Raw genomic sequence first — 57,671 nt, 5'->3', positions numbered from 1 at the left:
CTGAAATATTATTATTAAGTTCTTCCGACTCATTTTCTTTTTTTAATTTTTTATTTTCAGCATCTTGATGTACATCTTTACTAGAAGTTTCTTTACTAGATGTTTTTTCTATTTTATTTAAAGAAGTGTCTTTTGTCTGTGAAGATTTTTCACTACCTACTTGTGAACTTTTTTCACACCCTTCTTGTGAACTTTTTTCACATCCCTTATGAACATTGTTCACATGTGAACTTTTTTCACTACTTCCTTCTTGTGAAGATTTTTCATAATCTATTTTGTAAATAGTAGTTTTGCATTTTTCTTTTTTGGTTTTAATCAGTCCCTTTTCTTCTAAACTGTTACCAGCATCTATAATACTTCTATTACTCATACCAGTTATTTTCTTTAGTTGTGAAATACTGATAGCATCTTCCCATTTCTGCCATCCAAAAGTTTTACGGCATATTGCCATTATCATTTTAAATTCAGTGTTCTTTAAATCTCTCATCCATTCATCTATAATGATGTTTGGTACTTGTGTATGGTTTGGTAATTCAATACTCATTTTTTGTATCCCTTTTTAATTGTTAAATAAAAAAAGGTTAGCAGTTCGAATGGAAGATTGGGATACATACCATTTTTACTACTAACCTTTATATAAATAATTTCTTTCAGTATGTATCCCTCCATCCTTCTATAGATAAATATAAGGTAGATGCATTTTTCTTTCGATTTTTTGGGTGATTGCTAAATTCCAACGTTATTTAAGTTTATCAGTGTTTGACTTAAATAATTTAACTAGCATATACTACCGTAGATAAAACCCGTAAAATTATATTTAGTAATTCCCGTTTTTGGCTAAATATATTAGGTGCATTTTATTTTAAATATTTGAGACTATTTTAATATTTGACTTGACAATATGCCATGTACATCATAGTATCATCATAGAACATAATTGATAAATAAATCACTTACTGATATGAAAGCAACAAAACATTTCAATAACATCAACGACTTAAATGAAGAACAGAAACCTTTTAGAATTGTAGATAATAAAGGAAACATCATTGCAAACTTCTTCACTAAAGCAGATGCAGTTCAGTATTTATTAGGAAAGGAAAACAGATTTCTAATGACAAGATATGAAAACGGAAAGTATGACCTGTGGAAAGTCACTAATATCTATGGTGGTTTAGAACATGTTCTCTAAATATAACACAAACCAACACACAGAAGGGACATTGAGAGATGTCCCTTTTTTTATTGCTATACAAAATTGGGTGTTGATGTTGACGTAAATCTTTTGACTATTGTCGCAAGTTGAAAAATGAATTAAAACAAAGTCGTAATGGATAAATATAAATATCGTTATTATACTCACCCATTAAATGATGTTGATAACAAACAATTGGAAAGAGAAACAGAAACTCCCGAACAACTTTTGAAAGATTTGAATATTAAAGAAAACACTACTGGAATGGTTCACGTAATAAATAAAGAAACTGATTCAGTAATGTGCAGATATTCAATAGTTGCTTTTGCTACACTCTATCATCATCCAGTTCACAAAGTAAATTATACTTCTTAATAATACCTAAAACCAAACCCTTATATATTATGGCGAAATCAAAAAATAACTCCGACGACGTGTTTAAATTGGAAACAGTAACTCTTGATGAATTCAAAGAAGTTGAGAAAAAGAACCGACATCAATCTGGTTCAATGAAGGCACAACTTGTTGCTAGGTTGGAAGAATTGGAACCAGGCGGAGAAGCAATCTCTGTTTCTTATTCTAAAAAATCCCGTGCCGGTTATATTCGGGGAATTACCTACGGTCAGAATAAGGATGTCCTTTCTGATAAAGATTACAGTTATAGTATTGTTCAGGATAAGGAAAACCAAAAAATGTATATCAGAGCAAAAATGGATAAGGAAGAATAAAATTCTAACTCTTAATAGATAACCCACTGTCATTCAGATGGTGGGTTTCTTTATTCATTCATTTTTTATATATACAGATAATTTAAAATCAAAAATAATATCACTATGGAAAAAATAGATGGAAGAACAAAATTCGGCAAGTTTCTTTATGGAGATAATCTACATGAACTTATTGGGTTTTTCAACTGGATGATAAAAAATGGTAAAATTAATGATTTAGATTTTAGAAATGGTAGTGTAGTGTTTCATAGCCCCGAAAGTGCTGATGAATATTCTGGAAAAATTGATTTTACAGAAAATTCAAATCTTAGTGATACTCAATTATCACTATTCAGGAATGCTATTCGTCAATTATCCCAATGGTGTGATGGAAAATCTTATGGTAAGTTATCTTATTCAATTGATGAAGAATTTAATGAAGTTTTCAATATCATAAGCCAGCCAGGAGAATTCAGTAAACGAATTATATTTAATACTGTAGATACTCTTGATACTCTTTATAAAGAACATCATGATGAACTTATGGTATAAATTAATAATATTTATTGAACCACTGGAGTTGATTGCTTCAGTGGTTTTTTTATGTCTGTATATTTCCCTTCTAAGGAGTTCGAATAAACAAGCACTATCATATAACCTATCTTTACTGGTCTCTTCTCTGTGCCCTGTCTATTGCGTTCTGGAAGTGATTATCTCTCGTAGTTTCCTGTCCCACTTTTGAAGTGCTTCTCTCTTTTCGTCAAAATAAGAATATCTATTATAGATTGCGGTGATTGAGTTATCTCCACCTGCTACTTTGTGATTTAGGATTTTACCCAATATATCAGATGGAACTTTCATCTTTGCCATATTGGTGGTTATTGTTCTTCTAATATCATGCGGTCTAAAATCTTTAATACCTGAATTATCCCTAATGCTTTTAATTGAATATTTAATAGATTTGATATGTTCACCCTTGTTTGGTTTTCTAGGTGATTCAAACACGTATTCACTACTACCTGAATATTCTTTCAAACCATATATTAAAGATGCAGACCATTCTAATAATGGTATTTCATTCTCTCTTTTCCCTTTGGTGTCTTCCGCAGGAATTAACCAAACACCATTTTCTAAATCTATATCTGCCCATTTCATTTTTAATGTCTCTCCCCTGCGTTGTCCAGTGAGAAAAAGTATTTTATAGTAAACTTGTGTAGGTTCATATTTTAATTCATTAATTGCAGACCAAATCTTTTTAATTTCATCATCTCTGTACCATCTATCTCTCCCACCTTTACCATTAGTCGGTGTGTATTGTGGGATATTCTTTGCAGGATTTTTATCTATAAGATTTCTTTTCACCCCAAAGTTAAGCATTGTATTTAATAAAGACTTCACATTATTGGCAGTGCTTGGGTGTCCTTGGGTGTATGCTATATCATCCAATAGGTCTATGTATGTAGTCTTATCAGTGACAGGTATGGGTTCATCTTTTAATTCAGGTAAAATATGTCTTTCCAATATACCTTTATAGTTTCTCTGTGTGATAGGTCTTAATTGCGGTAAGTAGATTTTCTTAAATTTATCTGCTAACTCTCCAACTGAAGTACCTAACGACTTGCTTACTAATTCTTCTTCTTTCCGACGTAATTTTATATTTTCATGCCTGTCAACCTTATCCCAGGTTTTTGGGTCTCTTCCTATTTTCACATCTTGTTTAACTCTTATTACCTTAAACCGTGCTTGCTCAACATCCATTGCGGGATATTTACCAAAAGTCATTCTTGTTGTTTTTCCTTCGAACTCATACCTGCAACAAAAACTTTTTGTACCATTAGGAGTTATACGCAGTATTAATCCCTTTAATTCTGTATCATAATATTCAACCGAATAATTTTTATCATTCGTGACTTGTTTAATGAACTCATCAGTAAGTTTTTTCTTTGGCATAACAGTTAAATTTAATCAGTGTTTTGGGTAGTTTTGGGTAGCTGTTGGGTAGAATAACCCTAAAAACACGTAAATTCAACAAAAATGGAAAATCTAATAATAACTGTAAGTCCTTGAATACCAACAAGTTAACAAGATTTGTTCATTTATTTATTGACACAACCTAACTTTATCATATACTTAGGTAGTCGATTTATGTTCTTTGTGAGGCCATTTAAATGGTTCAGATACCTGTCAGAGTATAAAATAATCGATTTCATCCATTGATTAATACAGGATGGAATGCTTCAATTCAGGTTATGTTTTATGATTGAGATCCAAGCTTGGGATGAAATAGTAATATTCACTTCAATTTTAAACTTAAATACCAAATCATGCTTAAAAAAATAGCCCCCACACTATTTATAACATGTTTAGCACTATTAGTAGCGTGTAGCAGTAATCAAAACCAGCAATCGCAACAACAACAGCTTGATACCAGTGCATTCTCTTTTGCCGAAAATAACGGAGGCATAACACTGCCTTCCGGCTTTCAAGCGGTAGTGGTGGCCGACTCCGTTGGCAGTGCGCGGCACATCACGGTTGATGATGACGGAGATATCTATGTGGCTCTCGATGAGACTCACAATGGCAACGGTATCGCTGCTCTCCGAGACGAGGACGGGGATGGCGTCGCTGATCGTACCGAATATTTCGGTAATCTAACCGGAACCGGAATCGCACTGCACAACGGCTACCTCTATTTTGCTTCAGATACCTCCGTGGTACGTTATTCGATGGAGGGGGTTGACCTGGTGCCAACTTCTGAACCTGAAATGATTGTAAGCGAGCTACCCACTCAAAACTCTCATGCAGCCAAACCGATCACATTTGACGGAAATGGCAACTTGTATCTCAATGTGGGGGCTCCAGCCAATGCCTGCCAGGAACAGACCCGTACCCCGGGATCGCCGGGACAGGAACCATGTCCCCTGCTTGAATGGCACGGTGGTGTTTGGCGCTTTGATGCCAACGCTATGAACCAGACACAACAGGGAGATGGCTATCGCTACAGTACCGGGCATCGCAATGCCGTTGCTCTTGAATGGAACTCCATGGCCGACAACCTTTACCTGGTTCAACACGGGCGTGACCAGCTGAGTCAGCTCTGGCCAGATTACTACAACAATGAACAAAGTGCCGAGCTTCCTGCCGAGGAGTTCTTCAAAGTTGATGACGGCGACGACTTTGGATGGCCTTACACCTATTATGATCAAATCAAAGACCAAAGAGTGGTCAGCCCTGAATATGGCGGAGACGGTGAAACTGCAGCCGAAGAGGGCCAATACGAAGATCCAATTATGGCTTTCCCAGGCCATTGGGCGCCCAACGACCTCATTTTTTATAGCGGAAACCAATTTCCGTCAGAATATAACGGTGGTGCTTTCATAGCTTTCCATGGGTCATGGAACCGCGCACCCCTTCCACAAGAAGGATACAGGGTCACATTTGTGCCATTTGACGGAGATATGCCCGCGGGAGACAGTTACGAAACATTTGCCAACGGTTTCAAAGGTGCTGACACTCTCCAATCTCCAAACAACGCTGATTCGCGGCCCATGGGTCTTGCCGAAGGCTCGGACGGAACACTTTATATTACCGACTCTCAAAAAGGCAAAATTTGGCGTGTTGTCCATACCGGGGAAATGTAATTCCAATCTTCGGGCATAGCTTTTCAATAGATCTAAAGCCGGTTCCATTTTGGAGCCGGCTTTTTCTGTGTGATGATGCATAAACATGATATGAAGTTACCTGGTATTTGAGAATCCGATTTTTTAATTCCAAATACTTTTCAGTTTCTTACTGGAGAATTTTCCAAAATAATCCATCGTAATACAATGGCCTCCTCATCCAAGAAAGTAATCTATGCTGCACTTATTGGGAATGCACTAATTGCCGTCACAAAGTTCATCGCTTCGGTGACTACTGGGAGTTCAGCGATGCTTTCAGAAGGGATTCATTCGCTTGTTGATACCGGCAATCAACTGTTGCTGCTACTCGGATTAAAGCGTGCCAAGATGCCGGCTGACGAAGAATTTCCTTTTGGGCACGGCAAAGAGGTCTATTTCTGGAGTTTCGTGGTAGCAATAATGATTTTTGCTGTCGGTGCAGGCATTTCGTTGTACGAGGGTATCCACAGCCTGATGGATCCACACCCTGTACAGGATCCCTATATCAATTACATCGTACTTGGGCTGGCAATGGTCTTTGAAGGCGGTGCATGGTATTTTGCCTGGAAAGAGTTTAATGCTATGCGCGATAGTCGGGGATATTTTGAAGCAGTTCGAAAAGAAAAAGATCCCACCACGTTTGTGGTTCTTTTCGAAGATACAGCTGCCATGCTGGGACTCATCGTTGCCTTTGTGGGTATCGGCCTTGGACAATATACAGGTAACCCTGCATGGGACGGTATTGCATCCATCGTTATCGGGCTCATACTGGGACTTACGGCTGCATGGCTGGCTTATGAAACCAAGGGATTGCTGATCGGCGAAAGCGCGGACAAAGAAATTGTAAGACAAATCCGGTCAATGGCTGATGATTTTAAAGAGATAAAGCGGGTTAACGAAACTTTGACGATGCATATGGGACCAAATTTTATCCTTGTGAATATAAGTGTTGACTACATGGACGGTCTTGACTCTCAGCGAGTAGAGGAGTCGATCTCCCGGTTAAATCGACAGATTAAAGAGCAATTTCCAAGGGTAAAACGAGTATTTGTTGAAGCACAAGCACTTAGTGACCGTCAAACGTGAATAAAGACGTAGTTTAAGATTCAAATGATCAAATTTAATTATTCCCATTTTATATCCTAACTTCTGAATAATCATCGCTTACGGTCGAGCCATAAACATTCACTGAATGAAAACAAGGATTCTAAAAAACTGTACTCTCACCATTCTAGAAGCGACCCTGTTTGCAATCTTATTTGCGGGAGTTGCATCGGCAGTAAAGGCTCAAAGCGTTACAAAAAATGACAGTTCTTCCATATCAGTTACTGAATTCTATAATGAGCACAAAATTTCGACTGCAAAATCGGGAATCCATGAATATTCCTTTTGGGGTGGTTATTCTTTTCACTCCTCCAACGGGGTTTGGGGTAAAACGTCAGGGGCTAAACTCAGTGTCCTGGGCTTGCGATATAATCGTAAGCTCCTGAAATTTCCTCACAACTATCTTTTAAAGTATGTGGTTGAAATGAATATGCATGTTCAATATCAGCTTTCAGGAGAACGACAAACGTCACCCCCTACCTCAATTTCCGGTTTTGGGTTAACGCCAGTGGGTCTGCAGCTAAATGCGCGACAAAACCAGATCGTACAGCCATTCTTTAAATCATCCACAGGTTTCATGTATCTCTCTGATCCTTTCCCAAATGAGCTGGGTACAAATTTTAATTTCACTCTTGAGGCGGGTGTGGGCCTGGAGGTAATGATTACCCCAAACTCCTTCTTCACAATTGGTTATAAATACCATCACATGTCAAACGGCCAGTTTGGGCAAATCAATCCCGGGGTCGATTCAAATGTATTTTACGGGGGCATTACATTCTATTAGGAGACTACCCCTAAAACAACTATTCAAGCTAAACGTTCTAGAGCATTCCCTCCTCCAAAGCCTAAACATTTTTAATTCCGGTCCGTATTGGGCACAGAACGTTATCCCAATAAACAGATACCAATCATGATTAAACGAAGTGTTCCTTTTCTATTCATTTTCAGCATGGCATTTACATCTGGGTTATTTGCTCAAATTCAGGATGGTGAAGAACAAAGCCGTCAGCCGGGGCTTGAGTACAGGATGTTCCGGGTCGCATTCGTACCTGGTCTCAGTAGTAACGGGATAGATGCAGATCAGTACATTTCAAAATATTCATTTAACATTCTGGGCGGTTACAATGGCGCGCTCGAGGAGGGATTTGAGCTGGGCGGCCTGGTAAATGTCAACAAATATTATGCAGAGGGAGTCCAGGTTGCAGGGCTGGGCAACTACTCAGATGAAGAGACCTCTGGCATACAGTTATCCGGTTTGTTCAATATAAGTGGAGAAGAACTACAGGGTGTCCAGGTAGCTGGCCTCACCAATTACGCTTCGGATGATGTGCAGGGTATTCAAATATCCGGACTCCTCAACAGGAGTGGTGGTGCATCACAAGGTATCCAGATTGCGGGTATAGCCAACCTGGCCACAAATGACATCCAGGGGCTTTTGTTTAGTGGCCTGGCAAACATCGCTGGAGACAATATGCAGGGCATTACCAGTAGTGGGATACTCAATTATTCGGGTGGCGATATGCAGGGGCTAATGTTCTCCGGCGTCGGGAATTATGCAAAAAATTTCCAAGGTATTGCCGTAAGCACCATAAATGTAGCTGATGATTTTCAAGGTATCCAAACCGGGGTGATCAATGCTGTCGGCTATGGCCAGGGCATTCAGCTGGGAGTTATCAACTATGGCAGAAAGTTTGATGGTTTGCCTGTGGGACTGATCAGTTATTACCGGGATGGGCGCAGCGAACTGGACCTTTGGACCAGTGATGGAGGATTTACCAAGAAATATGTAGGATTTTGACATGAATGTTTACCAAACCAATCCGAACCAATAGGCTTTTCGTATTGTTAAGGTAACAGCAATACAAAACCAAGGAATGTATGGATATTAAAACTTCTCTCTTTTTCATTATCAGCCTACTGCTGGCTGGCGCCTGTACATCCAAACATGACGCCCCCAAACATACACATAGAGCCACGGTGGATATAACTACTAGCCTTGCGACCCAACCCCAGGATACCATGGCACGCTCCGACATCACAAAAATTCATAAAACCGAAGAAGAGTGGAAAGAACAATTAACTGGCAAAGAGTACCGGATACTGCGTGAAAAAGGTACTGAAATTCCCTTTATCAACGAGTATTGGGATAACAAGAAGGAAGGAATTTATTACTGCGGGGCTTGTGGACTTCCGCTTTATAGTTCAGAGCATAAATATAAATCAGGAACAGGGTGGCCCAGCTTTTGGCAACCTATACAACCCAATGCAGTTGAAGAAAGAGAAGATAACAGCTTTTTTATGACTCGAACTGAAATTATTTGTGCGCGATGCGAATCTCACCTGGGACACGTTTTCAAAGATGGCCCCGAGCCTACCGGGCTGCGATACTGCATGAACTCAGCTGCACTTGACTTTAAAGAACAAGAGGTAGATTAACACGATATAGGTGATAATTTCAATCCCGAATAGTATAGATCGCTGATGAACTAATACCCGGGGTAATATAGAGAAGGCACAAAGTAGTTCTCACTTCTTGAGATCCCCCTCTATCTGCGAATTTACTTAATCTTTATTTTATAATCGTCATTTTGTGTATGGACTGCCAGTTAGCCCCCCTGACCTTCAAGATATAAAAGCCAGAGGCAAGTGCATCGGTGCTGAGCGTGATCCGATCAGCAAGTGTTTCCTCCCGTTTGGATCGAACACGTTGGCCTAATACATTAAACAACTCAAGGGAAACATTGAATGCCGGCCCATTGAATGCTATGGTAAGTGGCTTCCCGCTTTGTTGTGGGTTGGGATAGGCAAATGTTTGCGGCTCCCCCTCTCCTGTTGTTGCCTCACCCTGGAAATATTGTTCGGCCTTCTGAAAAGCGGCCACTCCAACCTTTATACCTATGCGACGCCCAGGGATATCATCGGCCGGTGGGTGGATGCCGCCCCAGATGCGCGACAAGCTGGTCTGATCCGAGGCGTCCCGGTAGGTTGCCCACTGTAGCGTGACATCGACACTTGGCCCCTCTTCAAACACCAGGAACTCATTTTTGGGTGCGTAAAATTCTCCCATTCCCCCGGGAAAATACTCATCACCGGTGATCAGAGTCAATACTTCAGCGGCAGCACGCGAAAATGTGGAATGCCCGGAGATGTAGCCCGCAAAAGGCGGGGTCACAAAGGTGGGGCGCTGGTAGGGCCACCAGTTTTCTGCCAGTATCCACCCCACTCCTGCAGCAATGGTCTCTGGCTGATCGATATATTGTGGTCCACGCCAGGCATAAAGCTTTATTTTCCCAACATTCTGATTAGAACTTCCCGCAAGTGGATCGCCCTCTTCCACTAATTCTATATAATTCTCAATCAGAGGGATACCTCCGGGATGATACCGTGGCTGGCCTGGGTCACTGCCCTGACCGAGTTCCGCCATATACCGGATAGCCGATACCGGGCGCACATAATCATACCACCCCTTGATTCCCCATGCTGCAATGGCCGCATCGTGAACTGCACCCCCAAGTGAAAAATAGGCTTTGACATCCCATTCCAGCTCTCCCAGCACTGGTCCGGTTCCCTTGAACCGTTTTTCTAGAAGCGGGTGATCATTCACATAGTTAAGAATAGAGAACCAATGACCCGGAGGTGTCTCCGATTCGGGTCCGTCAGCCCAAAACTCGGCAAGCACACGGGCGTAATCTCCTCGTGGGACCATTTGCGGTTCATAGGGTTCACCCGTATATGGATTACGTGCATGCCCCCTTCCCATATCTCCCCCTTCCAACAGTTTATAGAAATACGGGTATTCCTGAACCGTTTCGGGAAGTGACTGAATATTGCCGATAGAGCCTGGTGATATATCCCACAATTTATCATCGTTTGAAGCCAGGTGCCCTGACCAAACCGCAACGAGTGCAAAGCTCCATTTATATGCTTCTGAGATTTTCCTGGTCTTGGTAGTATCCAGTAGTGGAGGCGGTCCCGGATCATGATATACCCAGTAATTACTCCCCTCCCTTTCATAGATATCAAGGTCGATGTTACCGAGAGCAAAACCTACAACTTGTCCCCATTCAGCACTTAGAAATTCAGGTACCTGACCCGGCATCGTGTTCCGGATTGATCTACGAAGACCTCCAGAGATAATGGCTGCCAACGGTTGGGATCCACGATATCGGGATTACCAGGCACTTCTGGCAATAAAGGTGGATTAACCGGCTCATAAGACCGGTTGGCATAGTTGTTTTGCTCATTGGAACCATCCTGCAGGCCAAACTCGATGAGTCGATCAGCAATATAATTCCCCAGTGCAGCCGCCCCCCTGAAGAGTAACTGGTGGAGCTGAAGGAAGGATCAAATCCCAACGCTCGCATGAGTGAATCAAACCGTGCAAATGACTGGTCAGCACCTGGCGACTGCTTAAAGCGGTGTCTCAGCAGCCGGAATACGGCGTACGAGATGGTCTCTTCTCGCGCCTTTTCAATATCTGCCGGTGTAGTAATTCCATCGAAAGGACAGTAATAGCCTCCAACGGTTTTGCCGAGAAAATAGGGCTTGGCGACATAGTCATAGACAGCCCATCCATCATACATGGCGATAGAGGCATGATAAAGGTTACGGGCATGCACGGTAGGCCGCGCAAAATCGGAACGAATTGACTCCAGCAGTATTTCATTCCACTGACGGGCTACAGAATGCTGAGCATACGCTATTTTGGGAAGCATAATGGACACAAAACTGAGTATCGAGACAGCTATCAGTCTACAAGTCATACGAATACGCGCCTCTTTTTAGTTTCTAAAGAATAGAAAGAGTGTTTTATACCATACAAATCCACCTGACATAACCCATGGGGTCTACTTATAAAGGTTATTCATTTTTATTCACAGCCGCATCTCATTTTAAAAAATTCGCTTAACTCCTTCAGAATAGCAATAGTTAGGACTGCTTTTGATTTCAACAGTTTTTATGACCTAGTGGTGTGGCTGATATTTAATGCATAAGAATCTGAATACAAAAACCAGAGCTGAACATATTGAAAGAATTAGCTCACCCCAGTTGCTTCTTCAGAGTAGGTATCAAGGAACTCCTTCAATTTTAACACGTTTTGTTTTGAGCCGATATAGATGGGTGTTCGTTGATGAATAGAACGAGGTTCAATTTCCATAATCCGATTCTCCCCGTTGATAGCTATCCCTCCCGCCTGCTCAATAATAAAACTCAGGGGATTGCACTCATACATCAGGCGCAACTTCCCGTTCGGGTATTTACTGCTGTGAGGATAAATAAAAATACCGCCCTGCATTAACGTTCGGTGCAGGTCGGCAACCATAGAACCGATGTAACGGGCTTTGTAAGGACGCTTCGTAGCGTTGTCTTCTACCTGGCAATATTTGATATACTTTTTTAATCCCAGATCCCAGGAGTTGTAATACCCCTCGTTCAGACTATAAACCGTCCCATACTCGGGCATCTTTATGTCGTCATTGCACAAAATGAATTCCCCGATGCTTGGATCTAGTGTAAAAACCGAAACACCCAAACCCGTTGTATATGCCATAATAGTACTCGATCCATACAGGACGTATCCGGCTGCTACCTGTTTAACACCCGGCTGCAGGGCTTCCTCCTTGCCGAGTACATCCTTATCCATTTTTCTCATGTAGACCGAGAAAATACTACCGATAGACACATTCACATCGATATTTGAGGAGCCGTCCAGGGGATCCAGGTAGACGATATACTTTCCGGCATCTGCACTGAGACGTACAATACCATCATTTTCTTCAGAAATAACCATGCAGGTGATATTCGAACGATCAAGGGCTGAAATTAGCTGATCGTCAGCAAAAAGATCGAGCTTTTTAACGGATTCGCCGTGAATATTTTGCGAACCCTCTTCACCAAGAATATTAGTGATGCCCGCCTTATTTACCTCACGAGAAATAATCTTGGCCGCCAACCCGATGTCTCTCAACAGTTGTGAAAGTTCACCCGTTGCGCCGGGAAAACGATTTTGCCCTCTAATGATGAATTCTTCGAGTGTTATTACTCGTTTATTCCCTTTATTGTTCATAAAAATGAGTCAATGCCTGTTATGTTATTTAAAATATATTTTTGCGAATTCCTTGTAACACATCCCATAAGTAACCGATTACTTACAAACTAAAATATATTTCTATAATATTCCGCTCTATATTTTTCTAGAATTTTGTAAATATGCGGTCTGCTCCTACCCGTGAAATGCAGATAGAATTCATGAAATTTTATCTGTATATACTTGGGTAAGAAATGTGACGGTTTGTATGTGTAATCAAACCATGCTTTTTTATTACACATAGGGAAGCTGTTAGTATTAGAACAAAAAGTTTAATCCTACAAATAGTTGATAATATATGTTCAAGATGTCTGGTAAAACTGCGGTTGTTACCGGGGGCGGAAAAGGAATCGGGAAAAGCATAGCAGAGGTTTTTGCCCAGCAAGGAGCAAGCGTGCACATTTTAGATCTTGACCGGGATTCTGGTCAACAAGCAGTAGATGAAATAGAAGATTCCGGTGGGAAAGCCTCCTTCCACAGCTTGAACGTGACCGACCAGCAGGCAGTTGCTAATCTGTTTGATCAAATATTTGAACAGGAAAACAGCCTGGATATACTGGTAAACAATGCCGGTATAGCCCATATCGGTACGCTTGAGGATACCACTGAGGAAGACATGGACCGGCTGTTTGCAGTAAACGTCAAAGGCGTGTATAATTGCGCCCTGGCGGGAGTGAAGAAGATGAAGCAGAGTGGCGGAGGATCAATCGTGAATATGGCCTCTGTAGCTGCATCGCTGGGCATTTCGAAACGGTTTGCGTACTCCATGACCAAAGGTGCAGTGTTGACAATGACCTATTCCATAGCCAAGGATTATATTGATGACGATATCCGTTGCAATGCGATCTCCCCAGCGCGGGTGCACACTCCTTTTGTAGATGGATACCTAGAAGACAAGTATCCAGGCCAAGAGGAAGAAATGTTTGAACAACTCTCGCAAACACAACCTATCGGTCGCATGGGCAAACCGGAAGAAATCGCCGCCCTGGCGCTCTATTTATGCTCTGACGAAGCGGGCTTCATCACCGGCTCCAACTACTCTATCGACGGTGGGTTTACGACCTTAAACACGTAGTATATTTTAAGCTTGCATAGGATTCTTGATACTAATGTAATGCTCTAACAATTCATCAATCTGCAAAACCAGTGATGAGATGGAGCAATCTAATTCCAAAAATCTAAATCACTTTAGTTTAACAATTAAAAAAGAACGACAGATTACATGAAATTAATTCGCTTTGGTGAAGTTGGGCAGGAAAAGCCCGGTTTGATATTATCTGATGGAACAAAAATTGATGCCAGTGGATTTGGTGAAGACTTTAACCGGGACTTCTTCCAATCTGGTGGTCTCGGCAGGCTGGCAGAATGGGTTGCAGAAAACGCAGCCTCAGCGCCTAAAATTAACGATTCCGTGCGCCTGGCCCCCCCGGTGGACCGCCCCGGCAAGATTGTCTGTATCGGGCTTAATTATGAGGATCACGCTAATGAAGGCGGAATGGATATCCCCGAGGAGCCGATCCTCTTTTTTAAGGCGACCTCCTCTGTTGTAGGGCCCAATGACGACCTGGTAATTCCCAAAAACAGCAAAAAAACGGACTGGGAAGTTGAGCTTGCCGTAATCATCGGGAAAGATGCATCATATGTTTCCAAAGAGGACGCGATGGATTATGTGGCCGGTTACTGCGTGCATAACGATTACAGTGAGCGGGAATACCAGCTGGAAAAAGGTGGACAGTGGGTCAAAGGTAAAAGTTGCGACACATTTGCCCCACTTGGCCCTTATATTGCAACCAAAGATGAAATTGATGACATTAACGACCTGCGACTGTGGCTAAAGGTAAATGGTGAACTCAAACAGGATGGTAGTACCAGCAAGCTCATTTTCGATATCCCCTACCTGGTAAGCTATATTTCACAGTTTATGACGCTGCAGGCCGGAGACATTATTTCAACCGGAACGCCTGCAGGCGTGGGACTTGGATTTAATCCACCACAATATCTGAAGCCCGGAGATGAGGTTGAGCTGGGTATTGAAGGGTTGGGATCATCCCGACAAAAAGCAAAAGCATATAATTCGTAAACGGACAACATTATGTCGTTTAAAGGGAAAACAATCGTCATAACCGGCGGGGCAAAAGGGATTGGCGCCGGTTGTGCAGAAATATTTCATCGTGAAGATGGACAGGTTGTACTCCTGGATGTTGATGGGGAAGCAGGGGCAGAATTCAGCAAAGAACTTGGGGATAGAGGTATATTCATAAAATGCGATATTTCCAGTGAAAAGGAAGTTGAACAGGCCTTTGATCAGGCAGCCACTCATTTTGGAGGTATCGACGTGCTGGTGAATAACGCTGGTATCCTTCACTACGCCACGGTCACAGAAACCTCAGAAAAACAGTGGGATTCGCTCATGAATGTGAATCTAAAAGGGGCATTCTTTTGTGCAAAATACGCTATCCCCTATATGCAGCAACAAGAGACGGGCGTGGTTGTCAATATATCAAGCGTGCAGGCGTATGTCACCCAGGAAAATGTGGCGGCTTATGCCACCTCGAAAGCGGCTCTGATCGGATTAACACGCAGCATTGCGGTAGATTACGCCCCTGACATTCGCAGCGTGGCGATCTGTCCTGGAGGCGTTGACACCCCGCTGAACAAAGATGCTTTTAAAAAATCGGCTGATCCCGTCCGGGCACGCCAGGAAACGATTGACATTCACTTGGTGAAACGGATGGCCAGACAGGAAGAGATTGGTGAGCTCGTGGCCTTTGTGGCCAGCGAAAAAGGCTCTTTTATTACGGGACAGCCGATCCGGATCGACGGCGGAATCGGGTTGAAAGCGGCAGGTAGTAAAAACGACTGATCACAGCTATGGGAATTCCAACCACAGAAGCAAAGCTCCAGTTCAAGTATAATGCCACGCTCGGGGAATGCCCGGTCTGGGATGTTGAGAAGGAACTTCTGTATTGGGTGGATATCCTTTCCGGTGAGCTGTATTGCTATGACCCTAAAAAAGAAGAGAATTCCGTTTATCAAATTGATGAACATGTGGGGTCACTGGCCCTGCGTAAAAAAGGTGGTGCGGTATTGGCCCTCAAAAGTGGGTTCGCTCTTTATGATTTTGGGAAACAAAAGATAACCCACCTTACCGATCCCATAGCTCACCTGCCCAATCAAAGGTTCAATGATGGAAAGTGTGATCCACAGGGGTGTTTCTGGGCTGGAACGCTATCCTATGATGTACAACCGGGCGTCGGGAGTCTGTTCTGCCTGAACCAAAATTTTACAGTCAGTAAGAAACTGGGAAAACTTACCATTCCCAACGGAATGGCCTGGGACACAGATCCTTCCACCTTCTATTTTATCGATTCTCCCGATCGCACGATTTACTCTTTTGACTTTGATGAAAAAACGGGGGAAGTCTCGAAGCGTTCGGAAGTTTTTGAGCTTGATGAAGAAGATGCCGTTCCTGACGGCATGACCATGGACACGGAAGGGAAACTCTGGGTTGCGCTCTACAATGGGTACAAAGTGCTTCGCATTGATCCTGATAATGGAGACATCATGCACCAGGTTTTGTTGCCCGTTCCACAGGTAACATCTTGCACATTTGGAGGCCCCGAAATGAACGAGCTGTATATCACAACGGCCCGCGAACATATGACGGATAAGGATATTGAAGAGTTTCCCCTATCTGGCTCTCTTTTCAAGGTTACGCTCCCCTACAAGGGAACTCCACCGGCACGATTTATGGGATAAGGATTGTAAAGCGGTATCGCTCGATTCAAGGATTTTTAATGACAAAATATTCATATAATAAATACACAAGATTATGAGCTCTGACGACAATAAAAAACTACGCAGCAGGGATTGGTTCGGGAAAAAAGGTAAAGATGGTTTTATCTATCGAAGCTGGATGAAAAACCAGGGATTTCCCCCTGATGAATTTGAAGGGAAACCGGTCATCGGCATCTGTAACACATGGTCGGAGTTGACTCCCTGTAACGCCCATTTCCGCGAGCTGGCCGAATCGGTGAAACGAGGCGTTTGGGAAGCTGGTGGATTCCCGCTGGAATTCCCGGTGATGTCGCTCGGAGAAACCTTGATTCGTCCCACGGCCATGCTTTACCGCAACCTTGCCAGCATGGATGTTGAGGAATCGATCCGGGCCAATCCATTGGACGGCGTGATCCTGATGTGTGGTTGTGACAAAACCACTCCCTCGCTGGTGATGGGTGCTTGTAGCGTCGATATTCCGGCGTTGGTCATATCTGGCGGGCCGATGCTCACGGGTAAATTCCGCGGCAAGGATATCGCTACATCCGACGTATGGCGCTTTGCTGCCGACCAGAAAAAGGGCGAGATGGACGATGAAAAACTCAAGGCTGCCGAAGGTGCTATGTGTCGTAGTCGCGGGCATTGCGCGGTTATGGGTACCGCCTCCACGATGGCCTCAATGGTTGAGTCTTTGGGTTTGAGTCTACCTGGTAATGCCGCCATCCCGGCCGCCGACTCCCGCCGTAAGGTGATGGCCCACCGTTCCGGCCGACGGATTGTTGACATGGTGGAGGAGGACCTCTGCCCTTCTGATATCCTCACCAAAGAAGCTTTCATTAATGCGATCAAAGTAAATGCAGCCATCGGTGGATCAACCAATTTCATTGTGCACCTAACCGCTATCGCTCGACGCATCGGCGTGGATATCAAGCTTGATGATTTCGACAAATATGGCAGTGACATCCCCCTGCTTGTCAACTTGCAGCCTTCCGGCGATCACTTTATGGAAGATTTTTATTACGCCGGGGGACTTCCCGTAGTTATCAAAGAGCTGAAAGATCACCTGGACGGCGATGCGATCACGGCCAACGGCAAGAGCCTGTATGAAAACAACGCCGCCGCCGAATGCTTTGACCGCGACGTCATCGCCTCTGTTGATGAGCCGTTCCAGGAAGAAGCCGGAATCACGGTGGTGAGAGGTAATTTATGTCCTGAAGGAGCGGTTATTAAAACTTCTGCCGCCTCTCCAGAACTCCTCAAACACCGCGGAAAAGCAGTCGTATTTGAGAATATTGAAGATTACCACGAACGCGTTGATGATCCTAACTTGGAGATCGACAAAGATTCGGTAATGGTACTCAAATATGTCGGCCCCAAAGGTTATCCCGGCATGCCGGAAGTAGGAAACATGGCACTTCCCCAGAAATTACTTGAAGAAGGGGTCGAAGATATGGTGCGGATCTCTGACGGTCGCATGAGTGGAACCGCTTTTGGAACCGCCTTCCTTCACGTTTCGCCCGAATCCTACACCGGCAGTAACCTCGCGCTGGTTGAAAACGGGGATATTATCGAGGTGGATGTCAAGAACAAGCGGTTGCACCTGGATGTACCCGAAGAGGAGCTGGAAGAGCGACGTAAAAACTGGTCGGCTCCAGAACACGAAAACTATGATCGCGGCTATGGGAACCTCTATATCAACCACGTTGAACAGGCTCACCTGGGCGCCGATCTCGACTTCCTCGTTGGTAAATCAGGCAGCGAAGTCAAGCGGGAATCGCACTAGAGTCTGCATTTCTCACTGGCTGTCACTAAACAGGGCTTTGCTTTTCCTCTTTAGTCACTTATATGAGTTCTGAATGCAGGGATTTTCTGGACTTTTAGGTGTGAGCTAATACTTTTGTGTGTACAAATCCGCCGACAGGCGGCAGTGATGGGTAAACGGGGCTGAAGCCGTTAACAAAGAACCTTGGCAAATATGAGATGACGGATTAAGTGAGGGGAATAAGGTTGGTGGCAACTCATATGGCGTTCATTCTCCGTACGCGGTAATGTCCGTCACCCCGACACGTAATGTCCGCCTGGCTGACAAGTAATGTACGCCATCCGTACATAGTTAGGTACGTTACATCGACAAGTAATGTCCGTCGGACGTACGTAGTAGGGGTACATCGCCCGTACCCAGTAAGGTACGTCACCCGTACGTAGTAAGGGTACGACATCTGTACGTAATAAGGGAAAATCATTATTTATTTAAAGAGAACTGCCATTTCGAGAGATTCAGCGACCATCGGCCTCCAACAGGTGTCGGGAGGGAGCCTGAACAGCAAACGAGTGGGGAGATCGCCGCGTCGACCTCATCATTGAGGCAACAAGGATCAAAAAAAGCTCCTCGCGGTGACAGTTAGTATTTGAGTAATTCTTATGCTCAAATTCAGGTTTAAATAAGCAAGCTGTTGGGGCACGGTGCACCGTGCCCTTACAATAAACTCGAATATCCAATTAGCCCGCATTTCTCATCAATAAAAGCATTTTGGATCGAAATGAAGTACTGGAGCAGGCATCTTCATTCATAGTCTAAACCAAATTTATATGTGCGATCCCACCATCGGATAGGTGCTATCCTGCTAAAAGATAACATTAGAAAGTCCCTCTCATATACTGGCAGAGGGACTTTCTTGCGGAGTTTCGTGAATATTACCCATAGCCTGTCACTGTGAGCTTTTGGGTAGACGTCCGGTGCGTATTTCACTCAGCTATTTTTGCTTATGATTCAACTCCAAGATCAGATGGAAGGTACTTCTGCAAAAATGGTACAGTCCACTTTTCAAGTGAGCTGCACCTCCTTCTTATTCCATTTAAAAATATGAGCTGGATGGAAGTTGTCATTACGGGCTACAACGACAAAATCTCTGCTCCAAGAAACCGGGCTTTTTCACCCAATTTACGCTCTATTCGAATAACTTCATTCCATTTGACCATCCGTTCTGAACGTGTGAAAGAGCCGACTTTCAGCTGTCCGGCGTTGGTGGCCACAGCCAGGTGGGCAATGAACGGGTCTTCAGTCTCCCCAGACCGCGCTGAAACCACTGGGTTCCAACCCGAAGCTTGCGTCTGCTGAATACAGTTAAGAGTCTCAGTCACCGTGCCAATTTGATTCAGCTTGATCAATACGCTGTTGGCCAACTTCTGCTCCTGCCCCTTTTTGACCCGTGCAATGTCAGTCGTAAAAAGATCATCCCCGATGATTTGTATGGAATCCCCAAAAGATTCCGTAAAGCGCTTCCAGTTTTGGGTGTCAGTCTCAGAAAAAGGATCTTCGATCGAAATGATGGGATAGGTCGAACACCAGCGGATTATAACCTCATAAAACTGCCCTGGAGATAATGACCGATTTTCGAGTTGCAGGTGATAGTTGCCCTCCTGGTAGAATTCGGAGGCGGCGATGTCCAGTGAAAGGTGAACATCCTCCCCAGGCGTGTACCCTGCCCTTTGGATTGCATCCATCAAGGCATCGAAGACCTCTTCATTGGTGTCGAACTCCGGCCAGTATCCTCCTTCATCAGCCACACCTGCAAGCTTGTCTTGTTCCCCCAATAACTCGCCACACTGGTGAAATACATTGAATGTCATTTCCAGGCACTCCCGGTAACTCTGTGCCCCGGTGCAGATAATCATAAAATCCTGGATATCAATGCGCCCGTTGGTGTGAGCCCCACCGCCTATGATCTGAATTTCAGGGAGCGGCAGTAGATTTCCTTCACCATCAGCCAATGTTTTAAAGAGCGGCAGATCCTGGACAGCCGCCGACGCCCGTGCCAGGGCCATCGATACAGCCAGGATCGCATTGGCGCCTAATCCGCTTTTATTGGCCGTGCCATCCAGGTTGATCATTACGCCATCCAGTGTTGCCTGCTCCTCAACCTCCCTGTTGATCAGCGCAGGCTTGATCTCATTTTTGATATTATCAATCGCCTTAAAAACAGATTTGCCCGCAAACTTCTCCATATTCCCGTCACGCAGTTCCAAGGCTTCGTATTGCCCGGTAGAGGCACCTGAAGGAACGATGGCCGAGCCTTTTATCCCGTTTTCCAGTTCTACCTCGGCTTCAATTGTCGGGATTCCACGGGAATCGAATACCTGGAAAGCGTCAATATCTTTAATCTTCAAACTGAGTTTCTTTTAGTGCAGATTTCCATTTCATATTAATCTCTGATTGAGAAAATAATTGCTTTGGCAGCCATTCATGTACAAACGATCGGATAAACGCCTTCTCCCCTTCCTCCAGGTACTCCACCGGCGACTTACCGTCCACTCTTGCCAGCATGAGCATCTGCAGCAAACGGCCTGTTCTTATCTCTAAATTCTGATTTAGATTATTAACGTTGTTGAAATAAACCTTCCATACCGTTTCCGTTAAATCTTTGATCTCTTCATGTTTATAATAGTGATGCAGCATTTTCAGGTACAGGTGATTCAGGAAAAACGCCAGGTCGAACGCCGGATCACCAAACCAAGCCACTTCATGGTCCAGCAATACCACCCGGTCTCCTTCTACCATAATGTTTTTGGGACTAAAATCGCCGTGCACCAGGGCCTCCCGGTGGTGTTTGAGTCGCTCAGCTTCTTCAAGAAAAAGCTGTTTGAGTTTGGGATGGTGCTTCCCCGTGGTGATGAGATAGGGTTCTGTCCTCAGGCTGTGAAAATTGGACTCATTGTCAAACTGCTGTTTAAGATCATGATTTTGCCATGATTTTTTGTGAATGCCGGCAAGAACTCCAGCCGCATTTCGTGCGATATTGTGATCAAATTCACCTTTCAGCATCTGTTGTTTCCAGTTCTGGAAATCCTCATCCAAGTACTCCATCACAAACAAATGGTGCTCCTCGTCACTATAGAGCAATTCTGGAACGGCATTTGGCTGGTATTTCTTCATGAACCGGATAAAATCCTGTTCAATATTGTTGCGTGCAATGTCGGCGAACCAGTCGTCTTCCACCTGCAATTTTGGGAGCGCCTGTTTTACGACGTAGGAATGTTGACCATCCGTCACAAGCGAGATATCAGAGGAGACGCCACCGGCTAGGGGTCGAAATTTGACAGGAGATTCCAGAACAAGATTTTCCTCACGCAGCAGGGCTGTTACCAGTTTTTTATCCATCTTAACCCGCATTTCTCACAATATTTATAGTTTGTTACTGTAAAGTGCTGTTAATCGTGATTTTAACCAATAAAATTAGCCAGATGTAAAATTAACACTATGCAGATTGCTACGAAATTTACACCTCAACTACGTTGAAGGTAAAATCGCTCTCCTACGCACAATGCTTCGGAGAGTAAACTTGCCTTCGCCTGCCCTCCATAGCTTTATGTGACGGTGGGCCTTGCTGAGGAACAAATTTCTTGGTGAGAAATCCGGGTTAGTGCTTTGAATCAAAAAGTGTTGACACCTTTACCCAAAAGATGTCAACTCTCATATAGTTCTAAAACTAATTTTGTCTTCACTGCAAATCCTGGTCGGTCACGCCACCATATGTCTGTCGGATAATTTTCCCATCGCGAATTACGAACGTGTCGGTAGCAAAACGCAGCTCAAATTGATCAGTGGAAGCTTCCCACAGGATATACCCTATATCTTTTACTACCACACTCTTGTTGAGCGTAAGTGGATCCTGATCGGCAGGAAAAGCCTCAAAAGCATTTATAAAATTTTGACGAATTTCATCCAGCCCCCTGTATGTTGCATCCGGGGTGATTAATACAGATTCTTCGGTATAGTCGGCCATCACTCCTTCCAGGTCGTTTGCCTTGAATGTCTCCCAATGATGTTCAAGTACTTCTTTGGTCACTTCAGGATCGATTTCCCCTGAATTTGAACTATTCTCCGGCGCACAACTTATGATTGAAAAGAATAATAAAAGAAATGAATAAGAGGCGGTTTTTAACATGATATCCTTTTTAGAAATGTAATTTAAGTTAACGGTGGATTTATTTTTATCTATTCTTCCCTATTCCCAAAAGCTTTTGATATAGGTCTTCAGCCTTCTGCTTTAAGGTTTCGAGCGTATCATTATTATAAATCACAAAATCAGCTCGATCTTTAAGAGCCTCAAAATCCTTCTGGTTTTCTATTCTTTCCAATACCTGCCGGCTGGACACCTCATCACGTTGGGTAACCCTGTCAACGCGTATCTCCTTGTCAGACAACACCAATACAATATAATCCAGGAAACCGGGCCTCAGATTCTCAAATAATAGAGCAGCCTCATACGCAAAAAGTTCATATCCCTGTTCTTCTGCGGCTTGCTTAATGCTATCGCTTTTTTGGGGTATCCTGGGATGGACAATGGCATTCAGTTCCTGGACTCTGCCCTTTTGAAAAGCCTGGGCAGCCAGATACTCCCTATTTATCTGACCGCCCTTGTGGTAGGATTCCTCACCGAACGTTTGCTTTATCTGTTCGATGACCTTCTCATCCTCCACCATAATTTTTTTTGCCAGATCATCGGCATTTAATACATAGGCGCCGAGCCGTTCCCATATTTCACATACCGTAGTTTTACCGCTCCCAATTCCCCCGGTAATGCCAACGGTAATCATAATAAATTTTATTCTATGGTGGTAGTAATTTTTTCGTCAGCTGGCTCGGGATAATCAGTTGTGTAATGCAGTCCCCGGCTCTCCTTTCGCTGCATTGCCGATTGTACGATGATATGCGCCACGCTGATTAAATTGCGCAGTTCACAGAGTGGCACACTAACCCGCGTACGCTGATAAAAATCCTCGACCTCTTCATTCAGCATATTGATGCGGCGCATGGCCCGTTCCAGCCGTAGATCACTGCGCACAATCCCGACATAATCCCACATCACCTGCTGAACCTCTTGCTTATTGTGGGAGACCAGTATCCATTCCTCGGTATTAACCGTACCGCTGGCATCCCACTCCGGTATCTTATCGTTGATTTGAAAATCATCGACAAGTTGAACGGCCTTCTCAGCTGCCCTGTCCGCAAACACAAGTGATTCGAGTAAACTATTGGAAGCCAGGCGATTGGCCCCGTGCACGCCAGTGCAGGCATTTTCTCCACATACAAAGAGCCGGTTGATGCTGCTGGCACCATCCAAGTCGGTTGCTACGCCACCACAAGTGTAGTGGGCTGCCGGCACCACGGGTATTGGTTTCTTGGTGATATCCAGTCCATATGAAAGACACGTTTCATAGATGGTGGGGAATGCTTTCTTAGTTTTTTCAGCGTCTTTGTGGGTGATGTCAAGGAATACACTCTTTGCCCCACTCTTCTTCAGCTGGTCATCAATGGCCCGCGCTACGATATCGCGCGGTGCCAGCTCCTCCCGCGCATCATACTGCTTCATGAATGCTTCACCGTCGGCATTTTTGAGGATTCCACCATACCCCCGAACGGCTTCCGAAATCAGGAATGAATCGGCCTCGGGAATAGCCAGTGAGGTGGGATGAAACTGGACAAATTCCATGTTCTCAATCCGCGCTTTTGCCCGGTAGGCCATCGCAATGCCATCACCGGTCGCAACAGCGGGATTAGTGGAATGCAGGTACACTTGTCCTGCCCCGCCTGCAGCAAGCACCGTCACCTTGGAAAGCATCCGGTGGACCGCTTCTTCCTTTTCATCCAACACGTAAGCCCCATAACAGGTTATCGGGTCATCTAGCTTTACATCTTTGCCAAGATGGTGTTCAGTGAGCAAATCAAGGGCAAAATGATGCTCAAAAACCTCAATATTGGGATGGTTGCGAACTTTGCTGACCAGTGCCCGCTCGATCTCCCACCCGGTGGCATCGGCAGCGTGGACGATGCGGTTTTCGGAATGTCCGCCTTCTCTTCCCAAGTGCAGTTCCCCCTCTTTGCGGGTAAACTCAGCTCCCATTTTAATGAGTTCTTCAATAAGCCTGGGCGCATTCCGTACAATACACTCAACCGCTTTGCGATTACAGAGGCCGGCACCTGCTTCCAGGGTATCCTCAATATGCTTTTCGAAGGAATCCTGCTCGGTGTTGAACACACCGGCTATGCCTCCCTGCGCATAGGCCGTGTTGGCCTCCATAATTTCCTTTTTTGTGATTATGCCCACCGAGCCCTTTTCTGCTGCTTTGAGGGCAAAGGTAAGTCCGGCAATGCCGCTGCCGATGACGAGAAAATCAAAATTATGATATGGCATCTTGCATCAGGTATGCTTTAATAAATTCATCGAGTTCGCCATCCATCACCGCTTCCACATTTGAAGTTTCGTGTTCGGTGCGGTGGTCTTTGACCATATTATAGGGATGAAATACGTAGGAACGGATTTGTGAACCCCATTCGATATTTTTCTTGGAGGCTTCCAGCTTCGCCTTCTCCCGCTCCTTGATCTGCTTCTCAAGCTCATATATTTTTGATTTGAGCAGCACCATCGCCTTTTCGCGGTTCTGCATCTGCGAGCGCTCCTGCTGACATTCAGCGACCACTCGCTCGGTTGAGCCGTCGGAAAGTTCTCCCTCCCAAATCAGGCGCACACCGGTTTCCACCTTGTTCACGTTCTGTCCCCCTGCGCCACTGGCGTGAAAGCGCTGCAGCTCCACTTCACTTTCGTTGATATCCACTTCAATAGAGTCGTCAACAAGTGGAGAAACAAAGACAGAGCAAAATGAGGTGTGCCTTCTGGAGTTGCTGTCAAACGGAGAGATGCGCACCAGCCGGTGAACACCGCTTTCCGACTTCAGGAAGCCATAGGCGTAGTCGCCCTCTACCTGGATGGTAGCACTTTTGATTCCGGCAACGTCTCCCTGCTGGTATTCGATAACCGAGACTTCGTGGCCCTCTTTCTTGGCCCAGCGGGTATACATGCGGTAGAGAATCTCGGCCCAGTCCTGGCTTTCGGTCCCGCCGGCACCCGGGTTGAAGGTGACGATGGCATCGCGATGATCATCTTCCTCACTGAGCATATTCTTAAACTCGAGATCGGCAAGCTTTTCTTTGAGCCTGGCTATCTCCTGCTCCAGTTCGGTGGCCACATCTTCGCCCTCTTCCTGGAACTGCTGATAGACCTGGATGCTCTCACGCAGCTCATTGAGCTCATCCCAGCTGTTGACCAGGCTCTTTTCGTGATCCAGCTTTTTCATCACCTGGCGGGCCTGCTCCGGATCATCCCAAAAGTTTGGGGCCTGGCTCTGCTCCTGCAGTTCTATAATTCGTACTTTGCGCTGATCATAGTCAAAGATACCCCCTTAGCGCATCCACGCGCTCAAAAAGTTCATCAAGTTCATCGAGGTTGATAGTGGTAGGATTACTCATAAGTACTTAGTCTTAAGTCATGGGTATTGAGTCTTGAGTGATTCTAAAATGAAATATAGGCACTGTTTTATGATCACAACTCAAGACTCACTACTCATAACTACTTTGTTAATTTTCCTATTATAATTCCAAGCGCAACTCCACCCACAAATGACATTAAAATCCCCTCTTCAGGATGTGAGCGGACGTAACGGCGGGCATTACGGTAATCTTTGCTGAGTTCATCTTCCACATGCCGTCGCTCTTTTTTCAGTCGGTCCAGCAGCTTCTCGTACGAGGAGATCTTTTCCTCCAGTTCAGCCTGCTGTTCAGTCGTCTCGTTTTCGGGTGTCGATTGATTCTTTGCCATGGTATTTTTGATTAGTTGTTAATCCCTTAAAAGATAATAATTACTAACTGAATCTCACGCCTCAATTTAATACTTCTTAACATTGAGGTAATCCTGTATTCATACGATATAAATATCCATCCCTTATATTACCAAATGATCAAAAAAGGTAATATATGTCTGCTATAAAACAACTGGTTCAAAATATTCAAAATCGATTTTTCGATTCCATTGTCACTAACCACCTAGTGTATAACACCTGCTGGGAGGACCCACGTATTGATAGAAAGTTGCTGAACATTAACTCTGACAGCAAAATTGTCATGCTTACCAGCGCGGGTTGCAATGCCCTTGATTACCTGCTGGATGACCCTGAAACGGTTCACGCTGTAGATGCAAATCCCAACCAAAATGCACTGCTTGAGCTAAAACAAGCGCTCTTTGAGCACGGGAGTCACGGGCTGCTTTTTGACTTCCTGGGCCGTGGATCCCACTCTGCGGCACGGCTTACATACGAGCAGTATCTGAAGTCTCATATCTCACCAGAGGCGCGGAAATTTTGGGACAAACATATTAATTATTTTAGTGGTAGTTCAAGTCAGCCCTCGTTCTACTTTCGTGGCACATCCGGCAAAATTGCATTGATGATGCACCGGCATATAAAACGAAAAGGACTATATACCAAGGCACTCAACCTGTTGGATTCCTCCTCACTCAAAGAACAGGAATATTATTACCAGGAAATTGAACCTGAGCTCTGGAATGGGTTTTCCCGCTGGCTGCTGAAACGCAATTCCACAATGGCGTTGCTGGGCGTCCCTGAAACCCAGCGAAATCTTATTGAAGAACAGTGGGACGGGGGGCTTTTCCAGTTTATCCGTGACTCTATGAAACATGTATTTACAGAGCTTCCGATACGTGACAATTACTTTTGGCGGGTATATATCACAGGATCCTATACTCCTACCTGCTGCCCGAATTATCTCAAACCACCAAATTTTAACAAGTTGCGAACCCGGTCTGAGAGGATACATCCTCATACCACAACTCTCTCAAATTTCCTGCAAACCCATCCGGATTCCTACTCACACTTTGTTTTGCTTGATCACCAAGACTGGATGGCCCATGCCAATCCCTCGGATTTAGAAGAGGAATGGAGACTTATCCTCGAAAATGCGGCCCCGCGAGCACGCATCCTGTTTCGTTCGGCCTGCCGAAATGTTGACTTTCTGCCCCCCTTTATCCAGGAAAGGGTAAAATTTAATACTGACCTGACAAACCGGCTGCATCATGAAGACAGGGTGGGTACATATGGAAGTACACATCTTGGAATCGTTGAACCTTAAAGATTGTACCTGTGGAACTGAACACCAAAGAAGAACGAAACAAAAAGCTGGAGAATTACTACCGGGTTCATTCCATAATTTATGACTGGACCCGGTGGAGTTTCCTTTTTGGAAGAGAAGAACTGCTAAATCGAATCCCGGATCTCCCAGCAAATCCCAGGATTCTTGAAATTGGTTGTGGAACAGGGAAAAACCTTGCCCACCTGGAATTCCTGTTTCCCGATGCCCAAATATACGGAATCGACTTGTCGGAGGATATGATTGAGCAGGCCAGTAAAAAGGTGAGCAATGGTCAACAGGTACAACTGATTAACGGTGCATATGGTGACAGTGAATTTCAGTTTGAACCCTTCAATTTAATTTTGTTATCGTATTCACTTTCTATGTTAGGCAGACAGGCGGAACCGATTATGGAGCAAGTCTATTCTGACCTTGCCAACGACGGCTATATTGCGATAGTAGATTTTTATACGACCCCATTCAATTGGTTTCAACGCTGGATGGAGATTAACCACGTAGATATGGATGGCCACCTGCTGTCACTTCTCGACACCTACTTTATGCCGATGATCCAACACCGTAAAAAAGCCTACCTTGGCCTCTGGGATTACCTGCTGTATATTGGAAGAAGAAAACCCTCTGCCCTACTTTAAAATTTTCTAAACGTTTTTAAGAGAAATCCCCGGAACTCAATTTGCTTAACTCAATAAGATATTATTGACTTGGTATTATCGAACTCTTGTTTTGACATCAAATACATACTCCAAGATCATATTTAACAAACAGATAGAGGTTATTTGCAATAATAGAAATGAACCAATAAGTGGTGATCTCTGAAATAGATTTAATTGCTGAAGTTAAGCTTGATACTAAATATTTTCTTCCTCTAAACGCTTGCACAACATAAGATTAAGCGATTTTATAACTTGGAATTCTTAAAAAAATCTTTATCATGTTTAAAAATTAATTTCTACGTACGTGTAAAATCTTATGAAGATACTCATTGTTGAAGATGACCGTGTGCTATCACTGATGTTGAGCAGAATGGTGCAGCGATTAGGTCATGAGTTGGTCAACAGTGTTACTATGGGTGAAGAAGCCATAGTAACTGTAAAAAAAAATGAGGTTGACCTGATTCTGATGGATATTATGCTTGAGGGTAAAATAGACGGAATAGATGCGATGAAAAAGATTCGGGAAAATAATGACGTTCCCGTTATTTACGTAACAGGTAATTCTGACAAGACGACGATTGAGAGGGCAAAAGAAACCGCTTTTGTTGCCTATTTGGTGAAACCAATTGTTTTTGACCAGTTAAAAAAGTCAATTGATAAGATTACCTAATGATGAAATAATTAAAATAATTTGTTACTTAGTAGTAAACTGGATTAGTTAGCAAGTAGAGAGACGGCGAGAAACAGACGACATTTATAAATTAAGAACCTAAAACAATGGGATATATCTACGAGAGGGGCTTCGCTAACTTCGGAGCTCTCATTTGCATATTAGTCATAATTCCGGTATTGGCACCTGCCCAACAGGTCTATGACATCATCAGCAAACACCAGGAAGTAAGCCTGTTTGTAGAAGCCATTGATAAAGCGGAACTTGGGCAACAACTCAACTCTAACGGTCCATACACCATCTTTGCCCCCACTAATAAGGCCCTTGCGAATCTGGAGGACCGAATAAAACGAGCAGACAAATCCTGGGCAAGAAACTTTGTTATGAATCATGTTCTTACCGGTATGGCCACCAAGCGGCAAATTGTTGCCATGTCCAAAGCTCCCACAATGGGGGGATTGGTCTTAACAATTACCCAAGACCAACAAAGCAACATTATGCTTAACGAAGTGACAGGCGGTGTTCGGATTGTAAAACCCAACATTCGGGCCAGCAATGGGGTCATTCATTTTATTGACGGCAGGTTGGAACAGGATTAGGCATCTACACTCCTCTTAAAGAGATATGTCCACTGCCGGCTGAGACGATCTTACCTTTTAAAAGTATCCTAATAATAACCACCCATACCATTTTTGTGATGGGCAGGGATTAGTCATTGGTTTCAAACTGAATAAAAAAGGTACCGTCATCTTCCGGTAAAAGTTGAATCTTGTCAATAATAGCGTCAATGTTCAGTGGTCCCTTGATGTGTGGAAACTTTTCATCACTATCACTTGCGCTTTCCATTTTAACATCTGCCTCTACACTGGCTGCATCAATCACAACAAGCATCAGTTCTTTCTCTCCCTTGAAGTATCGATTGGCTACTTCCTGAACCTGGCTCCCATTTGAACAATGAATAAAGCCCTCATCTTCGAGCGATTCCGGTTTATATAGCCCGGCATCCTGGTGGGCTTTCCATTCAGGTTGGGTAACAAGGTGAAATATAATATCGTCAGTCATTCTGGTTTTACTAATCTTCTTTGTTTTTGTTGTAAGCTAAGTGAACAAGGGCATCCCCTTTGTGAACGACGGGGGTATTGTTAATGCCGATAACCCTTCCGTCATGGGGACATACGGCGTTAAAGGATTCATTGCCAAAGGGATCGGTGATCCGTCCCAGCACTTGTCGTTTGTTAATATGATCACCCAACGCAATACGGGGACGGAACAGACCGGCATATTTTGCTCGAATCCAGGTAGACTTTGGATAAAGTTCGGTATCGTAGTCCTTTTCCGGTGCTGATTTCCGCATGCCCAGGTGTTTCATCATGCGAAGCGTTCCATCAATAGCCTGTTGAATCCCAAATTCGTCGAACCGCTGTGCTTCTCCCGTTTCATACACCAAAATATGCTTCCCTTTTCGATAGGCCGATTTCCTGAAAGACTTATCAATAAGGTTTGAATTGAGGATCACTGGCGGAGCAAACGCTTTTGCAAGCTCACGGTTTTTCTCAATATTCAGGGTACAGCGAATTTGTGGATAGTTGGCTCGAGAGGCGCCACCGGTATGGAAATCAATACCGTAATCTATCTGGGGAATAATTTTGTTCATCAGTGTATAGGCCAAGAGTTTTGCCAAAGATCCGGTCTTAATACCGGGGAAACTCCTGTTGATATCTTTTCCGTCTGGCACACCTCGTGCATTCTGAATAAAACCGTAAATATTAACAAGCGGTATCGCAATTACTGAACCCTTTTCCGGTACAATTAACTCCCGAACAATCATCCGCCGGATCACTTCGATCCCGTTGATTTCATCGCCATGGAGCCCGCCTGTCAGCAGGAGCACCGGCCCATCCTCATTCCCACGGTACACATGCACCGGCAGGTCGATATTGGTGTAGGTGGGAAGCCGTGCAATGTTGAGCTGAATCTGCTGTTGTCCACCCTTCCCGATTTTATGCTTGTTGATCGAAATAAAATCAGGCATCACTCTTTACTCTACGGCGTTTATTGGTTCTTGCTCTGTTTTGGGTGACCTTGCGCTCTACATATGCTATTATTTTACCGGCAATATTCTTTTTTGTTGCCTTTTCAATGCCTTCAAGCCCGGGAGATGAATTTACTTCCAGCACCAACGGGCCACGGTCTGATTCCAGCATATCCACACCAGCGATGGAGAGCCCCATAGAGCGTGTAGCAATAAGGGCAGCCCGCCGCTGTTCATCGGTTAATTTGATCAACTCTGTGGAACCACCTCGGTGAATATTGGAGCGAAATTCCCCCTCTTTGCCTTTGCGTTTCATAGCTCCCACCACTCTGCCATCCACAACGAAAGCGCGGATATCTTCTCCTTTGGCTTCGTTCACAAACTCCTGCACAATAACACGCGCCTTCATACTGTGAAACGCCTGTATCATCGATTCTGCAGCTTTTTGAGTTGGTGCGAGCACCACACCTACCCCCTGTGTTCCCTCCAGCAATTTGATAATCAGCGGTGTGCCGCCCACGCTGTCAATAATCTTCTTTACTTCTGTGGAATAGTTGGTAAAAACGGTTTTCGGCATTCCCACCCCTGCCCTCGCTAGAATCTGAAGGCTGCGCAACTTATCGCGGGAACGAACCAACGCCTGCGAGTCTACAGCGGTAAACACTTTCATCATCTCAAACTGACGGACCACCGCAGAACCATAAAAGGTTACCGAGGCACCAATCCGGGGGATAACAGCATCAACGCCGGTTACTTTTGTGCCACGGTAATAAATACAGGGATTATCCTTTTCACTTACGATATCGCATTTTAAGTGATCAAGAACTGTGGCCTTGTGACCAGCTTCCTCAATGGCTTCCACCAAGCGACTGGTTGAATATAACTTTGCATTACGAGAGAGAACGACAATGTGCATTTATAGTTAGTAAATTTCTTCTTTTGAATTCTTATTGGATAGATATTTCCGGGAGACATCCACAAGGAACCGGCCTTTGAGTAGTTTTCTTCCCAATAATACCGGGTAACTCATTTCTGAGCGATCAGTAAGAGACAGTTCAATATCAAACAATTGATTCATGAGCAGGATTTTTGTCTTTACCACATATCGCTGTTCGGTAATTCCGTTTGAGCTTTTTACTGTTTTCTCCTTGTAAATTGGGAGCTTGAATAACTTCTCGTTGTAGGTATCATGCGAAGGGTCCAGCAAGTTAAATCGAATATGGTTCTCACCTATCTTTTCAATATGGTGACAATGCAGGCTGGAAGTATATGCCCCTGTGTCCACCTTGGCATCCAGGTCAATCAGATCCCATTCCGGGAAACTGACGTGCTCAAGCCGGCCAATTATTTGTTCTGGTTTCCGTTTTTTGGACATATCACTTGCTGCACCTCCTGTTAAAAAAGGGATTCGTAAGTATACCATATATTCTGCTATCAATCATCCTGTGGGCGAATAATAATTTTAAATAACTATACCTGTAACGGCTTCTTTTGCAATCTCCTTGCCTGCAGCTATCGCCTGTAGTACCTACCCCCTTTAAAATCGTTTTAAAACCCTTAAAAAGTAGTTCAAGTCATTATTTTTTATTTATTTACAAGTATTGAATGGTATCAAATTCCACTCTACAGTTATTCCCAATGCAAGCTAAATTGCATATCGAGCTGTTAGGCGGATTTAACATGAGCTACAATGGTGAGCCCGCAACGGATGTGCACACTTCCCGCCTTCAAGAATTAATAGTTTTTTTAGTTCTGCATCGAAATTCAACGGTCTCCCGCAAACATATCGCTTTTTTGTTCTGGCCAGACAGTAGCGAGCAACAGGCTCTTACGAATCTGCGCAACTTGTTGTACCGTCTGAGAAAGGCGTTACCCGGTTCCGATCGGTTTATCTTTATTGATAATCAAAATTTACGGTGGAATTCTGAGAAGTCCCTGATCCTGGATGTAGCTGAATTCGAGCACTTGGCCAAGCAATTATTAACTTCCGATGACAAAATTAGTGAGATTGAGACCTTCAAGAAGGCTGCTGATCTTTATAATGGCCCCTTACTTCCCGGCTGCTATTCTGAGTGGATCGAATCCTACAGGAATCAGCTTCATCAGCATTACCAGGATATTTTACAGGAATTGATCCATCTGTTGGAAATACACCGGGATTATGAAGCTGCTATCTCATACGCTCGGAAGTTACAGCAAAGCGATCCGTACAGTGAACCTGCCTGTCGCAAGCTTATGGAGTTGTATTCGAAGAATAATGATAGGGCGAACGCGATAAACACTTATAGGGAGTATTTCGATCTGGTTCGAGAAGATCTTAAGAGCGAGCCTGCCCCGGAAACCCGGCGATTGTATCAACAGATTGTTGAAGGCTATAATGAGATCCCGCCACCTAAAGAAAGCATGCTTGATCATGATTGGCCACTGGTGGGTCGCGACCATGAGTGGGAAATATTGCAGAAACCCTGGAGGCAAGCCCTGTCTGGTCAGATGCAGGCGGTAATTATCAAGGGCGAACCGGGGATTGGTAAAACCCGGCTGGGCCTGGAGTTTATGAATACCCTCCGAAACCAGGGCTACCCCACCGCCTACAGTCGTTGCTACGAGGCCGCCGGGGCATTTAGCTACGGCCCGGTGATCGACTGGCTTAAAGAAGAGGCGATTCATCAACACCTTGGAGGATTAGACTCGTTGTGGCTGACCGAGCTCGTACGGCTTGTGCCTGAACTCCTGGCCGAGCATCCCGATCTCTCCCTACCCGGCCCAATCAGCGAACCCTGGCAACAGCGCCAGCTCTATGAGGCGATCGCCCGGGGACTGGCGGCGGGCGACAAGCCCCGGCTGTTGTTTATCGACGACCTGCAGTGGTGCGACCGCCAGACCCTGGAGTGGATTAGTTACCTTTTCCACAACCACCCGGACCAAAAACTTCTGTTGGTCGGTGCCCTCCGGCCGGTCGAGGCCGCCCCCAACGAACACCTGCAAACCCTCCTCCAGGTGCTGCGCCGCCAGGAACAACTGCAGGAGCTCTCGCTGGGCATGTTGAATGAGGAGGAAACGGAAGTGCTGGCTTCCTCGGTTGCCAGGCAATCTATCGCGGAGACAGCGGCAAAGCGGCTGTACCGGGAGTCGGAAGGTCACCCGCTATTCGTGGTAGAAGCGGTGCGGGAAGGTCAGTGGATGGACGAGGTTGATTCTGAAGTATCCTCCTATCAGGATGAGGTCTCATCCGATCAGCCGTTACCCAAAAAAGTCAACCAGGTGATATCATCCCGCTTTCGCCGCCTTTCCGGTCAGGCCCGGCAGCTGATGGGAGTGGCCGCGGTAATTGGACGGGAGTTTACCCTCGATATTCTCCGGCAGGCAAGTGAGCTGGACGAGCCAGCCTTAATTGAAGCCCTGGAAGAGCTCATCGGGCAGCACATCATGCGCCGGCAGCGCTCCGGGGAGTACGATTTTACCCATGACAAGCTACGCGAAGTGGCATATGGGGAACTCAGCGACGCCCACAGGCGCTGGTTGCATGAGCGAGTGGCTGCTGCCACCGAAGATATTTACACCGGCTCAATCAATGGACTTCAAAGCCGGATGACCTGGCATTACGAGCACGCCGGCTTGCCTGAAAAGGCTAACTTGTGGAAAGAGAAGGTGGACATCAGAACAGACCAGCCAGGTGCCGGTCCGGATCCACTTGAGCTGGAGGGTACCTCGGTTGGGCGCTACGAAGTCAGGGAGTATCTGGGCGGCGGGGCGATGGGCGTGGTCTACCGGGCGTGTGACACCCGGTTGGACCGAAGTGTGGCACTTAAGTTCCTGCCTCCGCACTTGTCGACCAGCGATGAGGCAAAGCGGCGCTTTGTGCAAGAGGCAAAGGCGGCTTCGGCACTGGATCATCCCAACATTGCCACGGTTTACGAGATTGGACAATCTAGCGACGACCGGCATTTTATTGCGATGGCCTACTACCCGGGGGAGACCCTGAAAACGAAAATCGCCCGCGGGCCACTGCCTGTCGGAAAAGCGTTAAATTATGCGGTGCAAATTGCTGAGGGCTTGGCTCGGGCCCACCAGGCGGGCATAATCCACCGAGATATCAAGCCTGCCAATATGATGGTGACTAATGACGAACTGGTCAAAATTGTAGATTTCGGGCTGGCGAAAGTTCAGCAGGTGGACCTGACGCGTACCGGCCAGACACTGGGTACGGCCGCGTATATGAGTCCGGAGCAGACGCGGGGAGAAACTATGACGCCTGCGACAGATATTTGGTCACTGGGAGCGGTCCTTTATGAGATGTTGACCGGTCAGCGTCCCTTTGGAGACACCAACAGCCAGGCTATCATCTACGCCATTCGCAATGATGAACCAGAGCCAATGGATAAATTTAATAAAGAGATCCCTACCGCACTGCAGGCAATCGTTGCGTGCTGCCTGGAGAAGGATCCGACCCGGCGGTACACAGAAACGGAAGAGTTGGCCACCCACCTGAGGGCCATCAGAGACAACCCATCCGCGCAGATAGCAGACCAAATCAGCTGGAACAAGTATCTGCTCCAGGCTTCAGGGATCTGCATAGTAGCTGGATTGTTCATCTTCGGTGCCGCTTGGTTCCTGACCTTCCGGCTGGGTCTTCCCGAATGGACACTTTGGGCAGCAGTCGCTCTGCTGGCTATTGGCGTGCCGAGCGCGGCAGCAACAGCATTGGTGGAGAGGATTCCCAACCCACCGCAAAAGTGTAAAGATGGATCTCAATTAGAATCTGCTGCATATTGGTTAAATACGGTAGCAGGACGCTGGCTTCGCTGGTCTCTCTTTTTCCGCTGGAACGCGCTGGCCTTTGGATGCCTTGGTGTGGTAGTGACCGGTTACATGGCCTCCCGAACCCTGGGCGTGGGGCCTTTTGCCACCCTCATAGCAGCGGGAACCCTGGAAGAGCAGGACCGCATCGTGCTGGCCGATTTTGCCACGCAGACGGTCGACTCGACGCTGGTCTATACGGTCACGGAAGCCCTCCGGGCGGATCTCGCGCAGGCGCCGGCGGTCAACCTGGCCGACCAGGCAAGGGTAACGATGGTGCTTGAATCGATGAAGCGGGCCCAAGAGGACCCCCTCGACTACGATACGGCTCGTGAGGTGGCCATCCGAGAGGGATTCAAGGCAGTTGTGGCCGGTCAGATCAACACCGTCGGGTCCGCCTTTGTCCTTTCGGCCCGACTGGTGGCAGCCGAAAACGGCCGGGAGCTGGTAACGGTGCAGGAAACGGCTGAAAGCGACGACACGCTCATCGGGGCTATCGAACGCCTGTCCAGGGGGCTCCGAGAGCGAATCGGCGAATCGCTATCTAGTATACGGGAAAGTCCGGGTCTGGGACGGTACAGGACGGCGTCGCTTGAAGCGTTGAAACGTTTTTCGTTGGGATACCGGGCTATTGAATATCGAGCGGACTGGGAAGGTTGTATTAAGTATATGACCGAAGCCCTTGCAATTGACAGTTTATTTGCCGCCGCATACTCCTTTCGCAGTGTATGCAATCCGAAATTAGACATGAAATTAGCCGACTTACGCCGGGCGTACCGGCTCCGCGACAGGATGAACGACTTTGGTCGCGCGGCAGTGACGCATGGTTATTACAGGAGAATTACTGGTGAGTTCGAGAAGGGCATTCAGGTATTGGAATCGCACTGGAAACTGCACCCTGAGGACAGCATACGAACGATGTTCTTCCTTAGCGACAATTACTCAAGACTCGGGCAGTACAATCGGGCTGAGGAGTTAGTACTTCGTGGTAAGCATGCCATTGAAATACTAGACACTGAGCTTTCGTTACAATGGCCTTTGAATCGCTTGGCATTTGTTCAGCTCCGACAAGGTGAATTCGATGAAGTCGAAAAAACCATTAAACTTTTAGAAGAATTAGAAGAAAAGGAACCCAATACCAGTACGACGTTTCCTATCCCTCTGCGAGCGAAACTCGCGTTTGTCCGTGGAGAATACTCTGCCGCTGTTGATTACGTGCGCGAATGGCGGAACCTGAATAGTAAAAACCTCGCTTCACATGCCGTGACGAGCGCGCATTGGGCTATGATTGCACTGGCCCAGGGTAAACTTACCGAGGTCGAGTTCCATTACCGCGATGCTATGGAAGCCAATGAGGTGCGTGGCGATCTGAACTGGTTTTACCAAGATGCACTGCGAATCTCTATGTCCCACCTCTGGCTTGCCAGCGATACCAGCCGGGCTTTAAGTGTGACAGAAGAGATTCTGACCCGCCATCCGCTGGACTCACTTAATGTGTTAAGCCGGGAATACCACCGGCTCGCCATCGCTTTTGCCCAGCTGGGCCAGCCGGCACGGGCCAAGACCTTACTTAAGCAAGCCCGGGATTCGTTACCTCAGGATATGCAGGGTCGCTTTAAATACGATATCCACCGGGCACGTGGCTGGATCGCGGTGGCCGAAGGACGCCTGGACGAAGCGGCGGGCCATTTCGAGCGCCTGCAAAAGAGGCCCACCGGGGAAAACCAGATAGACCGGTTATTTGCCCTCGGACTTATCTACGACCGGGTGGGAGCTCCCGATTCAGCCATCACCTACTACGAGCAATTGGTGTCGCGGCTATTCAAGGGGCTGGGAACACGTAGGTTGGTATCAGCCTCTGGCCCTTGAGCGTCTCGGGCAACTCTATGAAAAACGCGGTAAAACTCAGAAGGCTATCCGGTACTACACCCGCTTTACGGAGCTATGGAAAGACTGCGATCCTGAGCTTCATCCCCGGGTCGAGGAGGCCCGGAAGGCGCTGGCCAGGCTTACGGCTGAACCTGAACCAATGGGCAGCCGGTTATCTACCCTGGATCCCCATTTCATTGCCGTACTACCCTTTCGGAATTTGAGCGCCGATGGACCCAATGCCTACTTTGCGGACGGACTGCATGATGAGCTTTTGAATCAGCTGGCCCGGGTATCGACCCTCCGGGTAATCAGCCGGACCTCGGTGATGGGCTATGCAGGGCAAAACACCCCTCCCATCCAGCAGATCGCCCGGGAGCTGGGAGAGGGAAGCGTGCAGGTAGCGGAGGAACAGCTGCGGTTGCATGTACAGCTTATTGAGGCATCAAAGTCGGAAGAATATTGATTGACGCTTGAGGTACTGTCTCTTATCCACTCAAGAATCAGCTTTTCTCCAAAAATGATCATGTTTCATATTTGGACGAACCTCCCACACAAAATTGTCAGCGTTTGATGAATTTTTAATGATTTTTTCAAAAGAACTTCCAATTAAACGCTTTAGCAAACGCTCACCAAACGACCTCCGAATAGCTTACGGGTAGAACGCCATTAAAGGCAACACTGCCAACAAGATATAGGAGGTTATCATGAAACGTTATTCAACATTTAAAAAAGCCATCCCCTCTTTCCCTGTTCTCTTGCTTTTGTTTGCGTGCTATTTCGTATTTCCGACTAAAGCCCAGGGGCAGGGTGAATTTGATTACATAAAGAAGAAAGGCACGATATACTATGCCGTCCTTGAATTACCTGAAAGGAAATATCTCGTAATCGGAACTCGGACTCTTATAAATAAAAGTATGAAGATCGAACGGACTTTGGGAAATATTGGACAAATAGAACTAAGTGTTCTTCTTGGCAACGGTAAACGACAATTGATCAGAGGGCAAATAATGGATAATGGACGCAATACAACGTTTTACTCGCAGAGTTCGGCTCGGCAATTCGTGAGAAGACTTACCGAGTAAACGTCTGGTCATTCGATTAAGTCAGTTCGAGATAAAAACTGTCATTGAGGGATTCAGCAGCCATAGGGATCCTGACAGCTGGGAGGCAATCTCCCGATGGATGAATAAAACGGATGGGGAGATCGCCACGTCGACCTCATCGTTGAGCCAACAGGGTTCAAAAAAGCCTCCTCGCGATGACAGTTGTTATTTTGAATAATTCTTATGTCGAACTGAGATTATTTTGCCTTAAATACAGGATCGTATCTTCCCTGTGGATTAAATACTTTTGGAAGATGTGAATTGCAATATTTACACATTAGGCATATCTACCGTTAAAATATGAATTCCGAAAGTAACCAGATCCACAGAATGGAAATAGAAAAAAACACCCCGGAGATTACACTGAGCAATGTATCATTTTTGAAAAATGGTCAGATTGAGGAGCATGTCGATAAAATGGCGGGTGACATGAAGTTTTTCTCAATTTTTTACATCATCCAGGGCGTGCTGTTGTGCCTGACCATTATCGGGGCAATTATTGGGATACCGATGATTATCTACCACATAAAGCTCCATCAGTCGGCACGCTCGTATCGAAATTTTGTCAAATCAAATGACTTCTTTCACCTGAACAAAGCTTTCGAAAACCAGCGCAAGTTTTTCTTTTTCTATAAAGTGCTGCTAATCGTGATGGTCGTTGTTATCCTATTATACATTATCGTTGCCATCTACCTGTTGTCCCTGGGAATAATGTCGATGCCGAAAAATTTCGCTTAAAAAAAAGGGCCGAATGTGATATTCGGCCCTTAACAATGCATTGTATCGCCTGGCGAAATAAATTATGCTTTCTTACCAGACTTCTCTCTGAAAAGCATGAACCCGAGTACTGCAATCGTAAACAGGCTGACACCCAACAGGTAAGCCATCAAATTTGATTCAGGCTGTGCAATTGATGCCCAGCGGTTGGTTTTTTGGTCAATAGTGGCAATTTGAGAACTGCTAAGGACCTCGGTTCGTATCATGTTCTCGGTCCAGTACTCTTTCACCCGGGTATTCCAGAAATCAGCAAATTTTGTGTAATCCTGATACGTTTTATTTCCTGAATCCTGTCTGCTTTTGGTCAGCCCCTGCTCTACGTAAGTATTCAGCGCCTCAAACAGGGTTGAAGAGTTATTAAAATCCTGCACTTCAATATCTGCTTGTTGGAATGACTGCTGGAGTGAAGTCCACATGCGGTCATTCAATCCTTTTTCCCACTGATTGATACTCTGCTCAATCTCTGATTTGGTTTGCTGCGGATTCACACTGTAGGCCTGAGTAAACTTGGTGCCCACTTTACTCCACATCCGTGAAAACTCCTGTTGTACCGCTTTCATTCTGAGATAATCTTCAGGACGCAGATCCTGGTTCGCTTCCAGCAGTTGCAAACTTTCTGACGGGATGGCCCGCATCATCTTCAGGGGACTCTCCTCGGTATTCAGTTCATTCTCCGAACGAACATTTTCCATATCCGTCATGGCGTTCAGGCCAAGATCTTCATACGTAACAACCACAGAATCGATGAATGACAGGATCAGCTGATCACGCCGCTCCAGGTTCTCACGATAGTTTCTGAGTTGATCCGATAGCTCTTTTTCGCTGGCTATCGATTTCTGAATAGCCGTTTCCAGCGAATCAGTGTGGCTGTTAAGATTATTGAGCTTTTTCCCATAACTGGTTAGCTCGCTGTTCATCCGCTGCAGCTTATCCTGCTGCTGTTCAATTGTAGCAAGCTGATCCTGTGCTGAAAGCGCCCATTCCTCCAGTTCTGAAATTTGCTCTTCAAAGGTTTCAGGGTACACGGCTTTGTTGATAAGCGTTCTGTGATCGACATATTCCATTTGCAGAGAATCAATCCTGTCGCTTACCTGCTGTGCTTCCGAAAGCGTGGTTACACTTTCGAGTGACTGCTTTATCTCCTTAACTTGCTGGTTATACTCTTGCTGTATCTGGTAGTCTGACTGCACTTGCTGGGCGTGTGCAGATACTGAAATTGATACAAATGTCACCAGTGCCAACAATGAACCGGTATAATTAAGTTTAAATAAATTCATATCAGTTCTCCTCCCTGCTTGCTAATTCCTGATCAGTTTGCTTCACCCCTTCTTCAGTGAGCATATAGGTATCTTCAGTTTCCCTGTTCAGTAGCTGCACATACGTATCTCGTTGATTGAAAGCGGGTTGTTCAATGCCCTCTTCACTGATCTTGATTTTCTTCTTCAGTTTTAACTGATTCTTTTCCGGAGCCATCACATATACGTTTGAATAACCCGCGGCAGTGATATAATAAAATCCTTCTTTACCCCTAATCATCCGGACTTCACGGGTGGTAACCGAGCTGGTATCCTCGGTCTCGGCATACTGCAGTGGCAAGATGTTGAAACTTAGTCCATGTTGAACATCTTCCACGACCCCGTTTTCATTGGGCGTTAGTACTGTTTCAATTGGTTGGGAATAGTTTACGTCACTAATCACCATTGACTGCTTACAACCGGCAAACAGTAACAGCATGCAACCCAAACACAATGCTGGAAGTGTACGTAGCGAGTATATCATCATTAAACCGTCTTTAAGTATTAATTGGTTGTTCTGGTATGAACTTCAATTACTTATAGACGGCCAACTGACAATTTGTTCCGGGATGAAATTGTCAAACGCTGATCAGCACTTCATAGTGGGCATCAGGTGACAAAAGATCCCGACCCTGCAGGGCTTCCAGCTCCAGGATAAACGAATATCCCACAACCTGTGCCCCAAGCTTTTCAACCAGTTGTGTGGCCGCGCGGGCTGATCCGCCGGTGGCAATAAGGTCATCATGGATAATAACCTTAGCTCCATCGGGGAGCGCGTCGGAGTGCATCTCCACCTTGTCTTCACCATATTCCAGGGCATACGTCTGCGAAACTGTTTGGGAGGGCAGTTTCCCCGGTTTTCGTACCGGGATGAAACCTGCATGGAGATCTTGCGCCAGGTTTGTACCAAAGAGGAACCCGCGGGATTCTATCCCAACCACGTAATCAATACTGTTGTGCCGAAAAGGGCGCGCCAGCATTTGGGAGGTAAGTTCCAGCGTGTCAGGATTTTTAAGGAGGGGTGTAATATCTTTGAAATCGATCCCCGGCTTGGGGAAATCAGGAATATTGCGAATTTCAGACTCAAGCAGCTCAAGGACAGCTTCATTTACAGATTCCATGCGATTATTTTTTTACTTTTATTATTGCATTCGATTATAGCTAATAACCCGAATGGGAAGCAAATTTTTTAGTTTTGCAATATCATGCTTACTCCCTGTGACCAGGTTTGCGAACAGGTGGAGAAAAAGAATGCTATAAACTCTCTCAAAATCACAAATATACATGTCAACAAACGGTAAGTCCCCCATCATCCGCAAGTATCAACAATACATGATCAAGGCATTTAAACTGGCAGAACAGGCCTATGATGAAGATGAGGTCCCCGTTGGGGCTATCGTAGTAAAAGATGATAGTATTATCGGGAAGGGATACAATCAAACGGAACGACTTAAAGATCCCACGGCGCATGCCGAAATGCTCGCTATCTCAGCAGCTTGCTCAACAATAGAAAATAAGTATTTGACCGGCTGCACTCTCTATGTCACCCTTGAACCCTGCCCGATGTGTGCCGGGGCACTGGTCTCCTCTAAAATCGATCGCATCGTTTTTGGGGCTCCCGATGTCGAAGGCGGTGCGTGCGGAAGCCTGTTCAATATTGCCAGTTCAAATAAATTGAACCACCAGGTTGAGGTGATTCAAGGTGTGATGGAAGAAGACTGTAAATGGATACTTAAACAATTCTTCCAAGAGCAGCGCTCAAAGTCCAACGGAGAGAACTAGATATCCACTATTTGCAGCCATTCTTATTCTGACCAGATAATTTTACCTTTTTTTACTTAACCGTTAACCCTGAATTGAGTGTGAAATTGACCTTTAAAATACTTTGAATTTTATTGCAGATGCATATTTTAGGTAATGAATTTTTCCAACAGATTTTTCATTAATTATTACACTTAATTTTAAAAGAAAACGGGATTTATTATGTCAAGACCAGTAACGTTATTTACCGGCCAATGGGCCGATATGACATTGGAAACCATCGCTGAGAAGGCTTCTTCATGGGGATACGATGGATTAGAACTGGCTTGCTGGGGAGATCACTTTGATGTCCGCCGTGCGCTTGAAGAAGATAATTATTGCGAGCAGCGTAAAGAGCTACTGGCAAAGTATGATCTGAAAGTTTGGTCGATCAGTAATCACTTGGTGGGCCAGGCGGTTTGCGATCTTATTGATGACCGCCACAAAGAAATTCTGCCCAAACATGTTTGGGGCGACGGCGATCCTGAAGGAGTGCGCCAGCGGGCTGCTGATGAGATTAAAGATACAGCAAGGGCTGCAGCCAAGCTTGGGGTGCCGGTAGTCAATGGTTTTACAGGCAGCTCCATCTGGTCAAAACTTTATTCCTTCCCTCCCAACAAACCGGATACGGTAGACAAAGGCTTCCAGGATTTTGCCGATCGATGGAATCCCATCCTCGATGTATTCGATGAGGTGGATGTTAAGTTTGGACTCGAAGTGCATCCTACTGAAATTGCATTTGATATTGCATCTGCTGAGCGTGCCATTGAAGCGCTTGACGGGCGTAAGGCATTCGGTTTCAATTATGATCCCAGCCACCTCGGCTACCAGGGTGTTGACTATCTGGGTTTTATCGACAACTTCTCTGATCGCATCTACCATGTACATATGAAAGATGTGTGGTGGTCAGACAAGCCGACCAAAGCTGGTGTCTTTGGTGGACATACTGATTTCGGAAACAAAGACCGCTACTGGGATTTTGTTTCTGTTGGTCGTGGCAAAATCGATTTTGACCGCATTATCCGTGCATTGAATCGCGTAGAATATGCCGGTCCCCTTTCTGTTGAGTGGGAAGACAGCGGAATGGAACGAGAGATTGGCGCAAGCGAATCGGCCGATTACTGCAAAAAAATTGACTTCTCTGCTCCAGGCGCTGCTTTCGATTCGGCTTTCTCCGAGAAGGATGACTAAATTTAACATATGGTAAACAGTTAATCGTTAGAATAGCCATTTAGCCATTTTAATTTGTATTTTTACCCTTCTGATCCTCTTTGATCAAGGCATTTTGCTACTGATGGATCCAGGAGTCGGAGGTCAGAGAGGACTGAAAGGGGTTCATGCAGGGTAAAATACCGGGAATCATTTCAGGTCGATTTAAAAGATTACCGACCACCAACAAACAATTACAGAAAGAAATTTAGATGTATTTATTAGGATACGATGTAGGGAGTTCGAGCATTAAAGCCAGCCTCATTGAGGCTGACGGGGGTAAACTGATTAGCTCTGCTACCTCTCCAAGCAAGGAGCTAGAGATTTCAGCACCGGAACCGGGCTGGGCTGAACAAGACCCCGAGACATGGTGGACCCACGTCGTTAAAGCAACCAAACAGATTGTTTCTGAATCCGGTATTAATACCAGTAATATCGAAGCCATCGGCATCTCCTACCAAATGCATGGACTGGTGCTCGTCGACGAGAATAACAAATCCCTGCGCCCCTCCATCATCTGGTGCGACGGGCGGGCAGTTGACATCGGTCAGCAAGCGTTTGAAGAACTGGGAGAAGACTACTGCCTGGAACATTTCCTTAATTCACCGGGCAATTTTACGGCCTCCAAATTGAAGTGGGTAAAAGAAAATGAACCCGACGTCTACAAAAAGACATCAAAATTTATGCTGCCCGGCGACTATATCGCTATGAAGATGTCCGGCGATATTGCCACCACCACATCAGGCCTCTCCGAAGGCATCTTCTGGGATTTCAAATCGAATGGACTTGCGGACCAGGTCCTGGAGCACTATGGGCTTTCAAAAGATTTAGTCCCCGAGGTTCATCCCAATATGGCCGAGCATGGGGAGCTCTCTGCCGCTGCGGCTGAAGAGCTCGGGCTTTCCAAAGGAATTAAAATTTCGTACCGGGCCGGCGACCAGCCAAATAATGCGCTCTCCCTTAATGTTCTGAATCCGGGTGAGGTTGCATCAACTGCCGGGACATCCGGCGTGATCTATGGCGTCACAGACAAGCCGCTGCACGACGACCAATCCCGTGTGAACACATTTGTTCACGTAAATCATACCAAAGACAATCCCAGCTATGGAGTCCTGCTTTGTGTGAATGGCACTGGGATTCAATACAGCTGGCTACGGAATACGCTGCTAAACGGTACCTCCTACAGCTATGACGATATGAATGAAATGGCGGCCAAGGTACCTATCGGAGCGGAAGGCATCTCAGTGCTGCCCTTTGGCAACGGGCCGGAACGACCGCTCGCAAACAAAGACCTGGGTGGAAGGATTAATGGCATTCAGTTTAACAGGCACAATACGGGTCACGTGATCCGTGCGGCACAAGAAGGAATTGCTTTTGCCCTGAACTACGGCCTGCAGATTATGAAAGAGATGGGTATGGAGATTGAGACCGTGCGCGTGGGCCATACCAATATGTTTTTGAGCCCCGTCTTTGCAGAGGCGTTTACCAACGTGACCGGAAAAGTTGTGGAGATGTACAATACTGACGGCTCCATAGGAGCAGCCATAGGGGCCGGCATTGGAGCGGGCATCTATAAAGAACGGTCCAATGCATTTGCCGGTCTAAAAAAAGTGAAAACGCAAGCACCGGAAAGTGAGCTGGTTAACGCTTATTCAGATGCGTATGAACACTGGCATAATGAACTCGAGAAGGCACTTTGATTGCATCGCCGAGTGATTATTACTTTGAAAACAGATATAAACTAAAACTCAGAAAACTCAAGTAACCCTTACACTTTTATGAACATTACTACTGGTGAGAAAGAGTATTTCCCGGAAATTGACAAGATCGAATATGAGGGAAAGGATTCCGACAACCCACTGTCGTTTAAATATTATGATGAAGACAAAAAGGTTGCCGGAAAAACAATGAAAGATTTTTTCCGATTTGCCATCGCCTACTGGCATACCTTTACCGGAACCGGAGGTGATCCATTTGGTATTGGCACGCGTGAGTTTCCCTGGCTGACAGCGGATGACCCTGTCCAACGGGCCAAAGACAAAATGGATGCTGCTTTTGAATTCATCACAAAGCTTGGTGTCCCCTTCTATTGCTTCCACGATTACGATCTTGTGGATGAAGCCGATACTATTGCTGAATCTGAAAAACGGTTAAAAGCCATTGTCGACTACGCCAAGCAAAAGCAGGAAGAATCTGGTGTGAGGCTCCTATGGGGAACAGCCAACCTGTTTACCAATCCCAGGTATATGAACGGTGCAGCTACCAATCCCGATTTCCATGTGCTGTCACATGCCGCAACGCAGGTCAAGAATGCAATTGATGCCACTATTGAGCTCGGCGGTGAGAACTACGTTTTCTGGGGCGGTCGTGAAGGCTATATGTCGCTGCTCAACACCGATATGAAGCGTGAAAAAGAACACCTGGCCACGTTCTTGAAAAAAGCACGTGATTACGGGCGTAAAAATGGGTTTGAAGGAACATTTCTGATTGAGCCCAAACCGATGGAACCGATGAAGCACCAGTACGACTTTGATACTGAAACAGTGATCGGATTTCTACGGGAACACGGACTGGACGAAGATTTCAAGGTGAATATCGAGGTAAACCACGCGATCCTCTCGCAGCATACCTTCCAGCACGAGCTTGAAGCAGCCGCAGCCAATGGGTTGCTCGGCAGTATCGATGCCAACCGCGGGGATTATCAAAACGGCTGGGATACCGACCAGTTCCCCGTTAACGTTTTTGAATTGACACAGGCGATGCTGGTTCTTCTTGAACACGGCGGACTTGATACCGGCGGATTCAACTTTGACGCCAAAATCCGAAGAAACTCCACCGACCTGAAGGATCTCTTCTATGCCCACATTGGCGGTATGGACGTGATGGCGCGCTCACTCGAATCCGCAGCTGCCATCATGGAAGGTTCCGAGTACAAAGAGCTGCGTAAAAAACGTTACAGCTCCTATGACAGCGATGAAGGTGCCAAATTCGAAAATGGCGACCTAGGTCTAGAAGACCTTAGGAATTACGCTATCAAGAATGGCGAGCCTGAGCAAACCAGTGGAAAGCAAGAGTACTACGAAAACCTGATCAACCAGTACATCTAGTTTACATTCCAGCAATACAAAAAAGCCGGGCAATCATTGTGGTGCCCGGCTTTTTTTATTGAATTCAAGATGATGTTGATCAAAGGGTCAAAGGCTCAAGGTTAGAAGGTCTAGAGTATGATTTTTAATTCTATTCTTCGTATCGTTGAAACGTTGAGATGTTGAATCGTTGAAGTGATTCTTACCTCACAATACTTAGTACCGTTCGCTCTGCGGCGGTACCCTGGATTGACGCCCTGCGTCCAAACACCGTTAGGTTATTAGACGCAGAACATCAGGTTTCTTGATTAATACGAAAACTACAATTACCAGTCGAACTCAATTTTCTTGCCGGTTTCGGCAGATTCGTAAATGGCCATCAATATTTTGGTATCCCGCAGTCCCATCTCTCCTGGGACGCGGCTTTCTTTGTCATTGATGATACAATCGGCAAAAGCGTCCATCTGCAGTTTCTGCTGTCCCACGTTGGGAACGTCCATTACACCATTATGTGTCTTCGCCTCAATTCCGCCATAACCATAAGAAGGTTCTACATGGCAGAAACCATCGGTGGTATTGGCATGATGATAATTGTAGGATTGAGCATAGCTGCTTTCTCCTGTTGCTTTTACGCCTCCCGGAAATTCAAAAGTCCACGTGATGGTCTCCTCAACTTCATCAAAAAAATCAGGTTTGGTTTTCTTGGGCGTTTCTGCAATCACGGAAAGAGGGCGTTCTCCCATCGTGTAAAGTGCAGCCTGAACCGCATAAATACCGACATCCATAAGTGGACCGCCTCCGGCTAATTCCTTATCAATACGCCAACGGTTGGGGTCGGTCAGAGGAAATGCAAAACCGTTATTTATATCCGTAACCGGACCGTAGGGTTCATTCTGTCCTATGTGCATGACCTCTTCGTGATGTGGCTCAAAATGTAGCCTGTAGCCTATGGAGAGCTTGACCCCAGCTTTATTGCAGGCATCCACCATTGCCTGGGCATCTGCTACAGAAGTCGCCATCGGTTTTTCGCTGATGACATGCTTCCCCGCCTCTGCTGCACGAATGGTATATTCAGCATGCATAGAATTGGGAAGAACTACGTAAATAATGTCGATGTCATCGTTATCCGCAATCTGGTCGTAAGTCTCATAATTATAGATGTTGGAATCCGGAATATTATACTTTTCCCCATACTTTTTTTCTTTCGAAGGGGTGCCCGTTACCAGTCCTGTAAGCTTACAAAACTTTGTTTCTTGCAGCGCCGGCGCCAGTTGTCCCATAGCATAACTACCAAGCCCTACCAAGGCGATGCCCAGCTTTTCGTCAGCAGGCAGCGGATCCCTCTTTTCCCACTGCTGGTAATAGTACTGGTGGTGATCTCCAAAAAAGTTGCCGGCAGCCGATAGCCCGGGAAATGCCAGGGTGGCTCCCATCCCCAGTGACACTCGTTTTAAAAATTCTTTGCGTGAATATCCGTTACTCTTGTCGTCAAAACTCATCCCTATGCTCCGTTTTTATTAATCAGTGTTTATGAGTACTGTCAAGCCTTTCATAATAATTACTGGTCTAATTCCCGAACCCAGATATTGCGGAAACTGACAGTATGACTATGATCCTGCAATGCCAAAGGGGCTCCACCTTCATAAGCTTCATATTCCGGGTGACCGATATAAACGGTAGGCCCTTTCAGCTCGGCTTTGTTGTGAACCATAATTCCATTCCAAAACACCGTCAGGTACGCCGGTTTTGCCACCGAGCCGTCATCATTAAACTCAGGAGCTTCAAACATAATATCATAGGTCTGCCATTCTCCTGGTGCTTTTGCCGCATTCACAGCAGGAATATGTTGTTTATAGATGCTTCCCGCCATTCCATTGGAATACGTTTTGTTATTATATGAATCAAGCACCTGCACCTCGTAACGATCCTGCAGAAAAACTCCACTGTTTCCCCGGTCTTGTCCTTCCCCGCTCGGCTCTGGTGCTCTCCACTCTATATGCAGTTGCACACTGCCAAAATCCTGTTTGGTTTGAATCCCACCAGTTCCGGGGTTGACGGTCATGGCTCCATCTTCCAGCTTCCATTTCACATCAGAGCCATCAGGATGCTCCCAGTTGGAAAAGCCGGAGCCATCGAATAAAACAATTGCATCAGATGGAGGGTCCCCGTATGAAGAACCCGGGGTGATTTTTTCAGGCACCGGTTCCCAGACTTCCGTTTCTTCAGGTTCCATATCGCCATCCTGCGCCATTGAATTGGCGGCAAATGACAAGAATATGAGAGACAAGGCTATGGTAAAGGTGGTAAGTTGAGTCATCTTTGTAATTTGATTTGTTAATGTTGGAGAGCCGTAATCTATTCAAAATGAAGGATAGTTGCAGACTATGGTTACCAGTTAAATAGGCCATCCTTGTGAGGTTTTAACTGATTTTATATAAAGAACAATAGCGCTAATCAAATACGGGGGCGTTAGCGCAAGTACCTTTTCTGGACTTTACTTACCTGTATCGCTGCATAACCTAATGGATCACTAGTATTCCTACTGATTTTGTCAGGTGAGAATCAATAGCAAGATTTCTTGAACAAGAATCATATTATAACGTCAGTTCGATATAAAAACTGTCATTGTGAGGAATTCAGCGAAATCCAGCGGTAATCTCCTATGCGTAAACAAAAAACGGATGAGGAGTCGCCGCATCGACCGCATCGTTGAGCCAACAATTTAGTAATTCTTATGTTGAACTCAGGTTAAGCCGGGTCTCCTCACGAGGGGTTTTGAATAAACGCTGGTGAAAATCTCCTCTTTATAAGATTAACGCGCTTACCAAGACGACTATCTCATACATAGTGAGACCAACGTCTCATACTTACCGAGACCATAGTCTCGCAGACCTTAAGACTACTATCTCAGTGTGTATGAGACGACCGTCTCAATTAATTGAGCATATCCTCTGAAATGCAACAATATTTAGCGTCAGTTCGAGACAGAACCTGTCATTGCGAAGAGGATTAAGTGACCATCGGGATCCCGAAAACTTGCGGGAGGCAATCTCCCGGCGGATGAACAGAAAATGGACGGGGAGACCGCCGCGTCGACTGCAAAATGAAAGTACACTACTATTAAAGACGCCTCCTCGCGATGACAGCTATAATTTTTGTGATCCTTATATCGAACTGAGGTTATTATAGCTACCCAGCTTTTTTTGTTGAGACCGGGCAGATAGTAAATGCACCATCTAAGGCCGATCAGGAGGCGATGAAAATGGCGTAATTTCAATTTGGGATGACGGATTACTTTCATTGCCGCTGTCGTCAATGGCGGTAACCCTGTAGTAATATGTAGTCCCATTTTGGAGGTTCTCATCAACAAATTCCACATTGGTCAGCAGACCGCTGTTGACTGGATTTTTCGATGACACATCCGTAAAATTTTGCTCAGCACGGTAAAGATTATAGCCCTCCAGGTCATCATCACCAACGCTGCCCCAGTTCAGAGATACCTGACCGTCACCCGATTCCCCACTCATTTCGGAAGGAATTGAAGGTGGAGTGGTATCTTCCGTGGGTTCCTCTTGCGGAGGCGGATCTTCGTTGTCTTCATCCAAAGATGTCGGACCACCGCCACCACAGTTTAACAAAAAGAGGCTCATACCAATTAAAAGCCAACTGTTAAATGATTTAAACATGTCTCTTTGATTATTTTATGAGTAACATTTTTTGCACATATCGCATGCTGCCTATTTCAAAGACGGCAAAGTACATTCCACTGGCATGATTGGAGGCATCAAACTGTAATTGATACTTCCCGGCAGGACGCACTCCGTTAACCAACGTTGCCACATTTCGGCCGACAACATCGTATACTTTTACATTCACATGACTTTGCTGCGGCAGGGAAAATCGAAGCGTAGTATTGGGATTAAATGGATTGGGATAATTCGGCATGACCTCAACCTGTTTCGGCAGATATTGACGCTGCTTCTCCTCCAGGTATTCAGTACTTCCCATCACCAAAGTAAATGGTGTTACCTCTTTTTGAGGATTAAATTGAATTTCCGAACTGGCACTTAAATCGTAGGACTTGCCTGTAGCTTTATCAATAAGCACGATATTGGTCAACGCTGAACTACTGCCCTCACCTAATGCTATGTTGATAGATTTTCCTGGTGTGGCTCTGAGTTTCATTTCAAAACTCTGTCCTTGCGGATCAATCGATCGGTGGATGCGGGCAAGTGCTGCTGTTCTCCCCTGTACAATATTTTCAGCCATAAACCGGATTGTTGCATCTTCAAAATCACCCGGCGGGGCGACAATATCGACTGAGGGTTTCCCTTCCTTGCTAAATGAAACTGCAGCTGATGAGGTCTCCTCTCCATTCACCAAGGTTGTCAAACGAATTTCCTTTTCAGGTTCTTTAGTCCGTTCTTTGTTTGGTGCTTGTTCATAGGGAATAACCAGTTCTTCAAGTCCATGGTCGTTCAAAAAGTAGAAGGCTTCTCCCCCTTTTGCCGATGGGAAGAAGCTCATCTCACTGAACAAGCCGTCAAATCTCCAAACAGGCTGTATGCCTCCACCATTGGCAGATGCCACGCTGCTCCAGGATACATCGATATCCAGCGGATTCGAGATGATATTCCAGCCCTGATGTAGTGGTATTACGGCCTGTTTTTCGCTGTTTAACTGCACGGCCGAGATCGTCTGGTTGTATTCGAACGACTGTTGGCTGGTCACCCAAAAACCGTTGCCGGTCTTCATCCTGAAGGAACTGCTGCCGTCGTACTTTACCATGTAATCAGTCTGGTTGCCATTATCCCAGTAGGCCTGCCAGTCGACCCCGGCCTGGCCATTCAGCAGGTCGGAAAGTGACTCACTTACTTGCCCCGGCAGCGCCACCATCCGGTAATCCTGGGGACTGGCAGAGGCTCCAAACGAACGTGTAACCTGCGCGGTGACTTCTGTGGGAGGGGCAAAGAATGAGATTGAGAAACTCCTAACTTCGGACCACTCCCCATTACCGCTGCTGTTTTCACCGCGCACTCTCCAGAAATGAATACTTTCAGATAAAAAATTGTCCACCGTCGTAGTTAAATCACTTGTCAGTTCGTTTGCTACCAAGTCACTGAACAAACTGTCTGTAGCGACCTGCACCCGATATGACGCATTGATGTCCCCTTCTCCCAGGGCTTGGTTCCAGAAAAATTCTACAGGTGGCTCCAGGTCTGAAACATTGTCTGCGGGCAATTCAAGCAGCGGTGGACCGGGCACCTGTCCCGCCGTTGTGAAACCAAAAGCCTGTGAAGTACCGCCATCTCCCTGGCTGTTGATACTGGTTACCCGCCAATGGTAGGTCGTGGAAAAGTCCAGCCCGCTGAATGAAGCCTCAGTTGCAGAAACCGTTTTTGATTGGACCGAACTCCCAAAGTTTGAATCTGTCGATAGCTCCACCCGGTATGTATCCGCCAACTCAGCAACGCTCCAGCGAAGTGTCACCTCTGTTGCCACATCTGTGGCCCCGTCCGCGGGACTCTCCAGCACGGGAGCAGCAGCCAGGCCGCTATAGGTTGTGAAACTCCGCACTTCTGACTCACTGCTTTTCGAACCGTCAGAAGCTACTACTTTCCAATAGTAAGTTGTCGAATAATCGAAGGTAGATACCTCAAGCTGCGTCTCTATTGATGAATTGTCAACGGTTATGGAATTAAATTCTGAGTCGGTGGCCACCAAGAGCCTGTATCCTGTAGCTCCACTCACACTATTCCAGGAGAAAAGCACCGAAGTTGATGTTTCAGTGCCGTCAGTCGGGCTGGTGAGTGTGGGGCTGGCAAGCTGGCTCTCCGATCTTGTGGTAAAACTAAAAACGTTGGAGGTACCACCGTCGCCGAGGCTATTCGTTGCTGTGACGCGCCAGAAGTAGGTAGTTTCAAAGTCCAGGGCGGTGAATGTTGCCGACGTAGCGCTGACAGTCTGAGTTGAGACACCAAAACTAAAATCGGAACTAGTAGCGAGCTCCACGCGATATGAATCGGCATATTCCACACTATTCCAGTTTAATGCCACCTCTGTTTCCACTCCAGTGCTCCCGTCCCCTGGTGTTGTTAGTTGTGGAGTTCCAGCGCTTGCCATCTGGGTGGTAAAACTTCGCACTTCCGATTCCACCGTTTGGCCGCCGATGGAGGTTGTCACTTTCCAGTAGTGGGTGGTTGAAGAAGCAAAATCACCAAGTTCAATCTGTTCATAGGTAATCGCAGAGTCGACTACAACGTTGGTGAATTCCGCATCAGTCGCTACAGTCAGGTTGTATTCTGTCGCATCCGGAATATCATCCCAGGAGAACAGGATGTAGCCCGACAAACCGGTGGCATTGTCTTCAGGATAATTCAGGCTGAAAGAATAGTTTTTGGTAAGTGTTGTAAAACTCCACGTTTCCGACCAGGCTCCATTTCCCCCCGTACTTGTACCTCGCACCCGCCAGTAATAGGTTGTCCCATGCTCAAAACCACTGCTGTAATCAAAGGATGTACCTGTGAGATCGGTTTCCTGTGCTAGTGGAGTAGACAGGTCTTGATTTTTCGATAATATCAATTCATAGGAATCAGCCCCATCTGCAAAGTTCCAGGTGAGTGTTGTAGTAGTGTCGAGATCGGCGGCCCCATTTACAGGAGACTGCAACACCACCTGTTCAGGCGCACTTGTTTTTTTGATCGTTATGGCACCCGACTCCCTGGTTGCCGTCGGACTGCTGGGCCCCGGCTCATTGAACTGCATCTTTCGAAGGGTAAGTGGCGTGCTTTGGGCATCACCAGCCCCTGCGGCTGCACTAAACTTCAACCTAACGATATCCCCAGCCCCTGACATTGTGGATGTGGAGGCCATGGCCACTTTAACCACGCCATCCTTATCCGAACCAAAGACATTGAACCCTTCCGAGAGCGTGCCCGTTACCTCCATCTCCTGGAAAGTGGCTATTGTAGTATCATATTCCACCTCCATCTCGTAGGCCAGAACTCCCAGGCCGGTCAGATCCATCGTCTGTATAGGAACAGTCACCGTACCATCATCCAGGATTTCTACGTCAGGTATAGAAACCGTGACATCGTTCACCGTTACCGAGATGGACTCTGAACTGAAGTTATCGGAATCGGTGGCGGTTACGCTGGTAACCCCTCTCTTAAGCGCCTGTAGCTGCCCCGTTCCTGCATCAATCGACGCAATAGTCGTATCGCCGATCGACCAGCTATAAGGGGCCGTACCCCCGGAAAGAATCGAAAATGATTGGCTCTCCCCTTTTGTGATATCCAGCCCAGGAGGATCCACTTCAAGTACTGGGGCATCTATAATTTGCACCGTACCTGGCTGGACAGAAGCATTGAAATTTTCATTGAAAAAAACATTCTCTGGTGTGACATACGCACTTCCGGTTGATTCCCTGAACACACGAAACCGAATATTTAGGAGTGCTCCCTGCCCGGTTAATGGCTCTGAATCCGCAAAAGCAACACTGATGCCGTTATCCTGCTCAAAGATGGTTGGCGACGGTCGCCCCTCCAGGAGTGTGCCTTCTGTGTCGAGCGACAAGATCTCGATTTTTTCTGATGAATAGGTAAGATCAAACTGACCCGAGGTGATATCGAGTCCACTGATGTCCGAAACCATCACCTGCACGGTGTCCTCCAATGTTTGATAAACAGAGGCGTCTGACACGTGGACAGACAGTTCGAGAAGATTCGCCGGCTCCACGCGGAATATCTCGGTAGAATCTTTCAGCCCTGTGGCATCTTCTGCATATATGCGAACGGATCCCGATGCCACGCCCTGAACCTCTCCACTGGCCGATACCGTAGCGACTGCCTCATCAGATGAACTCCACGTGACCGGCGTGGTGATGTTGCCATCCAGGTTGAACTGCACGGTATTCCCCTCTACCAATGGGTCGTAGGGCTTTCGGGGGCTTAAGGCGATCCCCCTGACACTTACCGTGCCCTCTTGCGAGTTCACTACCGGCTGACCTTCATTCAGTTGCATATCGACAACACTGATCGTCGATTCCTCAAACTTCAGTGCTTCAGCATTTACCTTCACCTTCAAAACCAAGAGCACTCCTGAGCCCTGCAGTGTATCGGGGGTTGTGAAGGCAAATTTGCCGGTCGTGGTATTAAATTGTGTGCTCTGTCCGGCGAGCAGGGTCCCTGCCGTCTCAACACCCTGCAGTTCCACCACATCCGAGGAGAGCGTGAAGGTCCACTCCCCGGATAGAATACCATCAGTTTTTGCAATAGCACTGGTTGTAATCGGGAGTTCGACAATGGTACCGGCATCCACCGCCGTGTCGGGAACACTAACGGTTACCGCCTGTGATAGTGCGCTGGATACCCCGAGCCCGAGTATAATCAGCAGGACACTTAATATTCTTGAGATCATAGTAGTCACCTTTTAATAATTATCGACTGCAGTTCGGTTATTACTTGATCAGGGTCATTTTCTTGACCTGCGTAAAGTTTTGTCCTGCCTCACCCGCAATGCTAATGCGGTAGAAGTAAACCCCACTTGAAACCGAGCTACCGTCCCAGCTCAGGTTGTAAAGTCCCGCCTGCTGTAGCTTCTCATTCACCAGCACGGCAACTTGTCGACCAATAGCGTTGTATACCTTGACCGTCACCTTACCGCTGACCGGCATCTTGTACTGGATGGTCGTGGTGGGGTTAAACGGGTTCGGGTAGTTCTGCTCAAGTGAGAACGTTTCGGGAAGCTCGAACTCCTTGTTTAGGTTTTCCAGTTGCTCCCCGGCGGTTTCCCCGAGGTCTATATCATTCAACTTCAGCGATGTAAGCTGAATATCACCAGGCAACTTGTTTTTGTTTTCGTCGCTGAATGTAAACCGCAGGTGGATAAAGTCGTCCTCTTTTTCGGCTGCCTCGATCCCAGCCAGTGCCACTTTGGCAATCCCCTCCCTGGCATTGACTATGTTTGACCATTTTCTGGTCTGCGAAGTCTTCACCAATTCCACATCCTCAATCAAACCCTGCTCGTAGTCGATATTCAGCTCGGCGGCGTAGAGTGGAATGGCGCCCTTCGACCTGATTACCAGGTCATAGTGATTTTCAGTCACGACCGTCTCCATATCATAAAGCTCTTCGGGGTCTACTTTACGGATTTTCCCGGCGCCGGGGAAGCCGCTTATGGAGCCTACCACATATTGCAGTATGTATGAAGCATCCATTGCTGCAACGGAGCCATCACCGGATACATCGGCAGCGGCTTGTTGCGTAGCGCTAAGTGCGATCATGTCGACCACATGCTGCAGCACAAGTGAACCATCATAGGCCGAAATACTGCCCTCTTCACTTACATCACCCAGCAGGATGCCGGTTCGATCGGTAAGGAACGGTCGATAGCTAACCTCATTGGAACCGCTGATATAAATGCGGTCGCCGTTTCCTTCCACATTCAGGTCGGACCCCTGGTCAACAAATGGACCGGAAGCATCGCCCCAGTAATTATTTGTAGCCGTTACAGTACGCGACACGTACAATCCGGCGTCATCGTTATCATAGAAATTATTCAGGTGGATATTGGGGTCGGCCGAACTGCTCGCCACATTAATACCGTACTGGTTGTGGTGTATTTCTGAGTTTCGGATCGTTGGTTTGGCACCACTATAAGAATAGATCCCTGTGTTAGCATTCGAACTATAGCTGGAGTCGATTACTACCTCCGTATTATCCGAAAGGTGGAAATTCGTGTTGGCATATCGTGCAATTACATGCTTGAATTGGGATCCAACCGACTGCTCCCCATCGACTAAAATTCGATGCCAGTTCCCCCGTTCCGGTACAGTTTCGGTACCATCACGGTTGGTATCCCCGGCATAGGTATCATCCAGAATAGAGGTAAACACAATTTTATCATCAACAGTCCCACTGGCATTCAGATACCCATTGACAATAAACTCCTCGTTCGTTGCCTTGAGTCCAGACTTGACTACCGTCCCGGGGGCTATCGTCAAGGTATCATCTGCACTAACATGTATGTCTCCTGATAGCGGAACATATGCTGGATCGACAAAGCTGGTTGGAGTCGTGAATCCCAGCTTCCCTTCGAGTGAGGAGTAGAGTCCGATCGCCTCGTTCAACTGGTTGTTGGCTATTTGATTTCCTTCATAGAAATTGCCGTTCTCATTGATGGTCCCCGCCTTAGAAAGCTCACCGGTCAATGAAATAGCCATCTTGTTGTATTCAAGCGTATCATCAACAATAATGGCACGAGAAGTCAATATCCCTGAACCGACATTGTTTCGAATGGCATTACCGGAAATGGTCAATACTGTGTCGGTAGCAGCCCCGCTTACCGTTGCCCAGATGCCGTGACTTCCGTTATCATTTATTCGGTTTGCCTGGAACGTAAGAGGATTTGAAGAATTCACATTACGGATTCCGTCTCCGCCATTGCCTTCGATGGTGGAGTTGGAGACCTCCCGGAAGAACCCGGACGGATTGTTCGAACTGTGGGCCCCGTACAGCCCGTGACTCCCGTTGTTGCGAATCGTCGAGCCCCGCACCGTCACATCGGCATCCTCGTAGTAGGCGCGGATCCCGTGGTACCGGCTGTTCTCAATCACCGAGTTGGTTACCGTATACTTTCCCTTTAACAACTGAATGCCATCCCCATAGGAGGAGGAAACCTGCAGCTCATTCAGCTCATCGGCAAACAGCTGCTGGCCCATCGACATATACAGCCCGTTGTTCCCATAGTTGATGACCACATGGGCCAGCTCCGAATGCTTGGCCAGCCCGGTGTTGTCATCGTACCGGTCATACACGCGCAGTCCCTGCCAGTCGCCGGGATTCG

Annotated in this window: 49 protein-coding genes (1 of these 49 running past the window's edge); 25 read left to right on the top strand and 24 right to left on the bottom strand. The window is 46.2% G+C overall.

The features are described 5' to 3' along the window. Window positions 1-544, bottom strand: partial view of a replication protein gene (locus NC796_RS07550; RefSeq protein WP_310683567.1) — the 5' portion only. The gene continues 362 nt to the left of window position 1, outside the view; the window shows 544 of its 906 coding nt (coding positions 1-544); it begins with the start codon at window positions 542-544; its stop codon lies beyond the left edge, outside the window. 417 nt (window positions 545-961) lie between these two features. On the opposite strand from NC796_RS07550, the gene NC796_RS07545 reads away from it, so the two are divergent. The 4 genes from NC796_RS07545 to NC796_RS07530 all read left to right on the top strand — a co-directional run bounded on the left by NC796_RS07545 (window position 962) and on the right by NC796_RS07530 (window position 2,454). Next, entirely contained in the window at window positions 962-1,192 is a 231-nt protein-coding gene (locus NC796_RS07545) for a hypothetical protein (RefSeq protein WP_310683566.1), read from the top strand. Between the two features lie 138 nt (window positions 1,193-1,330). Next, window positions 1,331-1,570 carry a hypothetical protein gene (locus tag NC796_RS07540; RefSeq protein WP_310683564.1) on the top strand — a complete coding sequence of 80 codons (240 nt, stop codon included), beginning with the start codon at window positions 1,331-1,333 and terminating at the stop codon, window positions 1,568-1,570. Between the two features lie 29 nt (window positions 1,571-1,599). Next, window positions 1,600-1,923 carry a hypothetical protein gene (locus NC796_RS07535; protein ID WP_310683563.1) on the top strand — a complete coding sequence of 108 codons (324 nt, stop codon included), beginning with the start codon at window positions 1,600-1,602 and terminating at the stop codon, window positions 1,921-1,923. 105 nt (window positions 1,924-2,028) lie between these two features. Then, window positions 2,029-2,454, top strand: coding sequence for a hypothetical protein (locus NC796_RS07530; RefSeq protein WP_310683562.1), 426 nt, complete (start codon window positions 2,029-2,031; stop codon window positions 2,452-2,454). Window positions 2,455-2,592: 138 nt separating this feature from the next. Here the strand turns inward: NC796_RS07530 and NC796_RS07525 are convergent, their stop codons facing one another. Next, window positions 2,593-3,852 (bottom strand): tyrosine-type recombinase/integrase, encoded by a 1,260-nt coding sequence (locus NC796_RS07525; RefSeq protein ID WP_310683561.1) that lies wholly within the window; start codon window positions 3,850-3,852, stop codon window positions 2,593-2,595. Window positions 3,853-4,226: 374 nt separating this feature from the next. Here NC796_RS07525 and NC796_RS07520 point away from each other — a divergent pair, with 374 nt between their 5' ends. From NC796_RS07520 to msrB, 5 genes are all read left to right on the top strand, one after another. Beyond that, a complete protein-coding gene (locus NC796_RS07520) occupies window positions 4,227-5,543 on the top strand; it encodes a PQQ-dependent sugar dehydrogenase (RefSeq protein WP_310683559.1) in 1,317 nt (438 codons plus the stop codon). A gap of 186 nt (window positions 5,544-5,729) precedes the next feature. Next, window positions 5,730-6,647 (top strand): cation diffusion facilitator family transporter, encoded by a 918-nt coding sequence (locus tag NC796_RS07515; RefSeq protein WP_310683557.1) that lies wholly within the window; start codon window positions 5,730-5,732, stop codon window positions 6,645-6,647. A 106-nt stretch (window positions 6,648-6,753) separates the two neighbouring features. Then, window positions 6,754-7,449 carry an acyloxyacyl hydrolase gene (locus tag NC796_RS07510; protein ID WP_310683555.1) on the top strand — a complete coding sequence of 232 codons (696 nt, stop codon included), beginning with the start codon at window positions 6,754-6,756 and terminating at the stop codon, window positions 7,447-7,449. A 126-nt stretch (window positions 7,450-7,575) separates the two neighbouring features. Further along, a complete protein-coding gene (locus NC796_RS07505) occupies window positions 7,576-8,463 on the top strand; it encodes a hypothetical protein (RefSeq protein WP_310683553.1) in 888 nt (295 codons plus the stop codon). Between the two features lie 80 nt (window positions 8,464-8,543). Beyond that, on the top strand, window positions 8,544-9,101 hold the full coding sequence (gene msrB / locus NC796_RS07500) for a peptide-methionine (R)-S-oxide reductase MsrB (RefSeq protein ID WP_310683551.1): 558 nt from the start codon (window positions 8,544-8,546) through the stop codon (window positions 9,099-9,101). 133 nt (window positions 9,102-9,234) lie between these two features. On the opposite strand, the gene NC796_RS07495 is transcribed toward msrB, so the two are convergent. The 3 genes from NC796_RS07495 to fbp form a co-directional block, all read right to left on the bottom strand. Beyond that, window positions 9,235-10,764 carry a T9SS type A sorting domain-containing protein gene (locus NC796_RS07495; RefSeq protein WP_310683549.1) on the bottom strand — a complete coding sequence of 510 codons (1,530 nt, stop codon included), beginning with the start codon at window positions 10,762-10,764 and terminating at the stop codon, window positions 9,235-9,237. Between the two features lie 16 nt (window positions 10,765-10,780). Beyond that, the gene (locus tag NC796_RS07490) at window positions 10,781-11,428 is read right to left on the bottom strand and encodes a hypothetical protein (protein WP_310683547.1); all 648 of its coding nucleotides are present in this window, start codon (window positions 11,426-11,428) and stop codon (window positions 10,781-10,783) included. Between the two features lie 272 nt (window positions 11,429-11,700). Then, window positions 11,701-12,732, bottom strand: a complete 1,032-nt coding sequence (gene fbp, locus NC796_RS07485) for a class 1 fructose-bisphosphatase (RefSeq protein ID WP_310683545.1) — start codon at window positions 12,730-12,732, stop codon at window positions 11,701-11,703. Window positions 12,733-13,051: 319 nt separating this feature from the next. On the opposite strand from fbp, the gene NC796_RS07480 reads away from it, so the two are divergent. From NC796_RS07480 to NC796_RS07460, 5 genes are all read left to right on the top strand, one after another. Then, window positions 13,052-13,828: an SDR family NAD(P)-dependent oxidoreductase gene (locus tag NC796_RS07480; protein WP_409070358.1), complete on the top strand. Its 777-nt coding sequence runs from the start codon at window positions 13,052-13,054 to the stop codon at window positions 13,826-13,828. Window positions 13,829-13,975: 147 nt separating this feature from the next. Further along, window positions 13,976-14,833 carry a fumarylacetoacetate hydrolase family protein gene (locus NC796_RS07475; RefSeq protein ID WP_310683541.1) on the top strand — a complete coding sequence of 286 codons (858 nt, stop codon included), beginning with the start codon at window positions 13,976-13,978 and terminating at the stop codon, window positions 14,831-14,833. Between the two features lie 12 nt (window positions 14,834-14,845). Next, on the top strand, window positions 14,846-15,616 hold the full coding sequence (locus NC796_RS07470; protein ID WP_310683539.1) for a glucose 1-dehydrogenase: 771 nt from the start codon (window positions 14,846-14,848) through the stop codon (window positions 15,614-15,616). Window positions 15,617-15,624: 8 nt separating this feature from the next. Then, on the top strand, window positions 15,625-16,512 hold the full coding sequence (locus NC796_RS07465) for an SMP-30/gluconolactonase/LRE family protein (RefSeq protein ID WP_310683537.1): 888 nt from the start codon (window positions 15,625-15,627) through the stop codon (window positions 16,510-16,512). A 73-nt stretch (window positions 16,513-16,585) separates the two neighbouring features. Continuing rightward, window positions 16,586-18,313, top strand: coding sequence for an IlvD/Edd family dehydratase (locus NC796_RS07460; protein ID WP_310683535.1), 1,728 nt, complete (start codon window positions 16,586-16,588; stop codon window positions 18,311-18,313). Between the two features lie 1,109 nt (window positions 18,314-19,422). Here the strand turns inward: NC796_RS07460 and eno are convergent. The 7 genes from eno to NC796_RS07425 all read right to left on the bottom strand — a co-directional run bounded on the left by eno (window position 19,423) and on the right by NC796_RS07425 (window position 26,186). Then, entirely contained in the window at window positions 19,423-20,697 is a 1,275-nt protein-coding gene (eno, locus tag NC796_RS07455; protein ID WP_310683534.1) for a phosphopyruvate hydratase, read from the bottom strand. Then, window positions 20,687-21,688 carry an aminoglycoside phosphotransferase family protein gene (locus NC796_RS07450; RefSeq protein ID WP_310683532.1) on the bottom strand — a complete coding sequence of 334 codons (1,002 nt, stop codon included), beginning with the start codon at window positions 21,686-21,688 and terminating at the stop codon, window positions 20,687-20,689. Before NC796_RS07450 ends, eno begins: the two co-directional genes overlap by 11 nt. Window positions 21,689-22,028: 340 nt before the next feature. After that, window positions 22,029-22,475: a nuclear transport factor 2 family protein gene (locus NC796_RS07445; protein ID WP_310683530.1), complete on the bottom strand. Its 447-nt coding sequence runs from the start codon at window positions 22,473-22,475 to the stop codon at window positions 22,029-22,031. Window positions 22,476-22,521: 46 nt separating this feature from the next. Then, entirely contained in the window at window positions 22,522-23,127 is a 606-nt protein-coding gene (coaE, locus tag NC796_RS07440) for a dephospho-CoA kinase (protein WP_310683528.1), read from the bottom strand. A gap of 8 nt (window positions 23,128-23,135) precedes the next feature. Next, window positions 23,136-24,725, bottom strand: a complete 1,590-nt coding sequence (nadB, locus tag NC796_RS07435; RefSeq protein ID WP_310683526.1) for an L-aspartate oxidase — start codon at window positions 24,723-24,725, stop codon at window positions 23,136-23,138. Next, a protein-coding gene (gene prfB, locus NC796_RS07430; RefSeq protein ID WP_310683524.1) for a peptide chain release factor 2 occupies window positions 24,712-25,837 on the bottom strand; the annotation gives its coding sequence in 2 pieces (ribosomal slippage) (window positions 24,712-25,758 and window positions 25,760-25,837; 1,125 coding nt in all). Before prfB ends, nadB begins: the two co-directional genes overlap by 14 nt. A 100-nt stretch (window positions 25,838-25,937) precedes the next feature. Further along, a complete protein-coding gene (locus NC796_RS07425) occupies window positions 25,938-26,186 on the bottom strand; it encodes a hypothetical protein (protein WP_310683522.1) in 249 nt (82 codons plus the stop codon). 155 nt (window positions 26,187-26,341) lie between these two features. Between NC796_RS07425 and NC796_RS07420 the strand changes: the two genes are divergently transcribed. The 4 genes from NC796_RS07420 (at window position 26,342) to NC796_RS07405 (ending at window position 29,454) form a co-directional block, all read left to right on the top strand. Further along, complete coding sequence (locus NC796_RS07420) at window positions 26,342-27,511, top strand: BtaA family protein (protein WP_310683520.1); 1,170 nt, start codon at window positions 26,342-26,344, stop codon at window positions 27,509-27,511. Between the two features lie 11 nt (window positions 27,512-27,522). After that, entirely contained in the window at window positions 27,523-28,164 is a 642-nt protein-coding gene (locus NC796_RS07415) for a class I SAM-dependent methyltransferase (RefSeq protein ID WP_310683518.1), read from the top strand. Window positions 28,165-28,501: 337 nt separating this feature from the next. Beyond that, on the top strand, window positions 28,502-28,855 hold the full coding sequence (locus NC796_RS07410) for a response regulator (RefSeq protein ID WP_310683516.1): 354 nt from the start codon (window positions 28,502-28,504) through the stop codon (window positions 28,853-28,855). Window positions 28,856-28,962: 107 nt separating this feature from the next. Further along, window positions 28,963-29,454 (top strand): fasciclin domain-containing protein, encoded by a 492-nt coding sequence (locus NC796_RS07405; RefSeq protein ID WP_310683514.1) that lies wholly within the window; start codon window positions 28,963-28,965, stop codon window positions 29,452-29,454. A 109-nt stretch (window positions 29,455-29,563) separates the two neighbouring features. Here NC796_RS07405 and NC796_RS07400 read toward each other — a convergent pair whose 3' ends face one another. From NC796_RS07400 to NC796_RS07385, 4 genes are read right to left on the bottom strand one after another with little or no spacing between them, the layout of a single operon-like run. After that, entirely contained in the window at window positions 29,564-29,917 is a 354-nt protein-coding gene (locus tag NC796_RS07400) for a DUF952 domain-containing protein (protein ID WP_310683512.1), read from the bottom strand. Between the two features lie 10 nt (window positions 29,918-29,927). After that, window positions 29,928-30,887 carry a succinylglutamate desuccinylase/aspartoacylase family protein gene (locus tag NC796_RS07395; RefSeq protein ID WP_310683510.1) on the bottom strand — a complete coding sequence of 320 codons (960 nt, stop codon included), beginning with the start codon at window positions 30,885-30,887 and terminating at the stop codon, window positions 29,928-29,930. Further along, on the bottom strand, window positions 30,880-31,803 hold the full coding sequence (rimK, locus tag NC796_RS07390; RefSeq protein ID WP_310683508.1) for a 30S ribosomal protein S6--L-glutamate ligase: 924 nt from the start codon (window positions 31,801-31,803) through the stop codon (window positions 30,880-30,882). Before rimK ends, NC796_RS07395 begins: the two co-directional genes overlap by 8 nt. A 6-nt stretch (window positions 31,804-31,809) precedes the next feature. After that, complete coding sequence (locus NC796_RS07385) at window positions 31,810-32,262, bottom strand: RimK/LysX family protein (protein ID WP_310683506.1); 453 nt, start codon at window positions 32,260-32,262, stop codon at window positions 31,810-31,812. A 263-nt stretch (window positions 32,263-32,525) separates the two neighbouring features. Here NC796_RS07385 and NC796_RS07380 point away from each other — a divergent pair, with 263 nt between their 5' ends. The 3 genes from NC796_RS07380 (at window position 32,526) to NC796_RS07370 (ending at window position 39,397) form a co-directional block, all read left to right on the top strand. Next, window positions 32,526-37,553, top strand: coding sequence for a protein kinase domain-containing protein (locus NC796_RS07380; protein ID WP_310683504.1), 5,028 nt, complete (start codon window positions 32,526-32,528; stop codon window positions 37,551-37,553). Window positions 37,554-38,260: 707 nt separating this feature from the next. Beyond that, window positions 38,261-38,638 carry a hypothetical protein gene (locus tag NC796_RS07375; RefSeq protein ID WP_310683502.1) on the top strand — a complete coding sequence of 126 codons (378 nt, stop codon included), beginning with the start codon at window positions 38,261-38,263 and terminating at the stop codon, window positions 38,636-38,638. A 351-nt stretch (window positions 38,639-38,989) separates the two neighbouring features. Then, the gene (locus NC796_RS07370; protein WP_310683499.1) at window positions 38,990-39,397 is read left to right on the top strand and encodes a DUF5362 family protein; all 408 of its coding nucleotides are present in this window, start codon (window positions 38,990-38,992) and stop codon (window positions 39,395-39,397) included. A 62-nt stretch (window positions 39,398-39,459) separates the two neighbouring features. On the opposite strand, the gene NC796_RS07365 is transcribed toward NC796_RS07370, so the two are convergent. The 3 genes from NC796_RS07365 to NC796_RS07355 all read right to left on the bottom strand — a co-directional run bounded on the left by NC796_RS07365 (window position 39,460) and on the right by NC796_RS07355 (window position 41,852). Then, window positions 39,460-40,713 (bottom strand): hypothetical protein, encoded by a 1,254-nt coding sequence (locus NC796_RS07365; protein WP_310683497.1) that lies wholly within the window; start codon window positions 40,711-40,713, stop codon window positions 39,460-39,462. Between the two features lies 1 nt (window position 40,714). Beyond that, the gene (locus NC796_RS07360) at window positions 40,715-41,218 is read right to left on the bottom strand and encodes a hypothetical protein (protein WP_310683495.1); all 504 of its coding nucleotides are present in this window, start codon (window positions 41,216-41,218) and stop codon (window positions 40,715-40,717) included. 91 nt (window positions 41,219-41,309) lie between these two features. Then, entirely contained in the window at window positions 41,310-41,852 is a 543-nt protein-coding gene (locus tag NC796_RS07355) for an adenine phosphoribosyltransferase (protein WP_310683493.1), read from the bottom strand. Window positions 41,853-42,015: 163 nt separating this feature from the next. Here NC796_RS07355 and tadA point away from each other — a divergent pair, with 163 nt between their 5' ends. The 4 genes from tadA (at window position 42,016) to xylA (ending at window position 46,847) form a co-directional block, all read left to right on the top strand. Then, window positions 42,016-42,513 carry a tRNA adenosine(34) deaminase TadA gene (gene tadA / locus NC796_RS07350; protein ID WP_310683491.1) on the top strand — a complete coding sequence of 166 codons (498 nt, stop codon included), beginning with the start codon at window positions 42,016-42,018 and terminating at the stop codon, window positions 42,511-42,513. Between the two features lie 201 nt (window positions 42,514-42,714). Next, window positions 42,715-43,722, top strand: a complete 1,008-nt coding sequence (locus NC796_RS07345; RefSeq protein WP_310683489.1) for a sugar phosphate isomerase/epimerase family protein — start codon at window positions 42,715-42,717, stop codon at window positions 43,720-43,722. A 230-nt stretch (window positions 43,723-43,952) separates the two neighbouring features. Continuing rightward, window positions 43,953-45,440 (top strand): FGGY family carbohydrate kinase, encoded by a 1,488-nt coding sequence (locus NC796_RS07340; RefSeq protein ID WP_310683488.1) that lies wholly within the window; start codon window positions 43,953-43,955, stop codon window positions 45,438-45,440. 78 nt (window positions 45,441-45,518) lie between these two features. Next, the gene (xylA, locus tag NC796_RS07335; protein ID WP_310683487.1) at window positions 45,519-46,847 is read left to right on the top strand and encodes a xylose isomerase; all 1,329 of its coding nucleotides are present in this window, start codon (window positions 45,519-45,521) and stop codon (window positions 46,845-46,847) included. 305 nt (window positions 46,848-47,152) lie between these two features. Here the strand turns inward: xylA and NC796_RS07330 are convergent, their stop codons facing one another. The 5 genes from NC796_RS07330 to NC796_RS07310 form a co-directional block, all read right to left on the bottom strand. Continuing rightward, window positions 47,153-48,325, bottom strand: coding sequence for a Gfo/Idh/MocA family oxidoreductase (locus NC796_RS07330; RefSeq protein ID WP_310683486.1), 1,173 nt, complete (start codon window positions 48,323-48,325; stop codon window positions 47,153-47,155). 59 nt (window positions 48,326-48,384) lie between these two features. Further along, window positions 48,385-49,143 (bottom strand): DUF1080 domain-containing protein, encoded by a 759-nt coding sequence (locus tag NC796_RS07325; RefSeq protein WP_310683485.1) that lies wholly within the window; start codon window positions 49,141-49,143, stop codon window positions 48,385-48,387. Between the two features lie 919 nt (window positions 49,144-50,062). Next, window positions 50,063-50,512 (bottom strand): fibronectin type III domain-containing protein, encoded by a 450-nt coding sequence (locus tag NC796_RS07320; RefSeq protein ID WP_310683483.1) that lies wholly within the window; start codon window positions 50,510-50,512, stop codon window positions 50,063-50,065. A 10-nt stretch (window positions 50,513-50,522) separates the two neighbouring features. Beyond that, window positions 50,523-55,244: a cohesin domain-containing protein gene (locus tag NC796_RS07315; RefSeq protein WP_310683481.1), complete on the bottom strand. Its 4,722-nt coding sequence runs from the start codon at window positions 55,242-55,244 to the stop codon at window positions 50,523-50,525. A 40-nt stretch (window positions 55,245-55,284) separates the two neighbouring features. Then, window positions 55,285-57,671, bottom strand: a 2,387-nt coding sequence (locus tag NC796_RS07310) for a right-handed parallel beta-helix repeat-containing protein (RefSeq protein ID WP_310683479.1), incomplete at its 5' end; no start/stop codon positions are given.

The organism is Aliifodinibius sp. S!AR15-10 (assembly GCF_031569985.1).
Lineage (GTDB): Bacteria > Bacteroidota > Rhodothermia > Balneolales > Balneolaceae > JAMQKA01.
This window is presented reverse-complemented; position numbering and strand designations above follow the sequence as displayed.

What these genes read in the sequence shown, in the direction of transcription:
- NC796_RS07545 (WP_310683566.1), top strand. Translation starts at nt 962, where the DNA reads ATGAAAGCAACAAAACATTTCAATAACATCAACGACTTAAATGAAGAA.
- NC796_RS07540 (WP_310683564.1), top strand. Translation starts at nt 1,331, where the DNA reads ATGGATAAATATAAATATCGTTATTATACTCACCCATTAAATGATGTT.
- NC796_RS07535 (WP_310683563.1), top strand. Translation starts at nt 1,600, where the DNA reads ATGGCGAAATCAAAAAATAACTCCGACGACGTGTTTAAATTGGAAACA.
- NC796_RS07530 (WP_310683562.1), top strand. Translation starts at nt 2,029, where the DNA reads ATGGAAAAAATAGATGGAAGAACAAAATTCGGCAAGTTTCTTTATGGA.
- NC796_RS07525 (WP_310683561.1), bottom strand. Translation starts at nt 3,852, where the DNA reads ATGCCAAAGAAAAAACTTACTGATGAGTTCATTAAACAAGTCACGAAT.
- NC796_RS07520 (WP_310683559.1), top strand. Translation starts at nt 4,227, where the DNA reads ATGCTTAAAAAAATAGCCCCCACACTATTTATAACATGTTTAGCACTA.
- NC796_RS07515 (WP_310683557.1), top strand. Translation starts at nt 5,730, where the DNA reads ATGGCCTCCTCATCCAAGAAAGTAATCTATGCTGCACTTATTGGGAAT.
- NC796_RS07510 (WP_310683555.1), top strand. Translation starts at nt 6,754, where the DNA reads ATGAAAACAAGGATTCTAAAAAACTGTACTCTCACCATTCTAGAAGCG.
- NC796_RS07505 (WP_310683553.1), top strand. Translation starts at nt 7,576, where the DNA reads ATGATTAAACGAAGTGTTCCTTTTCTATTCATTTTCAGCATGGCATTT.
- msrB (WP_310683551.1), top strand. Translation starts at nt 8,544, where the DNA reads ATGGATATTAAAACTTCTCTCTTTTTCATTATCAGCCTACTGCTGGCT.
- NC796_RS07495 (WP_310683549.1), bottom strand. Translation starts at nt 10,764, where the DNA reads ATGCCGGGTCAGGTACCTGAATTTCTAAGTGCTGAATGGGGACAAGTT.
- NC796_RS07490 (WP_310683547.1), bottom strand. Translation starts at nt 11,428, where the DNA reads ATGACTTGTAGACTGATAGCTGTCTCGATACTCAGTTTTGTGTCCATT.
- fbp (WP_310683545.1), bottom strand. Translation starts at nt 12,732, where the DNA reads ATGAACAATAAAGGGAATAAACGAGTAATAACACTCGAAGAATTCATC.
- NC796_RS07480 (WP_409070358.1), top strand. Translation starts at nt 13,052, where the DNA reads ATGTTCAAGATGTCTGGTAAAACTGCGGTTGTTACCGGGGGCGGAAAA.
- NC796_RS07475 (WP_310683541.1), top strand. Translation starts at nt 13,976, where the DNA reads ATGAAATTAATTCGCTTTGGTGAAGTTGGGCAGGAAAAGCCCGGTTTG.
- NC796_RS07470 (WP_310683539.1), top strand. Translation starts at nt 14,846, where the DNA reads ATGTCGTTTAAAGGGAAAACAATCGTCATAACCGGCGGGGCAAAAGGG.
- NC796_RS07465 (WP_310683537.1), top strand. Translation starts at nt 15,625, where the DNA reads ATGGGAATTCCAACCACAGAAGCAAAGCTCCAGTTCAAGTATAATGCC.
- NC796_RS07460 (WP_310683535.1), top strand. Translation starts at nt 16,586, where the DNA reads ATGAGCTCTGACGACAATAAAAAACTACGCAGCAGGGATTGGTTCGGG.
- NC796_RS07450 (WP_310683532.1), bottom strand. Translation starts at nt 21,688, where the DNA reads ATGGATAAAAAACTGGTAACAGCCCTGCTGCGTGAGGAAAATCTTGTT.
- NC796_RS07445 (WP_310683530.1), bottom strand. Translation starts at nt 22,475, where the DNA reads ATGTTAAAAACCGCCTCTTATTCATTTCTTTTATTATTCTTTTCAATC.
- coaE (WP_310683528.1), bottom strand. Translation starts at nt 23,127, where the DNA reads ATGATTACCGTTGGCATTACCGGGGGAATTGGGAGCGGTAAAACTACG.
- nadB (WP_310683526.1), bottom strand. Translation starts at nt 24,725, where the DNA reads ATGCCATATCATAATTTTGATTTTCTCGTCATCGGCAGCGGCATTGCC.
- NC796_RS07425 (WP_310683522.1), bottom strand. Translation starts at nt 26,186, where the DNA reads ATGGCAAAGAATCAATCGACACCCGAAAACGAGACGACTGAACAGCAG.
- NC796_RS07420 (WP_310683520.1), top strand. Translation starts at nt 26,342, where the DNA reads ATGTCTGCTATAAAACAACTGGTTCAAAATATTCAAAATCGATTTTTC.
- NC796_RS07410 (WP_310683516.1), top strand. Translation starts at nt 28,502, where the DNA reads ATGAAGATACTCATTGTTGAAGATGACCGTGTGCTATCACTGATGTTG.
- NC796_RS07405 (WP_310683514.1), top strand. Translation starts at nt 28,963, where the DNA reads ATGGGATATATCTACGAGAGGGGCTTCGCTAACTTCGGAGCTCTCATT.
- NC796_RS07400 (WP_310683512.1), bottom strand. Translation starts at nt 29,917, where the DNA reads ATGACTGACGATATTATATTTCACCTTGTTACCCAACCTGAATGGAAA.
- NC796_RS07395 (WP_310683510.1), bottom strand. Translation starts at nt 30,887, where the DNA reads ATGCCTGATTTTATTTCGATCAACAAGCATAAAATCGGGAAGGGTGGA.
- rimK (WP_310683508.1), bottom strand. Translation starts at nt 31,803, where the DNA reads ATGCACATTGTCGTTCTCTCTCGTAATGCAAAGTTATATTCAACCAGT.
- NC796_RS07385 (WP_310683506.1), bottom strand. Translation starts at nt 32,262, where the DNA reads ATGTCCAAAAAACGGAAACCAGAACAAATAATTGGCCGGCTTGAGCAC.
- NC796_RS07380 (WP_310683504.1), top strand. Translation starts at nt 32,526, where the DNA reads ATGCAAGCTAAATTGCATATCGAGCTGTTAGGCGGATTTAACATGAGC.
- NC796_RS07375 (WP_310683502.1), top strand. Translation starts at nt 38,261, where the DNA reads ATGAAACGTTATTCAACATTTAAAAAAGCCATCCCCTCTTTCCCTGTT.
- NC796_RS07370 (WP_310683499.1), top strand. Translation starts at nt 38,990, where the DNA reads ATGGAAATAGAAAAAAACACCCCGGAGATTACACTGAGCAATGTATCA.
- NC796_RS07365 (WP_310683497.1), bottom strand. Translation starts at nt 40,713, where the DNA reads ATGAATTTATTTAAACTTAATTATACCGGTTCATTGTTGGCACTGGTG.
- NC796_RS07360 (WP_310683495.1), bottom strand. Translation starts at nt 41,218, where the DNA reads ATGATGATATACTCGCTACGTACACTTCCAGCATTGTGTTTGGGTTGC.
- NC796_RS07355 (WP_310683493.1), bottom strand. Translation starts at nt 41,852, where the DNA reads ATGGAATCTGTAAATGAAGCTGTCCTTGAGCTGCTTGAGTCTGAAATT.
- tadA (WP_310683491.1), top strand. Translation starts at nt 42,016, where the DNA reads ATGTCAACAAACGGTAAGTCCCCCATCATCCGCAAGTATCAACAATAC.
- NC796_RS07345 (WP_310683489.1), top strand. Translation starts at nt 42,715, where the DNA reads ATGTCAAGACCAGTAACGTTATTTACCGGCCAATGGGCCGATATGACA.
- NC796_RS07340 (WP_310683488.1), top strand. Translation starts at nt 43,953, where the DNA reads ATGTATTTATTAGGATACGATGTAGGGAGTTCGAGCATTAAAGCCAGC.
- xylA (WP_310683487.1), top strand. Translation starts at nt 45,519, where the DNA reads ATGAACATTACTACTGGTGAGAAAGAGTATTTCCCGGAAATTGACAAG.
- NC796_RS07330 (WP_310683486.1), bottom strand. Translation starts at nt 48,325, where the DNA reads ATGAGTTTTGACGACAAGAGTAACGGATATTCACGCAAAGAATTTTTA.
- NC796_RS07325 (WP_310683485.1), bottom strand. Translation starts at nt 49,143, where the DNA reads ATGACTCAACTTACCACCTTTACCATAGCCTTGTCTCTCATATTCTTG.
- NC796_RS07320 (WP_310683483.1), bottom strand. Translation starts at nt 50,512, where the DNA reads ATGTTTAAATCATTTAACAGTTGGCTTTTAATTGGTATGAGCCTCTTT.
- NC796_RS07315 (WP_310683481.1), bottom strand. Translation starts at nt 55,244, where the DNA reads ATGATCTCAAGAATATTAAGTGTCCTGCTGATTATACTCGGGCTCGGG.